Source organism: Selenomonas sp. oral taxon 149 str. 67H29BP (genome assembly GCF_000146365.1).
Classification (GTDB): domain Bacteria; phylum Bacillota; class Negativicutes; order Selenomonadales; family Selenomonadaceae; genus Centipeda; species Centipeda felix.
In genome coordinates, this window is record NZ_GL397087.1 from 2,380,763 (window position 1) to 2,437,816 (window position 57,054).

55 protein-coding genes, 2 pseudogenes and 1 riboswitch (1 of these 58 running past the window's edge) are annotated in these 57,054 nt (G+C 57.1%); of the genes and pseudogenes, 45 read left to right on the forward strand and 12 right to left on the reverse strand.

Annotation, left to right across the window (positions count from 1 at the left end; translation table 11 throughout):
* Positions 1–376: 376 nt before the first annotated feature.
* From HMPREF9166_RS11220 to HMPREF9166_RS11250, 7 genes are all read left to right on the forward strand, one after another.
* The gene (locus HMPREF9166_RS11220) at positions 377–1,531 is read left to right on the forward strand and encodes a glucose-1-phosphate adenylyltransferase (RefSeq protein ID WP_009754134.1); all 1,155 of its coding nucleotides are present in this window, start codon (positions 377–379) and stop codon (positions 1,529–1,531) included.
* Between the two features lie 26 nt (positions 1,532–1,557).
* A complete protein-coding gene (gene glgD / locus HMPREF9166_RS11225; RefSeq protein ID WP_009754135.1) occupies positions 1,558–2,664 on the forward strand; it encodes a glucose-1-phosphate adenylyltransferase subunit GlgD in 1,107 nt (368 codons plus the stop codon).
* 167 nt (positions 2,665–2,831) lie between these two features.
* Entirely contained in the window at positions 2,832–5,243 is a 2,412-nt protein-coding gene (locus tag HMPREF9166_RS11230; protein ID WP_371137030.1) for a glycogen/starch/alpha-glucan phosphorylase, read from the forward strand.
* Between the two features lie 32 nt (positions 5,244–5,275).
* Positions 5,276–7,723 carry a 1,4-alpha-glucan branching protein GlgB gene (gene glgB, locus HMPREF9166_RS11235; RefSeq protein WP_009754137.1) on the forward strand — a complete coding sequence of 816 codons (2,448 nt, stop codon included), beginning with the start codon at positions 5,276–5,278 and terminating at the stop codon, positions 7,721–7,723.
* Between the two features lie 89 nt (positions 7,724–7,812).
* Positions 7,813–9,258, forward strand: coding sequence for a glycogen synthase GlgA (glgA, locus tag HMPREF9166_RS11240; RefSeq protein WP_009754138.1), 1,446 nt, complete (start codon positions 7,813–7,815; stop codon positions 9,256–9,258).
* Positions 9,259–9,375: 117 nt separating this feature from the next.
* Positions 9,376–12,825 (forward strand): 4-alpha-glucanotransferase, encoded by a 3,450-nt coding sequence (gene malQ, locus HMPREF9166_RS11245; protein ID WP_009754139.1) that lies wholly within the window; start codon positions 9,376–9,378, stop codon positions 12,823–12,825.
* Positions 12,826–12,888: 63 nt separating this feature from the next.
* A riboswitch (molybdenum cofactor riboswitch) is annotated at positions 12,889–13,038 on the forward strand.
* A 320-nt stretch (positions 13,039–13,358) separates the two neighbouring features.
* Entirely contained in the window at positions 13,359–15,140 is a 1,782-nt protein-coding gene (locus tag HMPREF9166_RS11250; protein ID WP_009754140.1) for a TonB-dependent receptor, read from the forward strand.
* 81 nt (positions 15,141–15,221) lie between these two features.
* Here HMPREF9166_RS11250 and HMPREF9166_RS11255 read toward each other — a convergent pair whose 3' ends face one another.
* Complete coding sequence (locus tag HMPREF9166_RS11255) at positions 15,222–16,007, reverse strand: Rossmann-like domain-containing protein (protein ID WP_039981444.1); 786 nt, start codon at positions 16,005–16,007, stop codon at positions 15,222–15,224.
* A 79-nt stretch (positions 16,008–16,086) separates the two neighbouring features.
* Here HMPREF9166_RS11255 and HMPREF9166_RS11260 point away from each other — a divergent pair, with 79 nt between their 5' ends.
* From HMPREF9166_RS11260 to HMPREF9166_RS11290, 9 genes and pseudogenes are all read left to right on the forward strand, one after another.
* Positions 16,087–16,923, forward strand: coding sequence for an ABC transporter substrate-binding protein (locus HMPREF9166_RS11260; protein ID WP_254655036.1), 837 nt, complete (start codon positions 16,087–16,089; stop codon positions 16,921–16,923).
* 15 nt (positions 16,924–16,938) lie between these two features.
* Positions 16,939–17,148 carry a hypothetical protein gene (locus HMPREF9166_RS13210; RefSeq protein ID WP_009754143.1) on the forward strand — a complete coding sequence of 70 codons (210 nt, stop codon included), beginning with the start codon at positions 16,939–16,941 and terminating at the stop codon, positions 17,146–17,148.
* Complete coding sequence (locus HMPREF9166_RS11265) at positions 17,145–18,158, forward strand: iron ABC transporter permease (protein ID WP_009754144.1); 1,014 nt, start codon at positions 17,145–17,147, stop codon at positions 18,156–18,158. The genes HMPREF9166_RS13210 and HMPREF9166_RS11265 overlap by 4 nt, the downstream gene beginning before the upstream one ends.
* A gap of 11 nt (positions 18,159–18,169) precedes the next feature.
* A pseudogene (locus HMPREF9166_RS13215) lies at positions 18,170–18,609 on the forward strand (ABC transporter ATP-binding protein); the annotation flags it as partial.
* A gap of 15 nt (positions 18,610–18,624) precedes the next feature.
* Positions 18,625–18,984, forward strand: coding sequence for a hypothetical protein (locus tag HMPREF9166_RS11270; protein ID WP_371137031.1), 360 nt, complete (start codon positions 18,625–18,627; stop codon positions 18,982–18,984).
* A 135-nt stretch (positions 18,985–19,119) separates the two neighbouring features.
* A complete protein-coding gene (locus HMPREF9166_RS11275; protein ID WP_009754147.1) occupies positions 19,120–19,815 on the forward strand; it encodes a DUF2225 domain-containing protein in 696 nt (231 codons plus the stop codon).
* Positions 19,816–20,544, forward strand: coding sequence for a hypothetical protein (locus HMPREF9166_RS11280; protein ID WP_009754148.1), 729 nt, complete (start codon positions 19,816–19,818; stop codon positions 20,542–20,544).
* Positions 20,544–22,181: a DUF4127 family protein gene (locus tag HMPREF9166_RS11285; protein WP_009754149.1), complete on the forward strand. Its 1,638-nt coding sequence runs from the start codon at positions 20,544–20,546 to the stop codon at positions 22,179–22,181. The genes HMPREF9166_RS11280 and HMPREF9166_RS11285 overlap by 1 nt, the downstream gene beginning before the upstream one ends.
* A gap of 1 nt (position 22,182) precedes the next feature.
* Positions 22,183–22,671, forward strand: a complete 489-nt coding sequence (locus HMPREF9166_RS11290; RefSeq protein ID WP_009754150.1) for a flavodoxin — start codon at positions 22,183–22,185, stop codon at positions 22,669–22,671.
* A gap of 348 nt (positions 22,672–23,019) precedes the next feature.
* Here HMPREF9166_RS11290 and HMPREF9166_RS11295 read toward each other — a convergent pair whose 3' ends face one another.
* Positions 23,020–23,307 (reverse strand): nucleotidyltransferase family protein, encoded by a 288-nt coding sequence (locus tag HMPREF9166_RS11295; protein ID WP_009754151.1) that lies wholly within the window; start codon positions 23,305–23,307, stop codon positions 23,020–23,022.
* A 231-nt stretch (positions 23,308–23,538) separates the two neighbouring features.
* Between HMPREF9166_RS11295 and HMPREF9166_RS11300 the strand changes: the two genes are divergently transcribed.
* Both HMPREF9166_RS11300 and HMPREF9166_RS11305 read left to right on the forward strand, forming a co-directional pair.
* Entirely contained in the window at positions 23,539–24,171 is a 633-nt protein-coding gene (locus tag HMPREF9166_RS11300; RefSeq protein WP_009754153.1) for a hypothetical protein, read from the forward strand.
* Positions 24,172–24,456: 285 nt separating this feature from the next.
* Positions 24,457–25,113, forward strand: coding sequence for a class I SAM-dependent methyltransferase (locus tag HMPREF9166_RS11305; RefSeq protein WP_039981448.1), 657 nt, complete (start codon positions 24,457–24,459; stop codon positions 25,111–25,113).
* 60 nt (positions 25,114–25,173) lie between these two features.
* Here HMPREF9166_RS11305 and HMPREF9166_RS11310 read toward each other — a convergent pair whose 3' ends face one another.
* From HMPREF9166_RS11310 to HMPREF9166_RS11325, 4 genes are all read right to left on the reverse strand, one after another.
* On the reverse strand, positions 25,174–25,416 hold the full coding sequence (locus HMPREF9166_RS11310) for a DUF2442 domain-containing protein (protein WP_039981450.1): 243 nt from the start codon (positions 25,414–25,416) through the stop codon (positions 25,174–25,176).
* 66 nt (positions 25,417–25,482) lie between these two features.
* On the reverse strand, positions 25,483–26,265 hold the full coding sequence (locus HMPREF9166_RS11315) for an amino acid ABC transporter ATP-binding protein (protein ID WP_009754156.1): 783 nt from the start codon (positions 26,263–26,265) through the stop codon (positions 25,483–25,485).
* Positions 26,246–26,890, reverse strand: coding sequence for an amino acid ABC transporter permease (locus tag HMPREF9166_RS11320; RefSeq protein ID WP_009754157.1), 645 nt, complete (start codon positions 26,888–26,890; stop codon positions 26,246–26,248). The genes HMPREF9166_RS11315 and HMPREF9166_RS11320 overlap by 20 nt, the downstream gene beginning before the upstream one ends.
* A 103-nt stretch (positions 26,891–26,993) precedes the next feature.
* Entirely contained in the window at positions 26,994–27,800 is an 807-nt protein-coding gene (locus HMPREF9166_RS11325) for an amino acid ABC transporter substrate-binding protein (RefSeq protein WP_009754158.1), read from the reverse strand.
* A gap of 225 nt (positions 27,801–28,025) precedes the next feature.
* On the opposite strand from HMPREF9166_RS11325, the gene HMPREF9166_RS11330 reads away from it, so the two are divergent.
* Positions 28,026–29,045 carry an HD-GYP domain-containing protein gene (locus HMPREF9166_RS11330; RefSeq protein ID WP_009754159.1) on the forward strand — a complete coding sequence of 340 codons (1,020 nt, stop codon included), beginning with the start codon at positions 28,026–28,028 and terminating at the stop codon, positions 29,043–29,045.
* Between the two features lie 57 nt (positions 29,046–29,102).
* Here the strand turns inward: HMPREF9166_RS11330 and HMPREF9166_RS11335 are convergent, their stop codons facing one another.
* On the reverse strand, positions 29,103–30,326 hold the full coding sequence (locus HMPREF9166_RS11335; RefSeq protein ID WP_039981454.1) for an EAL and HDOD domain-containing protein: 1,224 nt from the start codon (positions 30,324–30,326) through the stop codon (positions 29,103–29,105).
* A gap of 170 nt (positions 30,327–30,496) precedes the next feature.
* Between HMPREF9166_RS11335 and HMPREF9166_RS11340 the strand changes: the two genes are divergently transcribed.
* From HMPREF9166_RS11340 to HMPREF9166_RS11360, 5 genes are read left to right on the forward strand one after another with little or no spacing between them, the layout of a single operon-like run.
* Positions 30,497–31,312: an energy-coupling factor transporter transmembrane protein EcfT gene (locus HMPREF9166_RS11340; protein WP_039981456.1), complete on the forward strand. Its 816-nt coding sequence runs from the start codon at positions 30,497–30,499 to the stop codon at positions 31,310–31,312.
* A gap of 13 nt (positions 31,313–31,325) precedes the next feature.
* Positions 31,326–32,150: a tRNA pseudouridine(38-40) synthase TruA gene (truA, locus tag HMPREF9166_RS11345; protein ID WP_050749724.1), complete on the forward strand. Its 825-nt coding sequence runs from the start codon at positions 31,326–31,328 to the stop codon at positions 32,148–32,150.
* A complete protein-coding gene (locus HMPREF9166_RS11350) occupies positions 32,104–33,345 on the forward strand; it encodes a GspE/PulE family protein (protein ID WP_009754163.1) in 1,242 nt (413 codons plus the stop codon). The genes truA and HMPREF9166_RS11350 overlap by 47 nt, the downstream gene beginning before the upstream one ends.
* Positions 33,338–34,333 carry a type IV pilus twitching motility protein PilT gene (locus tag HMPREF9166_RS11355; RefSeq protein ID WP_009754164.1) on the forward strand — a complete coding sequence of 332 codons (996 nt, stop codon included), beginning with the start codon at positions 33,338–33,340 and terminating at the stop codon, positions 34,331–34,333. The genes HMPREF9166_RS11350 and HMPREF9166_RS11355 overlap by 8 nt, the downstream gene beginning before the upstream one ends.
* Positions 34,330–35,553 carry a type II secretion system F family protein gene (locus HMPREF9166_RS11360; protein ID WP_009754165.1) on the forward strand — a complete coding sequence of 408 codons (1,224 nt, stop codon included), beginning with the start codon at positions 34,330–34,332 and terminating at the stop codon, positions 35,551–35,553. Before HMPREF9166_RS11355 ends, HMPREF9166_RS11360 begins: the two co-directional genes overlap by 4 nt.
* Before the next feature lie 73 nt (positions 35,554–35,626).
* Here the strand turns inward: HMPREF9166_RS11360 and HMPREF9166_RS11365 are convergent, their stop codons facing one another.
* The 3 genes from HMPREF9166_RS11365 to HMPREF9166_RS11375 form a co-directional block, all read right to left on the reverse strand.
* On the reverse strand, positions 35,627–36,265 hold the full coding sequence (locus HMPREF9166_RS11365) for a DUF4405 domain-containing protein (RefSeq protein WP_009754166.1): 639 nt from the start codon (positions 36,263–36,265) through the stop codon (positions 35,627–35,629).
* Entirely contained in the window at positions 36,265–36,942 is a 678-nt protein-coding gene (locus HMPREF9166_RS11370; RefSeq protein ID WP_009754167.1) for a flavodoxin, read from the reverse strand. Before HMPREF9166_RS11370 ends, HMPREF9166_RS11365 begins: the two co-directional genes overlap by 1 nt.
* Positions 36,943–37,021: 79 nt before the next feature.
* Positions 37,022–37,384, reverse strand: a complete 363-nt coding sequence (locus HMPREF9166_RS11375; protein WP_009754168.1) for a PTS glucitol/sorbitol transporter subunit IIA — start codon at positions 37,382–37,384, stop codon at positions 37,022–37,024.
* A 220-nt stretch (positions 37,385–37,604) separates the two neighbouring features.
* On the opposite strand from HMPREF9166_RS11375, the gene HMPREF9166_RS11380 reads away from it, so the two are divergent.
* From HMPREF9166_RS11380 to HMPREF9166_RS11410, 8 genes and pseudogenes are all read left to right on the forward strand, one after another.
* Complete coding sequence (locus HMPREF9166_RS11380; RefSeq protein ID WP_009754169.1) at positions 37,605–39,470, forward strand: glucose PTS transporter subunit IIA; 1,866 nt, start codon at positions 37,605–37,607, stop codon at positions 39,468–39,470.
* Positions 39,471–39,475: 5 nt separating this feature from the next.
* On the forward strand, positions 39,476–40,936 hold the full coding sequence (locus HMPREF9166_RS11385; protein ID WP_039981459.1) for a sucrose-6-phosphate hydrolase: 1,461 nt from the start codon (positions 39,476–39,478) through the stop codon (positions 40,934–40,936).
* Positions 40,933–41,880, forward strand: a complete 948-nt coding sequence (locus HMPREF9166_RS11390) for an ABC transporter permease (protein WP_009754171.1) — start codon at positions 40,933–40,935, stop codon at positions 41,878–41,880. Before HMPREF9166_RS11385 ends, HMPREF9166_RS11390 begins: the two co-directional genes overlap by 4 nt.
* Positions 41,877–42,704, forward strand: coding sequence for an ABC transporter permease (locus tag HMPREF9166_RS11395; protein WP_009754172.1), 828 nt, complete (start codon positions 41,877–41,879; stop codon positions 42,702–42,704). Before HMPREF9166_RS11390 ends, HMPREF9166_RS11395 begins: the two co-directional genes overlap by 4 nt.
* Positions 42,705–42,763: 59 nt before the next feature.
* Positions 42,764–44,281 (forward strand): ABC transporter substrate-binding protein, encoded by a 1,518-nt coding sequence (locus HMPREF9166_RS11400; protein ID WP_006693399.1) that lies wholly within the window; start codon positions 42,764–42,766, stop codon positions 44,279–44,281.
* Between the two features lie 82 nt (positions 44,282–44,363).
* Positions 44,364–44,855: pseudogene (locus tag HMPREF9166_RS13220) on the forward strand (ATP-binding cassette domain-containing protein); the annotation flags it as partial.
* 101 nt (positions 44,856–44,956) lie between these two features.
* The gene (locus HMPREF9166_RS13225) at positions 44,957–45,064 is read left to right on the forward strand and encodes a hypothetical protein (RefSeq protein ID WP_254655037.1); all 108 of its coding nucleotides are present in this window, start codon (positions 44,957–44,959) and stop codon (positions 45,062–45,064) included.
* Positions 45,065–45,078: 14 nt separating this feature from the next.
* Positions 45,079–45,852: an ABC transporter ATP-binding protein gene (locus tag HMPREF9166_RS11410; RefSeq protein ID WP_009754174.1), complete on the forward strand. Its 774-nt coding sequence runs from the start codon at positions 45,079–45,081 to the stop codon at positions 45,850–45,852.
* A gap of 96 nt (positions 45,853–45,948) precedes the next feature.
* Here the strand turns inward: HMPREF9166_RS11410 and HMPREF9166_RS11415 are convergent, their stop codons facing one another.
* Complete coding sequence (locus HMPREF9166_RS11415; protein ID WP_009754175.1) at positions 45,949–46,149, reverse strand: hypothetical protein; 201 nt, start codon at positions 46,147–46,149, stop codon at positions 45,949–45,951.
* Between the two features lie 273 nt (positions 46,150–46,422).
* On the opposite strand from HMPREF9166_RS11415, the gene HMPREF9166_RS11420 reads away from it, so the two are divergent.
* Positions 46,423–46,617 (forward strand): hypothetical protein, encoded by a 195-nt coding sequence (locus HMPREF9166_RS11420; protein ID WP_009754176.1) that lies wholly within the window; start codon positions 46,423–46,425, stop codon positions 46,615–46,617.
* A gap of 91 nt (positions 46,618–46,708) precedes the next feature.
* On the opposite strand, the gene HMPREF9166_RS11425 is transcribed toward HMPREF9166_RS11420, so the two are convergent.
* Complete coding sequence (locus HMPREF9166_RS11425; protein ID WP_039981464.1) at positions 46,709–47,548, reverse strand: polysaccharide deacetylase family protein; 840 nt, start codon at positions 47,546–47,548, stop codon at positions 46,709–46,711.
* Between the two features lie 205 nt (positions 47,549–47,753).
* Here HMPREF9166_RS11425 and murI point away from each other — a divergent pair, with 205 nt between their 5' ends.
* The 12 genes from murI to sdhB form a co-directional block, all read left to right on the forward strand.
* A complete protein-coding gene (gene murI / locus HMPREF9166_RS11430; protein WP_009754178.1) occupies positions 47,754–48,542 on the forward strand; it encodes a glutamate racemase in 789 nt (262 codons plus the stop codon).
* A gap of 11 nt (positions 48,543–48,553) precedes the next feature.
* A complete protein-coding gene (locus tag HMPREF9166_RS11435) occupies positions 48,554–48,988 on the forward strand; it encodes a thioesterase family protein (RefSeq protein ID WP_006690900.1) in 435 nt (144 codons plus the stop codon).
* Positions 48,989–49,031: 43 nt separating this feature from the next.
* A complete protein-coding gene (locus HMPREF9166_RS11440; RefSeq protein WP_139062679.1) occupies positions 49,032–49,550 on the forward strand; it encodes a hypothetical protein in 519 nt (172 codons plus the stop codon).
* Positions 49,543–50,205, forward strand: a complete 663-nt coding sequence (locus HMPREF9166_RS11445; protein WP_009754180.1) for a hypothetical protein — start codon at positions 49,543–49,545, stop codon at positions 50,203–50,205. The genes HMPREF9166_RS11440 and HMPREF9166_RS11445 overlap by 8 nt, the downstream gene beginning before the upstream one ends.
* 148 nt (positions 50,206–50,353) lie before the next feature.
* The gene (gene rph / locus HMPREF9166_RS11450; RefSeq protein WP_009754181.1) at positions 50,354–51,100 is read left to right on the forward strand and encodes a ribonuclease PH; all 747 of its coding nucleotides are present in this window, start codon (positions 50,354–50,356) and stop codon (positions 51,098–51,100) included.
* 1 nt (position 51,101) lies between these two features.
* On the forward strand, positions 51,102–51,728 hold the full coding sequence (gene rdgB / locus HMPREF9166_RS11455; RefSeq protein WP_009754182.1) for an RdgB/HAM1 family non-canonical purine NTP pyrophosphatase: 627 nt from the start codon (positions 51,102–51,104) through the stop codon (positions 51,726–51,728).
* A 95-nt stretch (positions 51,729–51,823) separates the two neighbouring features.
* Positions 51,824–52,312, forward strand: coding sequence for a metallophosphoesterase (locus HMPREF9166_RS11460; RefSeq protein WP_009754183.1), 489 nt, complete (start codon positions 51,824–51,826; stop codon positions 52,310–52,312).
* 301 nt (positions 52,313–52,613) lie between these two features.
* Positions 52,614–53,456, forward strand: a complete 843-nt coding sequence (locus tag HMPREF9166_RS11465; protein WP_006690893.1) for a fumarate hydratase — start codon at positions 52,614–52,616, stop codon at positions 53,454–53,456.
* 39 nt (positions 53,457–53,495) lie between these two features.
* Positions 53,496–54,053: a Fe-S-containing hydro-lyase gene (locus tag HMPREF9166_RS11470; protein WP_006690892.1), complete on the forward strand. Its 558-nt coding sequence runs from the start codon at positions 53,496–53,498 to the stop codon at positions 54,051–54,053.
* Positions 54,054–54,228: 175 nt separating this feature from the next.
* On the forward strand, positions 54,229–54,861 hold the full coding sequence (locus HMPREF9166_RS11475; RefSeq protein WP_006690890.1) for a succinate dehydrogenase: 633 nt from the start codon (positions 54,229–54,231) through the stop codon (positions 54,859–54,861).
* Between the two features lie 25 nt (positions 54,862–54,886).
* Entirely contained in the window at positions 54,887–56,698 is a 1,812-nt protein-coding gene (gene sdhA, locus HMPREF9166_RS11480; RefSeq protein WP_006690889.1) for a succinate dehydrogenase flavoprotein subunit, read from the forward strand.
* 15 nt (positions 56,699–56,713) lie between these two features.
* On the forward strand, positions 56,714–57,054 hold the 5' end (the start) of the coding sequence (gene sdhB, locus HMPREF9166_RS11485; protein WP_006690888.1) for a succinate dehydrogenase iron-sulfur subunit. It continues 412 nt past the right edge of the window; the window shows 341 of its 753 coding nt (coding positions 1–341); it begins with the start codon at positions 56,714–56,716; its stop codon lies off the right edge, out of view.

Below are 57,054 nucleotides of genomic sequence, written 5' to 3' on the forward strand. Positions count from 1 at the left end.
GGGATGCTATAGGGAGGTTCGCCCTGAGCACTGTATTCAATTTATTATTGTTTCTGCGCTTGCCATTACGACAACCATATATTATAATCATGCTACGATAAATAATGTAGAGACGCACAATATCACAGATTTTCAAAAATTTTTTTGAAAATTGAAAGAAAAAGGCAGGAAAATTCTTTTCGTGTATCGAATACCTACCTATGAAACAATAAGCAGGGAGAGAGAATACGAAAAGAAATGCGTGGGAAAGAAGCTGAAATGCGTTTCAAATCGGCAGAAACATGGCGTGCCGAACAAGTGCACCATAGACTTCGTCGATCAGCCATTGCATACATGGTGGGGATACCGCCCGGTATCCGTGAGGGGAGAATGTCCTATGAGAAAGATTGAATGCTTGGCAATGATTCTGGCAGGCGGGCAAGGCAGCCGCCTCGGCGCACTGACGAAGCGCGTCGCAAAGCCCGCCGTTCCGTTTGGCGGGAAGTACCGCATTATTGATTTTCCACTGAGCAACTGCGTGAATTCCGGCATTGAACGCGTCGGCGTGCTGACGCAGTACCGTCCGCTTGAGCTGAACCAGTACCTCGGCTCGGGCAGCGCATGGGACCTCGACAAGCGCGACGGAGGGCTCTTCGTCCTGCCGCCGTATGCACGCGAGAAGGGTGCGGACTGGTATCGCGGTACGGCGGATGCCATCTATCAGAACCTTAACTTCATTGATATGTCGGATCCCGACTACGTGCTCATCCTCTCGGGCGATCACATCTATACAATGGACTATGCGTGGATGCTCGAGCAGCACAAGAAGACGAAGGCCGAGGCAACCATCGGTGTCTTTGAGGTACCGTGGGATGAGGCGCCGCGCTTCGGTATCATGAACACGGACGAGACCGGGCGCATTATCGAGTTCGAGGAAAAGCCCGCGAAACCGAAGAGCAATCTTGCGTCGATGGGCATCTATATCTTCAACCGTGACTATTTGGAGAAATATCTCACGGCGGATGCGAAGAGTGAGACATCCAGCCACGACTTTGGCAAGGACATCATTCCAAAGATGCTGACGGATGGCGGACGCCTGTATTCGTACGCATTCAACGGCTACTGGAAGGATGTCGGTACGATTGAGAGCCTCTGGCAGGCGAACATGGATCTCCTGCAGGACGAGCCTCCGTTTGAGCTGTCGGGCAAGTGGCGCATCTACTCGTTCAATCCGTCGATGCCGCCCCAGTTCGTCGGCAAGGAAGCACGGATCGTGCGCTCGATGATCAGTGAGGGCTCGATGATCCTCGGAACCGTCGAGAACTCTGTGATCTTCCCGGGTGTACGCGTTGCCAAGGGGGCCGTGGTACGCAACTCCGTTCTCCTGCCCTCGGCGCGCGTCGGTGCGGATGCTGTGGTGGACTACGCCATCCTGGCACAGAACGTCACGGTCGACGCAGGTGCACAGGTCGCTGGTGAGCAGTCACAGATCGCCGTGATCCCCGAGGGGGAGACGGTGACAGCTGCCGAGAGTGAACAACAGGTCGGCTGAACTGCGGGGAATGGAAAGGTGAAACGATGAATACTATCATGGGATTGATCAATCTGCAGGAGGACGGCTCGCTGATTCGTGAGCTTGCCGACCGCCGTGCGGTGGAATCCATTCCCTTTGCCGGACGATATCGCCTGATTGACTTTGCCCTGTCGAGCATGGTCAATTCCGGCATACACAAGGTGGGCGTGATGCTCCCCGATGAGCCGCGCTCTGTCCTCGATCATCTGCGTTCCGGCAAGGATTGGGATCTGGCACGCCGCCACGATGGGCTCTTCTACCTTCCTGCAGTGCCTGATGATACGCAGCAGCGCAAGGGCGATCTCAAGAATTTCTATCATAACCTCGACTTTATCGAGCATGCTTCGGCAGACTATATTCTGCTCGCAAACGGCAGTTTCGTCTACAATGTAGACTTTGACGAGGTGCTGCGCTTCCATCAGAACACGGGCGCGGACATCACACTCGTCTCGCATACGACTGAGGATGAGAACACGGGCAGCAATGTGGTCCTTGAGACGGCGGAGAACGGGCTCATTCTCGATATCACTGAAAAGCCCGTCGCCTACGAGGGGATGAAGGTCTCCATGGGTGTCTATCTGATGGAGAAGGATGTCTTCGTCGAGTGCGTCCGCTATGCCTACGAGCATGGCGGGCAGAGGTTCCTGCTCGACGGCATCATCCGCCGCGCTGCGAACTACACGATGTTTGCCTACGCGCACGACGGCTATATGGCGCATGTGGACTCGATGTCCACATACTACCGCGCAAACATGGAGATTCTCGATCCGTCGGTCTGGGAGGAGCTCTTCATGGGCGAGCGTCCGATCTATACGAAGATCAAGGACGGCGTCCCCGTCCAGTACAAGGACACGGCGAAGGTGGAGAACTCTCTCATCGCAAACGGCTGCATCATACGCGGCGAGGTGGAGAACAGCATCCTGTTTCGCGGTGTGACCGTCGGGCGCGGGGTGAAGATCCGCAACTCGATCATCATGCAGAAATGCGACATCCAGAATGGCGCGCTCGTCGAGAACGTCATCTGCGATAAGAATGTCGTCATCACAGCGGACAAGTGGTTGAAGGGAGCCATGGAATACCCGCTCGTGATACGCAAAAATGCGACGATATAGACGTATAGGACTTGTCAGAAGCCGCTTGCGGCTTCTGGTTTGCTTTTAGGGATGCCTGCCGCCGGCAGAAAACGGAGTGAGGGAACTTTCGGAGCTTTGGAAAAGGAGTGGACGTTTTGGCACATGAGGAAAAGGATGTAAGACCTACAGGGAAAAGCTACGAGACGATGAAGAAAATTCTGAAGAGCCGCTTTGTCACAACGGCACATGTGCTCTTCGGACGAGATGTTGACGAGCTGACTGAGGCTGAAATCTACAAGACGGTTGCGGCAACGGCGAAGCAGTCCATCTCAGACAACTGGATCAAAACGAACCGACAGTATGCACAAAAGCGCGTCAAGCAGATTTACTATTTTTCCATTGAGTTCCTGCTCGGCCGCCTCCTGCGCGCCAATCTCATCAATCTCGGCATTGAGGAGGCGATGAAGGAAGTCCTGCAGGAGTTCGATCTGAAGCTCTCGGATGCCTACGAGGAGGAGCCGGATGCAGGGCTCGGCAACGGCGGACTCGGACGCCTCGCCGCGTGCTTTATCGACTCACTCGCCGCACACCGTCTGCCGGGGCATGGATGCACCATCCGCTATCAGTATGGTCTCTTCGAGCAGAAGATCGTCGGCGGCAATCAGGTGGAGCTGCCTGACAACTGGCTGCGCGACGGCTTCGCGTGGGAGTACCGCAAGCCCGATAAGTCCGTCGATGTGAAGTTCTACGGAAATGCCTACATGCGTGAGGTGGACGGCAAGCTGGAGCTTGTCCATGAGGATCCGATGATTGTCATGGCGGTGCCGTATGATCTGCCGATCGTCGGCTATCACGATGCGACAGTGAATACACTGCGCATGTGGAATGCCGAGGTCAACCGCGATTTCTCTGACTATGGGACACTGACACAGGAGCAGATCCACCAGCGCAGGCAGTATCGGGATTTCGTCGAGTCGATCACGCGCTACCTCTATCCCGATGACAGTACGTTTGAGGGGCGGCGGATGCGTCTTATTCAGGAGTACTTCTTTGTCTCGGCAGGTGTGCAGAGCATCGTCCGTCACTACAAGAAGACGGGCATGAGCATCTACGATTTCGGCAGGAAGATCGGCATCCACATCAATGATACGCATCCGGCACTCTGCGTGGCGGAGCTGATGCGCGTGCTGGTTGACGAAGAACAGCTGACATGGGAGGATGCATGGGCGATCACGCGCGATACCATCGCCTATACGAATCATACGATCATGCCGGAGGCCCTTGAAACGTGGAACGTCGATATGTTCCGCCCGCTGCTCCCGCGCATCTACATGATCATCGACGAAATCAACCGCCGCCACCTCGAGGAGGTGCGCCGACGCTATCCGGGCGACGAGGAGAAGGTACGTGCCCTCTCCATCATCGAGGACGGCGTCGTGCACATGGCGCGGCTCTCCATTGTTGGCGGGCACAGCGTCAACGGTGTGGCGAAGATCCATACGGAGATTCTCAAGTCGACGACACTGCATGACTTCTACGAGTATACACCGCGCAAGTTCAACAACAAGACAAACGGCATCACACACCGACGCTGGCTCATGGGGGCGAACCCGGAGCTGACTGCGCTGATCGACGAGTCGCTCGGCTCACGTGCATGGCACCGCTTCCCGGAGCAGATGGACGGGCTGCATCCCTTCGTCGAGGATGCGCATTTCCGCAAGCGTTTGATGAAGATCAAACGCCTGCGCCGCGAGGGGCTGGCACGCTATATTGAGGGGCACAACGGCGTGCGCCTGGACCCGGACTCCATGTTTGATATTCAGGTGAAACGCATCCATTCCTACAAGCGGCAGCTGATGAACATTCTGCACATCATGTATCGCTACCAGCGTGCACGGCAGGACAAGAACTATCTCACGCAGCCCGTGACTTACTTCTTTGGGGGAAAGGCGGCGCCGGGCTACTACATCGCGAAGGAGACGATCCGCCTCATCAATGCCGTTGCCGATCGCATCAACAAGGATCGTTCGCTTAACGACATGATGAAGGTGATCTTCATCGAGAACTTTGGCGTCTCCATCGGCGAGCTGGTCTATCCGGCGGCGGACGTCAGCGAGCAGATCTCGACGGCGTCGAAGGAGGCATCGGGCACAGGCAACATGAAGTTCATGATGAACGGTGCCATTACCCTCGGCACGCTGGACGGAGCCAATGTTGAGATCCGCGAGGCAGTCGGCGATGAGCACTGCGTCATCTTCGGGCTGCGCGCCGAGGAGGTCATGGACTACTACGCGAATGGGACCTACTCGGCGTGGGATGAGTACAATACCAATGAAAAGGTGCGCAATGTGCTGGGGCAGCTCATCGACGGCACCTATGGAGATTTCCGTTCGCTGTATGATTATCTCCTGCACGCGAACGATGAATTCTTTATCTTGAAGGACTTCAATGCGTACGATGAAGCACGCGTTGAGGTGATGAAGCGGTTCCTTGACAAGGAGAGCTGGGCGCGTACGGCGGCGATGAACGTCGCGTACTCCGGCCGCTTCTCGTCTGACCGTACGATTGACGAATACGCACGGGATATCTGGGACATCAAGCCTTTGATCATCTCCTAACAGCGTATTCGGGGGCAAATAGGAGGGGTTTTATGAAGACGTCGGCACTCAGTGAGTTTGATCTTTATCTCTTTCATCAGGGGACGAATTATCACGCACAGGAAATGCTAGGCGCGCACTTCATCGAACGGGACGGCAAACGCGGCGTCCGTTTTACCGTGTGGGCGCCGAATGCAAAGTCCGTCAGTGTTGTCGGCGGATTCAACGACTGGGACGCCAATGCGCAGCCCATGCAGCGGATCAGAGACGGTGAGATCTGGGAGACCTTTGTCGAGGGACTCGGCGAGGGCGAGATCTACAAGTACGCCATCGAGCCGCAGTGGGGCGGACCGCGCATTATGAAGGCGGATCCCTACGGGTTCTATGCGGAGAAAAAACCGCAGACCGCCTCCCGCACCTATGACATGAACCACTATGAGTGGAAGGACGCAGCGTGGCAGGAAAAGAAGGCACACGAGTCCTCCTACGAGCGCCCCATGCTCACGTACGAGGTGCACGCGGGCTCGTGGCGGCGCACACTGGACAGTGAGTATCTCTCCTACCGCGATATGGCGGATCAGCTCGTCAGCTATGTCAAAGAGATGCACTATACCCACATCGAGTTCATGCCGCTCTGCGAGCACCCTTACGATGGGTCATGGGGGTATCAGGCGACGGGCTACTTCGCTGTGACGAGCCGCTACGGCACGCCTGACGATTTCCGCTACCTCGTCGATACCGCCCATGCGAATGACATCGGCATCATCATGGACTGGGTGCCGGGGCACTTCTGCAAGGATGAGCAGGGACTGCGCCATTTCGACGGAAAGAATCTCTACGAGTCCGACAATGAGCAGCGCGCGGAAAACTGGGAGTGGGGCACGACCAACTTTGACTACGGGCGCACCGAGGTGCAGAGCTTCCTCATCTCGAACGCGCTGTTCTGGTTCGAGGAGTTCCACATCGACGGCCTGCGCATCGACGCGGTCGCGAATATGCTCTACCTCAACTACGGGCGCAAGGATGGCGAGTGGCAGCCGAACAAATACGGCGACACGGGCAACCTCGAGGCGATGGAGTTCCTGAAGAAACTCAACGAGACGATCTTCAAGTATCATCCGCAGGCACTCATGATCGCCGAGGAGTCCACCTCGTGGCCGCTGATCTCCAAGCCCGTCTACATGGGCGGCATGGGGTTCAACTACAAGTGGAACATGGGCTGGATGAACGATATGCTCGACTACGTGAGCCTCGACCCGATCTACCGTAAGTGGAATCAGGACAAACTCACCTTCTCGCTCATGTACGCATTTTCCGAGAACTTCGTCCTGCCGCTCTCGCATGATGAGGTCGTGCACGGCAAGTGCTCGCTCATCAGCAAAATGCCGGGCGACTACTGGCAGAAATTCGCGGGGCTGCGCGGCTTCTTCGGCTACTGGATGGCACATCCCGGCAAGAAGCTGCTCTTCATGGGCGGTGAGTACGGGCAGTTCATCGAGTGGAACTTCGACGACAGCCTTGACTGGCATCTTGTCGAGCAGTACCCGATGCACACGAAGATGCTCGCATACTCCAAAGCACTGAACAAATTCTACGTCGATAACAAGGAACTCTGGCAGGTCGATTTCGACTGGAACGGTTTCCAGTGGATCGACTGCAACGACAATGAGAACAGCGTCGTCGCCCTTGTGCGGCGCGCCGAGGAGCGCAGCGATTTCCTCGTCTGCGTCCATAACTTTACCCCTGAGGTGCGCCACGGCTACCGCATCGGTGTGCCGACGAAGGGCACCTACGTCGAGGTGTTCAACTCCGATCTGGAGGAGTTTGGTGGGAGCGGCGTTGTCAATGCGGGCGATATCGCCAGCGAGGACTATCCGTTCCACGGGCGCGACCAGTCCATCGTCATCACTGTTCCGCCTCTTGCGACGGTGTTCTATCGTCTGAAGGGGCAGAGCGGGGCAGGAACGCCGATCAGTGAGACGGTCAAGACCGATGTCGTTGCCGAGCGTCGGCGTGCCGGCGGACGTGGCACGGAGACGGTGGACAAGAAAAAGGTGGCCGTGAAGAAGGCCGCGCCGAAAAAAACTGCCGCCAAGAAGGACGCCTCTGAGGCTGAGGCAAAGGCAGCACCGAAGCGGCGCACGGCGACGAAGACCACATCTGCCGCGACGAAGAAGCGCGCGACGAAGAGTGCTGCCTCCGACGCTGCGGCGGAGACCCCGAAGAAACGCACGCCTGCCGCCAAGACGGCAACTGCTGCGGCGGAGACCGCGGCTGCGCCTAAGAAGCGCACCGCAACAAAGCGTACGGCGGCGAAGAAGGATGAGGACGCGGTGCAGACCGTGAAGAAGACCGCATCCGCACGCGGCGTAAAAACGGCGGTGAAGGACACCGAAACGGGCAAGAAGAAAACGGGCATGACCGCCGCTAAAAAGACCGCGCGCAAGACAGTGCAGGATACGGAGTCCGCGCCCAAGAAGGCACGCGCTGCTAAGGTATAACCTGCATACCTCTGCACCGAACACAGGCGGGAATAGAAGAAACGGTCGGATGATTACGGCACCGACCACATGAGAAGGAGGATATTGGGATGAAGGTACTATACGCAGCATCGGAAGCAGTACCCTTTATAAAGACCGGCGGACTCGCTGATGTGGCAGGATCGCTCCCTGCTGCCCTCGTCAAGGCGGGCGTGGACTGCCGCGTCATCCTGCCGAAGTACGGGTCGATCGACCCCGCAATCCGCAGTAAAATGAAGCATATCTATGACGGCACACTCCATGTCGCATGGCGTGAGAAATTTGTCGGCATTGACTCCTACGAGTACGAAGGCGTGACCTACTACTTCGTGGACAACGAGGAGTACTTTAACCGCGAGGGTTATTATGGCTACCCTGACGATGCGGAGCGGTTCTCCTTCTTCAGCCGCGCTGTGCTCAACTGCATTCCCGCATTGGACTTTCAGCCTGACATCATCCACGCCAACGACTGGCACACGGCGCTCATCCCCGTCCTCCTCAAGCTGGAGCATCCGGATGATCCGCGCTATACGAAGATCAAGACGCTCTTTACCATCCACAATCTGCGGTATCAGGGCATCTTCCCGAAAAATGTCATGTCAGATGTGCTCGGGCTTGACTGGAAGTACTTCAACAATGGGGACTTTGAGTTCTACGATGCTGTGAATTTCATGAAAGCAGGGCTCATCTATACCGACTATATCTCAACCGTCAGCAAGACCTACGCCGAGGAGATCCAGTACGAGTACTACGGCGAGCATCTCGACGGACTCCTGCGCCAGCGGAGGAAGGATCTCTTCGGGATTGTCAACGGCATCAACAACACGATCTACGACCCGAAGACGGACAAGGAGATCTACGTCAACTACGACGTGAAGAACGCCGCCGAGGGCAAGGTCGACAACAAGGTACGCCTGCAGCGAGAGCTCGGACTTACCGAGTCACGCCGCACACCGCTCGTGGCGATGATCACGCGACTTGTGCCGAACAAGGGCATCGATCTCATCACGCGCATCATCGACGAGATGCTCGAGCACGAGAATATGCAGTTCGTCCTGCTCGGGACGGGCGAACACGACTATGAGGAGTGGTTTAAGGAGCTTGCGTGGCGGCATCCGACGAAGGCATCGGTCAATATTCGCTTCTCGAATCAGCTGGCACAGCGTATCTATGCTGGCTCGAACATCTTCCTTATGCCGTCAACCTTCGAGCCGTGCGGGCTCGGACAGCTCATCGCCATGCGCTATGGCTCGATCCCTGTCGTGCGTGAGACGGGCGGTCTGAAGGACACCGTCGTCCAGTTCGACCGTTCCGACCCTGACAAGGGCAACGGCTTCCTCTTCTACGAGTACAATGCGCATGAGATGATGTACGCGGTGAAACGCGCGCTTGCCGTCTACGAGAACCTGCGTGAGTGGCGTCAGCTCGTCTATACGGCGATGAAGAGCGACTATAGCTGGACGCGTTCGGCAGGGGAGTACAAGCAGCTCTATGAGCGCCTTCAGAAAAAGAAATAACAGATTTTAGCTGATTTGTAAGAGCTTTTCCACAAAACCGCTGGTGAATTCGTTTGAACGATAATGAACGATTCGCCGGTGGTTTCTGTGTATAAACGATAGGAAAGGAGAGGCACTATGCTGGAATCCTATCAGGTAGAACATAATTCGCAGAACATCTACTTCCGCTCCATCGTCGGCGCGGCAGAGGCGGGGAGCCGGATGCGTCTCGGCCTGCAGCTTCGCACGGGTGAGCCGGTGCGGCAGGTGCTCCTGCGGCTTTGGCAGGATCAGGCGGGGGAGCAGCTCGTCACGCTCGTGTCGCATGATGCGAATGCCGCGCAGCGGTTCTACACGGCGTGGATCGAGCTGCCGGATCACGGCTGCCTTCTCTGGTACTACTTCATCATCACGATGGAGAGCGGCACGTATTTCTACGGGAACAACGCGGAGATGCTCGGCGGCGTCGGCGCGCTCTATCACGAGCAGCCGCCCTCCTATCAGGTGACGATCTACAATCGCGGAGCGCACACACCGGACTGGTTCAAGAACAGTGTCATGTATCAGATCTTCCCCGACCGCTTTGCGCGTGCGGGGGATACCATCGTGCGCAAGAAGGGCGCTGTCATCCGTACGGACTGGACGGACGACCCGATGTATCTCAAGGATCCCGACACGAAGGAGATCGTCGCCTATGACTTCTTCGGCGGAAATCTGCGCGGGGTCATGGAGAAACTCGACTACCTCGAAAAACTTGGCATTTCGTGCATCTACTTCAACCCCGTGTTTGAGTCCGAGAGCAATCATCACTACGATACGGGGGACTATCATCGCATCGACCCCATGCTGGGCGATATCGAGGATTTCCGCCGTCTCGTCGCGGCGGCACGCGAGCGCGGCATCCGCATCATTCTCGACGGCGTATTCAGTCACACGGGGAGCAACAGCATCTACTTCAACCGTCGGAAGCAGTATGATTCGATTGGCGCATATCAGTCGAAGGAATCGCCGTACTACTCGTGGTACCATTTCCGCAATTTCCCGAACGAGTATGACTGCTGGTGGAATTTTGACACCCTGCCGAACGTCAACGAGACGGATCCGTCCTACATGGACTTCATCATCACAGGGGAGGACAGCGTCCTCCATCACTGGATGAACGAGGGGATCGCAGGCTGGCGTCTGGACGTCATCGACGAGCTGCCGCCGACCTTCTCCAAGACCTTCTTTGCCGAGCTCAAGAAGCGCAGCCCCGATGCGGTCATGATCGGTGAGGTCTGGGAGGACGCGTCGAACAAGGTCGCCTACGGCACGCCGCGCGAGTATCTCTCGGGTAACGAGATGGACTCGGCGATGAACTACCCGCTGCGCAGTACAATGCTGGACTTCCTGACAGGGGCGGCAGACGGTGCGCTGACGGTGCGGCGCATGGCGAGCCAGATCGAAAACTACCCGAAGGAAAATCTCTACGCCATGATGAACCTCATCAGCAGTCATGACGTGCAGCGTGCCATCACCATCCTCGGTGATGTCCCATACTACGAGGGCATGCCCGCAATCGAGCAGTCGCGCGTGCGCATGACGCTCGATCAGGCGATGCTCGGTATCCGCCGCCTCATCATGGCGACGCTCTGGCAGATGACCTATCCCGGCGTGCCGAGTGTCTACTACGGCGACGAGATCGGGATGCAGGGGTTCAAGGATCCGTTCAATCGCCGCCCCTACGACTGGGAGCATGGCAATCTCGAGATCCGTGACTGGGTAACACGCTTCATTGCTGTGCGCAACGGGAACGATGCACTGCGCACGGGCGACATCCTGCCTCTCTACGGGGCGGGCGACGTCATCGCCTACGCGCGCACGATCCGTTCGGGCTACGACGTGTTCAATGAGGAGAAGGAGCCCGGCATCTTTGTCGTGGCGTTCAACCGCAGCCGGACGGAGACGCTGACCGTCGATCTCGACGTGAGCGACTTTGCCTGCGGTGTGTTTGAGGACGTCTTTAAGCCCTCGCGCACCTACGAGGTCGAGCGCGGACATCTGCGCGTCCGCATCCCACCGCTCTTCGGACTGCTCCTGCGCGAGCGACAGGAGGAGCAGAGATACGAGCGCAAGGCGGGCATCCTCCTGCATCCGACCTCCCTGCCCTCGAAGTACGGTGTGGGCGACTTCGGCAAGGAGGCGTACCGCTTTGTTGACTTCCTTGCAGATGCGGGGCAAAAGGTTTGGCAGATCCTCCCGCTCAGCCCCGTCGGAAGCAGCTACTCCCCCTATCAGTCCATCTCCGCCTTTGCGGGGAACTTTATGCTCATCGACCCCGAGCCACTGGCTGCGCGCGGCTGGCTGAAGGAGAAAGACCTTTTCCTGCCATACGAGGCGAACTCGGGCTTCATCAACTTTGATCGCGTACGCACGTTCAAGAAGGAGATTCTGGAAAAGGCATTCCGCGCCTTCCGCGCACAGGGGGCGACAGATGCGGATTACCGTGCGTTCTGTGAGAAGGAAGCATACTGGCTTGAGGACTATGCGCTCTTTCACGCGGCGAAGAAGGAGTACGGCGGCGCGGCGTGGACGGAGTGGGATGCAGCGATCAAACGCCGTGACCCTGACGCACTCCGCTCGCTCCGTGAGCGGCAGCGCGATGCGATGGAGCTTGACTACTTCAAGCAGTACGTCTTCCATACACAGTGGAACCGCCTGCACGACTACGCACGCGCGAAGGGAATCGAGATTCTCGGCGATATGCCGATCTTTATCGCGCAGGACAGCGCGGACGTCTGGGCGCATCAGCACCTCTTTGACCTGAACGAGGACGGCACGCCGCACACCGTCGCGGGCGTACCGCCCGACTACTTTGCCGTGAACGGGCAGCTGTGGGGGAACCCGCAGTACAACTGGGACGCCATGGCGGCGGAGAAGTACGCATGGTGGAAACGCCGTTTCCGTAAACTGCGCGAGCAGGTGGACATCATCCGCATCGACCACTTCCGCGGATTCGAGTCCTATTGGTCGGTGGACGGCAAGGCGGAGACCGCGCTTAACGGCACGTGGCTCAAGGGCCCCGGCAAGGCATTCTTCGACGCGATCGAGAGCGACCTCGGCAAACTCAACGTCGTTGCGGAGGATCTCGGCATCATCACGCCCGACGTGGAGCGCCTGCGTGACGACTGCGGCTTCCCCGGGATGCGGATCGTCCAGTTCCTCATTGCAGGGAACAGCTCGGGACGCATCGGCTTCACCGCGCCCGAGAACAGCATCGTCTACACAGGGACGCACGACAACAACACCACCGTCGGCTGGTACAGCCGCGACATCGACGAGGTGCTGCGCGAATCGCTCGCCAACCTCGTGGGGACGACTTCCGACCGCCCGCGGACCATCTGTCAGCGTCTCATCAAGGCGGCGTATGCCTCACGTGCCCGCATGGCGATCATCCCCATGCAGGACATCCTCGGGCTCGACGAGCGCGCACGCATGAACACCCCGGGCACCGTCGGGCTCAACTGGCGCTGGTGTCTCAAGAAGGACTACCTCCTCGAGATCGACCCGCAGAAGCTCAAGGCACTCTGCGTGCGCTATCGGCGGTGAGAATAGGGGACTGTTAGAAACGGATTGACAGGATAAAAGAATTTTAGTAGAATTAAACAGAAAATTACATACGTTTTCCGAGCAAAAATATCCTAAGGGCTTATGCCTATGGTATTGCGCCTGAGCAGATACATGGCTGTGTGTCTGTTCACAGGGCCGTCGCAGAAATGCGGCGACCTTCCCATATTGAAAAGGAGAACGATGAAACAGGATGACTCTGAGTGTGTTCTTGCAGAAACTGTTCTTCGTGCGGTCAGTACGGGGAACAGTCTTTTTTGTGCAGGAATAGGAGAGGTATTCATGAAGCACAGCAGGAAACATTCGACGGTATTTGCAGCAGCGGTCGCGGCAGGATTTGTCTTCCTCCCGCATGCGTATGCAGCGGGTGCGGACTACACGACGGATACGGTCAATGTCGACGCAGACGGCGTCGACAAGTACCTCGTGACGACGAACACAATCACGGAGCAGGAGATCAAGGAGCGCGGCTACGCGACCTCTCCGACATCCTCTCGCAGGTACCGGGGCTCTATATGGCACCTGCGGCAAAGGACAGCAAGATGGTGCGCGTTTGCGGTGCGAGTTCTGACCAGACAAAGGTCTATATCGACGGCATTCCGGCATTCCCACTCAACGGTATTGTATCGCATGCCGCATCTGATCTCTCGACCATCCCGGCGGACAGCATCGCGAAGGTTGAGATCATCAAAGGACCGGGACCGGTGCAGTATGGCACGGACTACAAGGGCGGCGTCATCCTCGTTACGACGAAGGACGGCAGGGGGCCCGGCAAGTTCCGCGTGAGTGTCGCAGGTGGGTCGAATCACACCTTCGACACGAAGCTCGGCTACAGCGGCAGCGATAAGAACATCAGTTATGCCGTCAATCTGTCAAGGCATTATTCTGCGGGCTATCTGGAGAATCAGACAGATAAGAAACTATATTTTGACGGCAAGATTCGGTTCAAGACGAGCAATAAATCCTCATTGACATTGAACGGCTACTACTCCGATATGGACAGAGAAGTTCCGGAGTCTGTTGATCCAGCGACAGGCCAGTATGTTGCGCCACGTGGACCCAGATGGTCGGTGCAGGCAGGAAATAATATAACCCCTAATCATGTAAAGAATAACAATGCGACGGATTGGCACTTTAAGGGGTTCCGTCAATCCAATATTGCCCTGCGGTATGAAAGCAGACCGAATGATATATGGCAGTATGATGTTAAGTATTACCACATGATCGATGAGAACAATCTTTGGGTGCGTAATCTGCTCGCGACGGAGGGAGGTTCTCTTCCGTTCTTTACGCATGGGGCACCGCAGTGGTATCGCAGTGGATGGTTCTTGCGCGGCAACGGCGTCGAGGCGAACGCATCTGTTGCGTATAACAGCAGAAACGTACTGAGTTTTGGTGCGAAGTATATAAAGCTCAGTTGGAATACGGATGAAAACAATACCTCCTACCGCCGTGACGGCAATGATGCACGTAGGAGTTTCTATGTTGAGAATGCATGGAGCCCGAGCAGCAGGACACGCCTGACACTTGGCGTTCGCTATTATGAGGGGGTAAGGCAGGATTATATGGACAATAAATCGACGCCGAAGACAAGCTCCTATGCGCATGCGACAGACCCCGTCTTTAACATCACACATGATGCAACGAAACGCGATACGGTTCGTTTCTCGGCAGGGCGCTCGCATGTGTTCGTCGGTTCCAAAGATGCGGCAGGAAATATCCGTAATGGTTATCCCGTTCCAAAGCCGGAGCGCAACAGCAGCTATGAACTTGGCTGGAAGCATAAATTTAGTCCAAAATCTGACCTCGATGTTTCCTATTTCCGTACAGAGGTGAGGGATCGCCTTACTTTTGTGACTTTTGGGAATGACCGTGTCTTAGGAAATGTCGATAAGACCCATATCCGTGGACTGGAACTTGCCTACCGGCAGACATTCAGCCCGAAGTTCTCGGGATTTGCCAACTATTCGTGGATTCGTGCCGAGGATGAGAGCAAGGGGAGGACAACGATTGCTTCGGGACTCCCGACGCAGATGTTCAACTTTGGTGTAACCTACCGCGAGGGAAAGCTGCGCTCGACGCTCCTTGGACGTGCGATGCGTGCACGTCTGGATACGCTCGGCAGACCGACCAGTGCCGGATACTTTGCAGCGGATCTTGATCTGCGCTATGAGCCTATCGCGGATATGGGTGTATTCCTGCGCGTCAATAATCTCTTTGATACGGATTACCAGTATAGCTGGGGAAGCCCTGCCGATGGAACGAACTTCCTGCTTGGCATGGATATGACCTTCTGATTGTTCAATGAAAAACAGAGTTGCCATACGGATAGCGTACGGCAACTCTGTTGTGTTGTTTGGAATCGCTGATCGGTCTGTTTATCGTCCGCCCGAATGCGGCAGAACGTCCGCCATTTTCCCGCAGCATGCGATGTCGGCCTCATAGCCGAAGTGGACGAGGTCGGCAGCGAGTGCGGCATCCGTCACGGTGAACCCCGAAAGCCCGTCTGCTCCGTAGTCAAAGAGGCACGGGTGCATCGGCACGGACGGGCCGACGATGACGGTCACAGCGTTCGCTGAGAGCTCCAACAGGCGCGGCATGGTCTTGTTCGCGAACGTCGCCCCCGTCATAAAGACGTAGTCCTGCTGCGGCAGGAGGAACTCTGCCGCCTCGGCGGGGTAGTCGCCCCACTCAGGCTGCATCTCGAGGATGGAGAGGTCGCAGATGGACTCCCATCTCTTTTGAAAGTTCGGGAAGTGTCCGATGACAGCAACCTTCTTCCCGCGAATCTGCTCCGTATAGAGGGTGAACGCCTCGAGCTTCTTGCGCTCCTCCGGTGTCGCAGCAGATGCATCGTCACCGTGAAACCCCTGCATTGCCGCCACCTTTGACGGCTGATTGTAGTAGGCGTTGATGGCGGCAGCGGCGATGGCCGCCTCCTGCCCCTGCCACGAGCGGACGTATTCGCCCGCCTCGCGTAGGGAGCAGCCGAGAAAGCTCTCCTTGCGTAGGCGCGGGCGGCTGTAGGCGGGGATCGTCATGCAGACGCCGACCAGATCGCCCGCGCGCACGAATGTCCACGGACGGCTGACGGCGTAGTCCTCGATGTAGATATCGTCAGGCAGACCGTTGATGATCTCATCGTACAGATTCCAATAGTTCAAAAAAATACCTCCATTCGTTGTCTCTGTGTTCATAGGATAGCACAGGGATGCGGAGGTTTCAATGCGAAAGGAGATGCTGATGAAGAAAAGAAATATGCTGCTCGCCCTACTGCTCCTGCTCCTCGTCCTGCTCGTCGGCTGCGGACAGGAAGCAAAGGAGGAGAGTGCACCGGATGCAGAGACATACGCGTTCACGGACTCGGCGGGGCGCACGGTGATGATTCCGAAGCAGATCGACCGCATCGCCCCATCGGGCGGGCTCGCGCAAATGGCACTTTTTGCGATTGCCCCTGATCGGCTCGTCGGCGTCTCGGGGCAGTGGAAGGACACCGTCCTCCCCTTCGTAGGGGATCAGTATCGTGACCTGCCCGTCCTCGGCCAATTCTACGGGATGAAGAATTTTAACAAAGAGGCCGTGCTCTCAGTCAATCCGCAGATCATCATCGACGTCGGCGAGAAGAAGTCGACCATCGTTGAGGATATGGATCAGATTCAGGAGTCGCTCGGCATCCCCGTGATCTTTATCGAGGCACGTCTCGACAATACCGATGAGGCGTACCGTACGCTCGGTAAAATCCTCGGCCGCGAGGCAGAGGGGAATGCCATAGCCGACTACTGTCAGAAAACGTATGCACGCAGTGCAGCGCTCGCCGCGAAGATAAAAGATAAGCCCCGCGTGCTCTATCTCGGCGGACCACTCGGGAACATGGCGGTCGCACACGGCTCGTTCCATGCACAGGTTCTCGATCTGCTCGCGGACAATGTTGCTGTTGTCCCCTCACCTGCCGAGGGCGCGATGACGCAGGTGTCGATGGAGCAGGTGCTCACGTGGAATCCCGACGTGCTGATTCTCGGCGCGGAGTCGGAGCCGGATCTTACGATGCTTCCGTGGCGGGAGATGCGCGCTGTTCAGTAAAAACGCATCCTGCGCGTGCCGGCAAAACCCTATGACTGGATGGGGCGGCCGCCCTCGGTCAACCGTTTTATGGGGCTGTCGTGGCTCGCTGCGCGTCTCTATCCGCAGGAGTCCGGCGTCAATCTGCATGAGGAGATGAAGATGTACTATCATCTGTTCTATCACTATGACCTCAGTGATGCCGAGTGCGATGCATTGCTGGCACAGGATCATGTCGTACCATGAGCCGCATTTCACCGCAGTATAAGCTCACCGTCCTGCTGCTCCTGCTCGTCGCGCTCATCTGCGTGTCCTCCCTCCTCGGGCGTTACGCCGTCCGTGCCTCCGATGTGCTCGCGGCGTGCCTAGGCTGGATGGGGCTTGCACCGACGGTGCACGGCGGTGCTCAGGTCGTGATGGAGCTGCGTCTGCCGCGCATCGTCGGCGCGGTTCTCGTCGGCGCAGCGCTCTCTGTCTCGGGGGCAGCATATCAGGTCATGTTCCGCAACCCAATGGTCTCGCCGACCATCCTCAGGGTCTCGGCAGGCGCGGCGTTCGGCGCGGCGATTGCCATTCTGCTGAGCCTGCCCGTCCTTGTCGTGCACCTTACGACGTTTGGCGGCGGACTGCTCGCCGTAGCAATCACCTATGTGGTCGGGGTGAAATTCTGCCGTGGCGGGAACACGACGCTCGCGATCATCCTCTCGGGCATCATCGTGAGCACACTCTTCACGTCGCTGCTCTCGATGATCAAATACGTCGCCGACCCCTATGACAAGCTGCCCGTCATTGTCTACTGGCTGATGGGGAGCCTCGCGCCGATCACACGCGACAATCTCATCCTGCCGCTCCTCCTGATGGCAGCGGCGTTCCTGTTGCTCTATTTCCTGCGGTGGAAGATCAACCTGCTCTCGTTCGGCGATGAGGAGGCGAAGTCACTCGGCATTCCCGTCGAGCGGCTCCGCCTGACGGTGATCATCTGTGCGACGCTCATGACAGCGGCAGCGGTGTCGATCTCGGGGATCATCGGGCTCGTCGGGCTTGTCGTACCGCATCTCGTGCGGTTTATCGTTGGACCCGATTTTCGCTTTCTCCTGCCGGGCTCGGCACTGATGGACGGGCTGTTCCTGCTCGCCTCGGATAACCTCGCACGGACGCTGTGGACGATGGAGATCCCGCTCGGGATCCTCACCTCACTCTTTGGCGTGCCGTTCTTTCTCTATCTGCTGATCAAATATCATCATAGCTGGGACTGAGGAGGGATGCGATGTTACTTGAACTGAAATCCGTGTCCTGCGGCTATGGGGAAAAGGCGATTTTTCAGGACATCTCTTTCTCCGTCGCGCGCGGGGAGACGCTCTGTCTCCTCGGTCCGAACGGTGTCGGCAAGACAACGCTCCTTAAGACCATCCTCGGACTGCTGCCGCCGATGGCAGGAGAGATTCTCCTGTCGGGCGAGAACATTTCCGCATGGACGGTGGAGGAGCGTGCGCGGCGTATCGCGTATGTCCCGCAGATGCATACGCCGCCGTTTCCCTTCACTGTGCACGATGTCGTCGTGATGGGGCGGGCTGCCCACATCAGCAGTTTCGGCATTCCGGGGAAAAGGATCGCAGGATTGCAGACGATGCGATCGAGATGCTCGGCATCGGACATCTTGCCCAAAAGATCTACACGAAGATCAGCGGCGGTGAGCGTCAGCTCGTCCTCCTCGCGCGCGCCATCGCACAGCAGCCGCAGCTCCTGTGCATAGATGAGCCGACGGCGAGTCTTGACTTTGGCAATCAGGTGCTCGTGATGAACCGCATCCGCGCTCTCGGCGCAGAGGGCGTCACGGTGATGATGACGACACACGCGCCGAGTCATGCCTTCTACTGTGCCGACCATACGGCGGTCATGGGGCGCGATGGCGTGTTCTTCGTCGGGCGGACGAACGATGTGATCACGGAGGAGCGCCTTGAAAGACTGTACGGGGTCACGGCAAAGATTGTCGGCTATGAGAACATTCCCGAAACACGCACCTGTGTCCCGCTCCCGCCCATGGGATCGACGGAGCACTGTGCGGGTCGAGGGAATCGTTGATCATACTAGTGATCCCTCAGGGGCAGCGGCATGTGACCGACATGGTCTTCGTGCCGCTGCCCTTTCTTTCTTTTTTCTGCATTTTATGGTATCCTAGAGAGGAAGCAATCACTGTTTTCAGGGGAGGAAGCAATCATGGCAGAGTACACGTACACCGTGGAGAAAGTTTGTCCGGTCTGTGGGGAAAAGACGCACGTGACAAAGATGAAGGCGCGCCTCATCACGCTCAGCACGGATGAGGATTTCTGCGTTCACTACAAGGACGTCAACCCGTACCTCTATCGTGTCTGGCTGTGCGAGCACTGCGGTTTTGCGGCGGACGAGAAGCATTTTGATCCCGCGGCACTCAGCGCACGTGACAAGGGAAAGGCAAAGGAACTCCTCGAAGGACGCACGATCAACCTCCCGTACACGGAGGAGCGCACGACAGAGGAGGCGATCCGCGCCTACAAGCTCGGGCTCTACTTCGCCGAAAAGCTGGGCTGGCCGCTGCAGAAGCAGGCGGGCTACCGCATGGGCATGGCGTGGGTCTACCGTGACACGGAGGAGCACGAGAAGGAGAAGGAGTGCCTGCGGCGTGCGGCGGAGCTCTATGAAAAGTCCGTCATGACGGAGCACTATCCGATCAACGGCATGAGTGACAATATGGCAATGTATATCGCGGGTGCGGCGTACTACCGTATCGGCGATTTTGAGAAAGCGACGCAGATGCTCTCGCGCATCATGAGCGATCAGGAGATTCGCAAGTCCGATGCAAAGCTCTTTGAGCGTGCACAGAATCTCTGGATGGATCTGCGTGAGAAAAAAGCTGAGGCAGAGAAGGAAAACTAAATGGCGATTGATATTCCTCCGCAGTGGGTGGAGCAGGTACAGCGCATCGACTGGGGAAGTGTCCGTGCCGCAGTGGCGGACTATGGTCCCGTGCTCACAGTGCTGCGCGATACGTGGGATCGCGAGACGATCAGCGAGATCGCGGATGGGCATCTCTTCGTCCGCGACGCGGTGCTGAACGAGGCGATAGCGCATAACCTCGGTACGGACAGCACGATCCGCTCCGTAGAGCTCACCTCGCATGAGGATGGACATCTCGGCATCGTCTGCACGACCGATAAGAAATACAAGCGGATCGAGCTCTCGGGAACGATCAAGGAGTTTGTCCATACGGGGGAGAAGTCCTATGCAGTCTACCATGTGGACAAGAAGAAACTGCCCAATCACGGACTCGTCTCATGGCTTTTTTCACGGCTGTCGCTGTCGATGGTCGAGCGCATGGTCGGACGGCTCGATGTGTCAGATCGCATCCCCGTGGATATCAAGGGAAACAATGTCACGGTGGACTTTCACGATGTCCTCGCGGCGTCGCGTCTCGGCACGACAGAGTTCCGCGGGCATTCGCTGCTGAGCATGGTGGAGATCGAGGGCGCGACGGTGAAGGAAGGCGGCATCATGTTTGATACACATCTGAACGTGCCCGACGATGTGAAGGATGCGCTGCGCGCAATTTTGAAGGAAAAATCGGCTGCGCTGCAAAGTAGCACAGGAGAAGGAGACGGACATTGATGAGGCGATTGATTCAGCTGCTCTGTATCGCGATGCTCACCGTATGGATCCAGCCGCAGGCGGCGGACGCGGCAAAGGCGGAACCCGTGACGGAGAAGATCATCTTCATCCCGCATGACAGCCGCCCGATCTCGAGTACGCAGACGGCGGATGTCGTAACCAAGGCAGGCTACGAGGTCGTCGTTCCGCCGACCGAGCTGCTCGGCAGCCGTGAGGATCTGGGACATCCCGATCAGCTCTGGACATGGGTGCACGAGAATATCGCACAGCCCGGTGTCAAGGCAGCGGTTATCTCCTCGGATGCGATGGTCTACGGCAGCCTCGTCGGCTCGCGCAAGCACAACGAGTCGCGTGCACAGATCCTCGCACGCGCGTCGCGCTTTACGGAGCTGCACCGTGCGAATCCCAAGGTGCCGCTCTACGTCTTTGGCTCGATCATGCGCACGCCGCGTACGGGCGAGGCATCGGGACATGAGGAGCCGGAGTACTACCGCCGCTATGGGGCGGATATCTTCCGCTACACCCTCCTGCGTGACAAGGAGGAGGTCGAGGGGCTCTCGCGCCGTGAGCGCAAGGAGTATGAGTTCCTCACGCGCCTCATCCCGAAGGAAGCCCTCACGGACTGGATGGGACGACGCGAGAAGAACTATGCGGTCAACGAGTTCCTCATCAATCTCATGCGCAAGAATGGGACGTTCCACTACCTCGCGCTCGGGCGTGATGATAATGCGCCGTTCTCCCAGACCCATCTTGAGAGCCGGCATCTCGCGGCAGTAGGCGCAGAGCTCGGCAAGACTCGGTTTCAGACGATGGCAGGCATCGACGAGATCGCCCTCCTCATGCTGACGCGCGCAGTGAACGAGCAGCGTCATGAGGTGCCGTTTGTCTTCGTCCGCTACAACTGGGGAAGCGGCGCGGACACTGTGCCTGCGTACTCGGATGAGAAGATCGGCACCTCGATCAACGATGCGATTCTCGCCGCCGGTGGGATGAATGTGCGCGCGCCGGAGAAGGCGGATGTCGTCCTCACGGTGAATACGAACCCCGACGGGCGCACCTACGAGGCGAATATGCCTGTCAATGACGGAACGCTGCGCGAGGGGACGGCGTATTTTGCCGATATCGTGTCGGACTATGTGGCACGAGGCTATCCCGTCTCGATTGCCGACGTTGCCTTTGCCAACGGCGCGGACAACGCGCTCATGGCGGAGCTGCAGCGGCGCGGTCTGCTCTACAAGATTCGTGCCTACGCAGGGTGGAACACCCCGACGAACAGCTCGGGCTATGCGCTCGGCGAGGGGATGCTCGTCCGTCACATGAATGCGGACGCCGTCGACCAGCTGCTGACGACGCGCTACCTCGACGACTGGGCGTATCAGGCGAATGTGCGCAATACGATTGCACGGCAGCTCACGTGGCTGCGCGGTGACGGATTCTACGGCAGTCTCGGCTCAAAGATGGATGCCGTCTCCGTGCGCTCCACGCGCATGATGAACCGCTTCATCGAGAACAATCTGCCGCCCATGGCGGAGATGAACAGTGTCGTCGTGACATTCCCGTGGAACCGTATGTTTGAGGCGGACATTCAGCCCGAGCAGCAGGGCTTTGCCCATGATTATTTGGAAGGAAGGAAATAATATGTACGGAAAACGGATGATCGCCTTCTTTTCTGCATCACCTTCGCGGCGCACGGCAACGGTTGCCCATAAGATCGCCGACGTCATCGGCGCAGACCTTTACGAGATCCGCCCAGTCATCCCCTATACCGAGGACGATCTCGACTGGGACGATAAGACGAGCCGCGTCAACGTTGAGATGCACGACCCAGCCTGCCGCCCCCAAATCGAGGGAGAGCTTCCCGATCTCGCGCCGTATGAGACCATCTTCGTCGGGTTCCCGCTCTGGTGGTTCGCTGCGCCGCACATCATCAATACATTTCTCGAAAGCTACGACCTTACGGGGAAAACCATTGTGCCGTTTGCTACCTCGGGCGGCAGCTCCCTCGGACAGACGGTGACGCATCTGCGCCCCTCAGCGCAGGGCGCACTCGTCAAGGAAGGCCGCCGCTTTGAGATGGGCGAGACCCCGATGGCGATCAACTCATGGGTCGCGGCGCTTGGGATCTGACATAGAAAAACACGATTGTCGTCGTTGCACGGCAGTCGTGTTTTTACGTGGCTTCATTAACATGAGGCGATCTTTTGAAGTTGTGCGTATAGTGCTGAGATATCGTTTGTGATCGTTTCCCATAGTAAGGAATCACTGATAAAATGAGGTCTGCCAGATTGGCGTAGATTTTTTGTCCGATTGAGGCAGCAAACCGGACGCATAGCAAAGGCTATGTGGAGGATTTGCTAACGAAAAGCGGGCGAAAAAGATGCGTCAAGATGGTCGTGCCGAATTTATCAGTGCTTCCTAAGTCCTTATCTGCGGACTCGTACTCATGGGCAAAGAGATTTCTTATTCCGCTTATCCCTATCGTTCATAGAGCAACACCTCGTCACGTTTGAGATTTTCTTTGAACAGGTCGGAGTCAGGGAGTTTGTTCAGAAGATCGAGTTCCGTGCCGAGGGCATCTTTGAGATCTGAATAGATACCGCTTAGCATAAAAAAACTTTTGATATCCCCCTCGATGCGCAGATCGACATCACTGCTTTCTGTTGCATTTCCACGTGCGTACGAGCCGAAGAGATAGGCTTTACGTATTGGATATTTTTCGCAAATAGGGGCAACGCGTTTCCTGATGGCGGCAATAGACAGCATGATGACACCTCCCTATATATCATATACTGTTTGTTCTTCTGGTTTCAAGTCAATGTGAAAAATTTTCTTTAGACAGAGTGGGACTTTATACGATAAAATATAGGAATGTGCGAATGACCGCGCCGTGATGCGCGCATACGGCTTCTCGACGAAGCTCACGGAGTCGGCGTGTGTGGCAGAGCTGATGAAGCGATATGAGGAACTGGTACAGAGAGGAATAGAGGAGAAAAAGTGATTTCATCCAAGATACGATTCCCCGTCATCTTCGTGGGGATCTTTGTCGCCGCGATTCTTGCGGCACTCTATTTTGCGACCTTTGGGCGCATGGCGAAGGCAGACCCTGCCGAGAGCATCCAGCTCTACTGCGATGCTTTTGTACGGCAGGATGAGGAGGCGCAGAAGAAACTCACGTCCTACGGTGCACCGACGGATGCGTTCAACATGAAGGCGGCGTTCGCGAATGCCCTCCAGACGGCGGGCGCGAATCTCTCGCCCGAGGAGGCAGCGGAGATTGGTGATGCCTATATGGAATCGCTGAAAAAAGCATCAGTCGAGACTTCTGTCTCGAGTCAGGGGGAAGGGCAGGCGACGGTTGAGGTGACGGTGACGCGGTTCAACATGATGGCGGCACGCGAGAAGGCAACCTCTCTCATGCGTTCCCGTATGAAGCTGAACGGGACACCCGAGGAGCTGCGTAAGACAGCCGTCGATGCGACGGCAGATGCCTATCGGGAACTCCAGCCGATGGGGATGGCGACGTTCTACGTCCCTGTCCGCTACAACGAAAAGACGCGCATCTGGGATCCCGCCGACCCTGTGCAGTTCGGTTTTGACCTGTCGAAGCAGACCATGGGCGTAGAGTAGTTGCCCCAACAGCTGCGACAAAAAGCCTCCCCCGTCGATATGGGGGAGCGGTCAGCGTCATCCGCGCGTCTGCATCCTATGGATTTGACTTGCGGGACGCTTTCCCATACGACCTGTTACCCAATCAGCTGCGCCCACAGGGCTTGCTTCTTGGACAGGTCAGCAGGGGGAGCGCGAAGCGGTGGAAGGGGCGCTTGTTGCGATAGAGTCGAAAAATAAGCGATGATTCTTGTCAGATTCGTAGTATTTGAAATGAGACTTTATTGATCGATGGAGGAAAATCGAATGGCAGAGACAGATTGGCAGCATACCGATCAGGATCAGGTAACGGCAGAGGGGAATCCACGTCGTCCTGAGGGAGATGCGGGGCGTGCGATGCTCGCACGGATGAACGAAAGCCATGCGCATCTCGTGGACTGGGGTCTGGGGTATCTTGCACTGCACTCAGCGGATACGGTACTTGACATCGGCTGCGGCGGCGGCAATACACTCGCGCGCATGGCAGAGCGTGTGACGGAGGGGCACCTCGTCGGTATCGACTACGCCGAGACCTCGGTGGAGGCGTCGCGCGCCTTCAATGCGGCATTGGTCGAGCGTGGACGGGTGGAGATCCTCCATGGCTCGGTTGAGGCACTCCCGTTTGCGGACGGGCATTTTGATGCCGTCGTGACGGTGGAGAGTTTTTACTTCTGGCCGACTCCCGAGGAGAGCTTGCGGGAGGTTGCACGCGTTGTGCGTGAGGGCGGATCGTTCCTCCTGCTCGCGGAGATCTGCGGGCGGGACGACCTGCCGGAGAGCACGCGTGCCAAGGTCGCGGAGTATCAGCTGACGAACCCGACGCCCGCAGAGTTCGAGCATCTTTTCCGCACAGCGGGATTCCGCGAGGTACAGATTCACCTCAAGGAAGGCGAGTACTGGATCGCAGTCGTGGGCGTGCGATAAAAGTTTTTACCGCTGCACAGTGTCCTAAGGATACAAGGGTATTTCCCTTGGAATTTTCCATCAAACAGTGGGTACAGAATCGTCATAGAGCTCGTGTGGGGCAATGTCCTGCCCATCTGCCCATACAACCGTAGAACCTGATACATGGACTGTTTGAAAAACAGTGGGAACTTTCAGCTTTTCGTACCATGATCCTTTGATGTACGGCATCACATCAAAAATTTTCTTCTCACCTGTATCAAAGAGCAGCAGTAATTTATAATCAGGAAGCGGCTTTACATCGAGTACTTTAGGCCGTAGCATGATATGTACTCCTTTATTGCAGAGGAGGACCACATATCTCTCCTATCATCTCTATTATACCAAGTATCATAGCATATTCCGCAGGAACTCTCGTGTGCGTTCTTCCTTCGGCGCACGGAAGAATGTCTGCGGTGCGCCTTGCTCGACGATGACACCATTCTCCATAAAGATGACATTGGTTGCCGCCTCGCGGGCAAATGCCATCTCGTGCGTGACAACGATCATGGTCATGCGCTCGGCGGCAAGCGCCCGCATGGTGCGGAGCACCTCGCCTGTGAGCTCGGGGTCGAGTGCGGAGGTCGGCTCGTCAAAGAGCATGATGTCCGGTTTCATGGCGAGGGCGCGCGCGATGGCGACGCGCTGCTGCTGTCCGCCGGAGAGCTGGCTCGGGTAGTAGTTCTCACGGTCGGAGAGTCCAACTTTTTTGAGGAGTTCGCGCGCGTAGGGGAGAATCTCGTCCTTTGACTGTCCCTTGACGTGAATGGGTGCCTCGATGAGGTTCTCGATCACGGTCATGTGGGGGAAGAGGTTGAACTGCTGAAAGACCATGCCCGTCGCCATGAGGATCCGCCGCACGTCGGCAGCGTCCGCGTAGGTCGCCGATGCCGCACCGTCCGGCGTATGGCAGAGTACCTCTCCGCCGATCGTGATGTCGCCGCGGTCGATGGTCTCCAATCGGTTGATGCAGCGCAGGAGCGTTGACTTGCCGGAGCCGGAGGAGCCGATGATGGCGAGCACCTCGCCGCGCGCGAGGGTGAGGTCAATCCCGCGGAGAACGCTGAGCTCACCAAAGGATTTGTGGATGCCGCGCATCCTGAGCATCGTGTCTTTAGTTTCCGTATCTGCCATAGTGCGCCTCCAGTTTTTTGAATCCATAGGTGAGTACAGCGGTCATGGCAAGGTAGAAGATGCCTGCGATGAGCAAGGGGGTCATGTCAAACTCGCGCTGTACGATGGTGCGCGCGACGCGCAGGAGGTCGTTCATGGCGAGGATGTAGACGAGGGATGTGTCCTTGACGAGGTTGATGGTCTCGTTGCTGACGGGCGGCAGGGTGATGCGCAGTACCTGCGGCAGGATGATGCGGCGCATGGTGAGCGGGCCGCTCATGCCGAGGACGCGCGCCGCCTCGAATTGACCGCGCGGCACCGCCTGTATGCCCGCACGGAAGATCTCGGCGAAGTAGGCGGCGTAGTTGAGGACGAAGGCGAGCAGTGCCGCTGCAATGTCGGGGAGCAGGATGCCGACCATCGGCAGGGCGAAGTAGACGAAGAGCAGCTGCAGCATGAGCGGCGTACCGCGCATAATCCAGATGTAGATTTCGAGGATGCGGCTGAGCGGCCGAAAGCGAGAGAGTCGTCCGAGCGCGACAAAGAGCCCCAGCGGCAGGGAAAGCGCGAGCGTGACACAGAAAATCTCGAGGGTGATGCCTGAGCCCTCGAGCATGAGACGGATAGTATCCAGTGTTTTGTCCATGAATGATATTCCTTACAGAAAAAGGGGCTGCCGCACGATGATTCGACATCGTACAGCAGCTCTTTCTTTGTGCCTCTGCCACCTGCGGCAGAAGGGCAACCATTTACTTCGTGATGTCCTTGGCGAACCACTTCGTCGAGATCTTGGCGATCGTGCCGTCTGCCTTCATCTCGTCGAGGACCTTCTGCACCTCGTCGCGCAGCTTCGTGTTGTCCTTCGCGAATGCGATGCCGAACTCGCTCACAGGACCGACGACCACGTCGAGCGCATCCAGTGTGTCGGGATGCTTGCTCATGTAGTAGCGGCCGACGATCTCGTCGCCGATGACGGCATCGAGACGGCCATTCTCAAGATCCATGAATGCCGCAACGTAGTCGGGGTACTTCTTGACCTCCTTGACTTCCTTCTTATAGAAATCTGAGGCGTCCATGTACTCCTCCACCGTGCCCGCACTCTGCGTGCCGACAGTCTTGCCCGCGAGGCTCTTCTCATCCGTAACGGCGGTGTTGCCCTTCTTCACGAAGATGATCTGGTGGTTGTCCATATAGGGCTTCGAGAAGAGCATGCTCTCCTTGCGCTTTTCGGTGATGTCGAGACCGTTCCAGAGCACCTGCACGCGGCCGCTCTTGAGCTCGGCTTCCTTACTCGACCAGTCGATTGCCTTGAACTCAACCTCACGACCGAGACGTTTTGCTGCTTCCTCTGCGAGATCAACGTCGAAACCGACGATCTTGTTGTTCTCGTCCTTAAAGCCCATCGGCGGGAAATTGTCGTCAAGTCCGACGATGATCTTTCCCATCTCTGCCGCATTATCCGTCGAGGGGACTTTCTCAGTGCTGCCGCACCCTGCGAGGAGTGCTGCCGAGCAGGCGAGTACCGTTGCTCCGGTCAGAATCGCTTTCCAGTTCATCTTCGTTTCTCCTTATCCTTCTACTGCTTTAATACAATAAAGTACTGATGTGTGTGTATTATACGATAGGTGAAGAAAATATGTCAAGTTTTTTTTAATTAAGCAGGTTTTTTTCTTTTCAGGTCGAAATATTTATAGACATGAGAATTTCGTAAGGAAGAATGACGTAAACCGAGGGAGGGGCTTGCTTTGCGTGCAATATCCGTAGACGATCTTGAGAATGGGATGATCCTAGCGCGGACGATCGTCAACGCCAAGCGCGTGGTGGTGGTGTCGGAGAATACGGAGCTGACGAAGGCGCACATCACGCGCCTGAAGTTTCTGAAGATCCCCGTTGTCTATATCAAGGACGAATCGGAGCTGAAGGAGGAGCGTTCGCCGATCTTCTCGCGCAGCAATCTCTTCATCAAGCAGTATGAGAATGTCATCGGTACGGCGAAGTCGATCTTTGAGGAGACAAAGAAGACGGGCACGGTTCCCGTGGAAGAGACGAATGAGATGGTGCAGGAGGATCTGCTGCCGCTCTCACGCCGCAGCGGAACGATTGACTATCTCAATGAGGTCAACCATCTCGCGAGCGATATCTATAACCACTCGTTGCGTGTGTCGATCCTCGCGGGGGTCATTGCCAAGTGGATGAAGCTCGACCGTGAGACGGCAAAGGATGTTGTTCTCGCGGGATTCCTCCACGATGTCGGCAAGTCGCGTTTTGATCAGCGTCTGCTCGAAAAGAATGTAGAAACGCTTGAGGGCGAGGACTATGAGAACTACATCCAGCATACGGTAGATGGAGCGCATATCCTCAACAATGTGGCGGGACTGACGGAGGGCGTGCGCCTTGCGGCGATGCAGCATCATGAGCGCATGGACGGCAGCGGCTTCCCGTTCAACAGCAAGGGCGACGACATTCATCTCTATGCTCGCATCATCGCTGTGGCGGATCTCTATGACAATATCACGGTCGAACGCGAGGGCTACCCGCGCCGCACGCCGTTCGATGCGGTGACGGAGATTGCGCGGCAGATGTATACGACGCTCGATCCGCAGGTTTGCCTGCCCGTCCTGATGAATATCAAGAATGCCTTCCTCGGCTCGCGTGTGCTCCTCAGTAATCATCGCGAGGGAACGATCACGGCATATCCGCACGGTGTTGTGCCGCTCCCGATCGTGACGATTTCGGAGGATGAGGTCATCGATCTCAATGAGGAGAAGAAGATTAAGATTCTGGAGTACAACCCGAAATAATAAAGAACATAGAAAAGCCCATCGGCGCGAACCAATGGGCTTTTTTGGTGTCCGCTGTCAGCAGACAGCCTGGAGTTTGTTATACCATTCGAGAACCTCGTCATAGATCGTGCTGATCTCCTCCAATGGGATGTGTTCATGCGCACAGCACGCAACAACTGACGACCAGTTGCCCTGTTCGTAGGAGATGACGAGGTCGAGCAGACGGCGCAGAGCGTTGTCCTCACCAAGCAGAGCAGCATTCAACTCGTCGGAGAGAGTGAGCTCCTTGAGTATCTCCGCCATCGGCTGGTTGAGCAGTACGTCAATTAGGGAGAACATGCCAAGCAGGAAGCCCGTGTCCGGCGTGAGGTCGTGCCGGTTCAGACTGCGGGCAATCAGCTCGCAGAATTTTGCACGCAGGAGCGAGAGGGTGAAGAGTTCGCTCGGTTTGTCCTCGGAGAAGGTTTGGAGACTGATGAGTGTCACCCAGCTGCGGATCCCGCTGAAGCCAAGGAGCACAGCAGCCTGCCGTAGGTTGGAGACGTGGTTGGTCAGTCCGATGCCGACCGAGTTGATATAGGTGAGGAGTTTGTACACGAGATTCGTATCCGCCCCGATCACTTCCGTGATGGCGTTAAAGTCAACGTTCGGACGGTTGACCTCCTTGAGAAGGCGAATACGCGATAGCTCGTTGTTGGTGAGTCTCTTTTGGTGCAGGACGACGGGTTTGCAGAAAAAATAGCCCTGGAAGAGGACATAGCCATCCTCCACTGCCTGACGGAATTCGTCCTCTGTCTCAATCTTCTCGGCGAGAAGCCGCACCTGCGGGGGGAGCACCTTGCGCAGGTTGGCACGCTCCTCGGGAGCTGTCGTGATGCGAAAGTCCACCTTGATGATGTCCGCCATGTTGATGAGCGGCTCGTAGCCCGGGAGCAGGACAAAGTCGTCGAGAGCGATCTTGTAGCCTGCATCCTTTAGATCACGTACGGCTTCGAGAATTTCAGGAGTCGGCTGCACCGTCTCGAGTACCTCCACGACGATGCTGTCGGAGGGCAGGAGTTTCGGTGCACGCGACAGGAGATTCTTCTCTGTGAAGTTGATGAAAGCCTTTCGGTTGGAGACGAGTTTTTTCATGCCAAAATTGAGCATGGCGTTGACCATGACGCTCTGTGTTGCCACATTTCCGTCGAGATTGGGGTCAAAGGCGTTTTTCAGACAACTGCGAAAAAGAATCTCGTATGCGTAGACATTCTTTTGCAGATCGAGAATCGCCTGACGCCCGATGAATGCATCTTCCATAAGGGAACCTTCCTTCATCTTGTATACGATCGCGGTAAATTATCATTCTCGTATACATATTATATCGACATTTTATGAAATTATATCATAGCTTTCTCGAAAAATAAATGAAAAACAGTAGACCAGATGGTATAATATAATAGGAAGAATGAAAAAATGGATGTGGTAATTTGTTGAATGACATACAAATCGGACGCTATATGCCCGGAGATTCCTTCCTGCACCGCATGGATCCACGCGTCAAGATTGTTCTCCTGTTCTTCTACCTGCTGCTCGTTTTCTTCGTCGAGAACGTGGCAGGCTTTCTTGCGCTTGGCATCAGCATTGCGCTGCTCATGATCGTTTCTCAGGTTCCGCTTGGAATGCAGCTGCGCTCGATTCGGCCGATTCTCTGGATCGTACTCTTTACGTTCGGCGTGCACCTCTTTATGACGCCGGGGACGGAACTGTTTGCCGTCGGCCCCCTGTCGGCGACGTGGGAGGGGCTGACACGCGGCGTGTATATCGGGCTGCGCCTAATCCTGCTCATCCTGTTGAGTACGCTGCTGACACTAACGACGAGTCCGCTGCGCCTGACCGACGGGCTGGAGGCACTTCTCTCTCCGCTGCGCCATGTGGGGGTTCCCGTGCATGAGCTGTCGATGATGATGACGATTGCCTTACGCTTTATCCCAACGCTGCTGGAGGAGCTGGATCGCATCATGAAGGCGCAGAAGGCACGTGGGGCGGATTTTGAGCATGGCAGTATCGTGCGGCGGATGCGTGCCATTGTACCCGTGCTCGTGCCGCTCTTTCTCTCTGCGTTTCGCCGTGCCGATGAGCTTGCAATGGCGATGGAGGCGCGCTGCTACCGCGGCGGTGAAGGACGTACGCAGATGAAGGAGCTGTACATCGGGCGTGTCGACTATGCGGCTGTCGCCGTCTTTATCCTCGGTGCGGCGGGCATCTGTGCCGTGAGTGTGGGAGGGCTGAGCTTTGCGCCCTGAGCATGTGGCGATGATGAAGGCACGTGCGCGAAATATCGCGCTGAAGGTCGCCTACGATGGGACGAACTATCACGGCTTTCAGCGGCAGACGCCGCCCATCCGTGCCGTGCAGAATGTCCTTGAGGCAGCTCTCGCCCAGGTCTGCGGTGAGACGGTGGAGCTTGCGTCGGCGGGGCGCACGGATGCGGGGGTTCATGCCTATGGTCAGGTGGTGAATTTCTTCACGGACGGACGCATCCCGACGGAGCGCTTGCCGCGTGCGGTGAACGGCCTCCTGCCGCCGGATATTGTCGTGTCGGAGGCGTGGGAGGCAGCGCGGGATTTCAGCGCACGGCACAGTGCAACGGGCAAGGCATACGTCTATCGCATGAAGGAGTGCCGCGTGCCGGATCCCTTCACACGCAGCTATGCATGGCAGATTTTTCAGCCGCTCGATTACGATGCGATGCGGGCGGCGCTGCATCTCCTTGAGGGGACGCATGACTACTCCTCATTTCGTGCGGCGGGTGGTGCGCCGATGTCGCCCGTCCGTACGCTCGATACGATCCGTCTGACGGCGGAGGGGGAGGGGCGTCTCTCGCTCTATATCCACGGCACGGGCTTTCTCTATCACATGGTGCGCAATATCGTCAGTACGGCTGTGGCGGTCGGTACGGGGCGTATCTCCAAGGATCGCTTTGCGGAGATCTTTGCGGCACGGGATCGTCGGCTCGCGCCGCCCACGGCTCCGGCCGGCGGGCTGTATCTACTCGCGGTGGATTATGACGGCACATCGGAAAGGAGCCATACCGATGGAGCAGGAAATGCTGCAGCGTCTTGTGACAAATGCCGTACGTGAAATGCGCTTGCCGTCTCGTCCGGAGGGACGCGGCAGTCATGTACTGACGCTCGTGGACGCCGTCCTCGATGCAGCACTGGATGAAGAGGCAACGGACATCCATCTTGAGCCGATGGAGGAAGGACTGCGCATCCGCGTCCGCGTCGATGGGCTGCTGCGCGCGTATCCGATCCTGCTGCCGGCGGCAATCGCTCCGGTAGTTATTGCACGTCTAAAGGTGATGGCGGGCATCGACACGGCGAAGCGCAACCGTCCGCAGGATGGGCAGATTCGCTATCCACACAGGGAGCGCAGCGTCGATATGCGCGTGGCGGTTCTTCCTGTCGTGGGCGGTGAGCGCATGGTTGTGCGCATTATGGACGGGACGGAGCGATTCCTTCACTGCAGGGAGCTCGGTTTCACGCCGGAAAACGAAGCGATTTTTGAACGACTCATCCATCGACCGACGGGGCTCCTCCTCGTCTGTGGACCGATGAACTCGGGCAAGACGACGACGCTCTATGCGGCACTCGCTGAGCTCAATGACCCAAACTGTCACATTATGACGCTCGAAGATCCCGTGGAGCGGCGTATTGACGGAATCAGTCAGTTTGCCGTATGTCCAGAGGCGGGGCTGACCTTTGTCGCGGGACTGCGGGCAGCACTGCGGCAGGATGTCCAGAAGATCCTCTTGGGCGAGATCCGCGACCGTGAGACGGCGGAGATGGCGGTGCGTATTGCCCTCACGGGACACGCGCTGTTCTCGACGCTCCATACGGAGGACTGTGTCGCCGCGATTTTTCGCATGATCGAGATGGGGACGCCGCCCTATCTGCTCGCAGCGACGCTCTCGGGGGTTGTAGCCCAGCGGCTTGTGCGCCGTGTTTGCGTTCATTGTCGTGAGACGTACACCGTCGCTGCAGGCTCAGATGAGGCTCTTCTCCTCGGATCGCTCTATCATGAAGGGATGACGCTCGTGCGCGGGCGCGGCTGCCCGCATTGTCGCGGGAGCGGTTATCATGGACGCATGGCGATACATGAGATGCTGCCCATCTCCGAGCATATCCGCACGGCGATCCTCGGAGCGAGATCGCGAGATGATCTGCGGCGCGCGGCAGGGGCGGAGGGGATGCGCTCTCTCTGGCAGGACGGCGCGGCAAAGGCTATCGAAGGGGAGACGACGTTAGGGGAGGTGGAGCGTGCACTCTATGGATGAAACGGACGCGTGGCAGGAACTGCTGCGCCGCATGATGACAGTGAATGCCTCGGATCTCCATGCGGCACCGCATCAGCAGATACAGCTGCGCCGTGACGGCATGCTGATGGCGGAGGATCTCATTCCCACAGCGGCACTGATGGAGGCGTGTGCCTGTCAAATGCTCTCGGATGCGCAGCGCGCTCTTCTTTCTGTGCAGGATGTCGATGCCGCGTGGGACTGGGAGGGACGGCGGTTTCGAGGAAACTTTTATCGAACGCAGGAGGGGATGGCTCTTTCCCTGCGTCTCCTGCCTGAGCGCATCATGACGCCCGATGAGGTCGGTATGCCGTCTGCCGTGCGTACGGCTCTTGAGATGAGGGATGGACTCGTACTGCTCTGCGGAGCGACGGGGGCAGGCAAGACGACAACGCTTGCCGCGCTCATTGATGCGGTCAACCATACGCGTTCCCTCCATATCATCACACTTGAGGATCCCGTCGAATATGTTTTTGCCGCAGATCGTGCCTTTTTCAGTCAGCGGGAAGAGGGGCGGGATTTTGCTTCCTTTCCCGATGCTGTGCGCAGTGCGCTGCGTGAGGATCCCGACCTCCTGCTCGTGGGTGAGATCCGTGACCGTGCAACCATTGAGGCGACACTCCTCGCGGCGGCGACGGGCGTGCTCGTCGTGGGGACAATCCACGCGGGGACGGCCGCGCAGGCGGCGCGCCGCGTGGAGAGTTTCTTTCCGGCGGATGCGCGGGATGCGGTGCGCGCACAGTTTGCCGATGTCGTCCGCGGCATCTTTGCTCAGCGCCTTCTGCCGCGGCGGGGCGGCGGCCGTATTGCCGCGTTTGAGACGCTGGTTGGTACCTCCGCCGTGCGAAATGTCCTGCGGCAGGGACGCTATGATCAGCTTGAGACGCTCATGATGAGCGGTGCTGCGCAGGGGATGCAGACGGCGGAGATGGCAGAGGCCGAGCTTCGTGCACGGGGCGTCCTCGCATGACGATATTTTCTTATACGGCGTGCACGGCAGAGGGGCGAAAGATACACGGCATCATTGAAGCCGAGAGCGCGCCGGCAGCGGCACGGATGCTCATGGAGCGCGGTGAGACGGCCGTGCGCATCGAGGAGCGACGGACGCTGCGCCTGCCGCAGCATACACAGCAGTGGCTGTCGCGCCGTGGCGGTGTGACGGACGAGGAGAGGATCGCCTTCTTTCAGGAGCTATCTGCCCTTCTCGCCGTGGGACTTCCCCTGCACCGCGCACTGGAACGCCTGCGCGACGGCGTGGGAGCAACATCATCGTCGGGACGGCTGCTCCATGCTCTGCATCATGCGGCCATGCAGGGGATGCCGCTTTCACAGGCGATGGAGACGAAGAGGCAGATCTTTTCCCCTGTTCTCATCGGCATGGTACGCGCGGGGGAGGAGAGCGGCTCGCTCGATGTCGTGCTCGGAGCGGCAGCGTCGTTTCTCACAGAGGAGTACCGTATGCGCGAGGCACTGTGGAGCGCGCTCCTCTATCCGCTTTTTTTACTGGCGGCAGTCGTGCTCTCCATCGTCCTCATGACCGTCTTTATTCTGCCCATCTTCGCGGCACTCCTCGCGGATCTGCATGCCGATCTTCCACTGCCGACACAGCTGCTCCTCACGGTGTCGGCACAGATCGCCGATGCGCCTGTGGCGACGGTATGTCTCCTTTTCGCCGTGCCCCTCGGTATCGGGCTGCTCCTGCGCATTCCGACGGCGCGCTTTCTCTGTGACCGCTGCATCCTGCGGCTGCCCGTTGTGGGCGTATTCATCCGCTGTCGTGCGTGGCAGATGATCCTGTGCGTTCTCGCCGTTCTCCTGCGCAGTGGGATTCGCCTCGACCGCGCCATTGCACTGGCATGCACGGCAACGGGAAATCGTGCGCTCCGCCGTCAGCTGAGCCACATAGAGCAGCGGCTTATCGAGGGACGCAGCCTCACACAGATCATGGCAGATGACCCCTATCTGCCGTCTCTCGTGCGCGGTATGCTAGCCGCAGGCGAGGAGGCGGGGGAATTGGAACGCATTCTTCCGCAGGCGGCAGAGTATTGTGCACGCCGGGCGGAGATTATCGGACAGCGTGTGGCGGCACTCGCCGAGCCAATCATGATCGTCATTGTTGCGGGGCTCATCTTCTTTGCCGTGCTCTCCTTTCTCCTGCCGATCTTTGACGCGATGGATGCGATGATGTGACGGTGGCGAGATAAACGCGGTTCTTACTAAAGAAGACGCTTCTCACGTATTGGTGAAAAGCGTCTTCTTATTTTTATTTCCGCATGCGCCATGACTGATAGAAGATGGCGAGGCATGCGCAGGCAAGGAACATGAGGAGCAGGTCGCACTGGTATGTCCATGTTCCCGTAAGTCCGCCAAATGATAGATGTTCAAAGAGGATCTTGTCGTAGATGCGCGTCGTGATAAAGCGGTGAATGCCTGCTGCCGTCAAAAGAATACCGACGACATATAGAACGCGTGGCATCGTCCGTGGGATACGCAGCGGGATACGGCGCAGCAGAGCTCTCCACAGCATGCGGGCATGCAGACCGACATGCACGCCAACGACGAGAAAGAGCAGCACACCGGCAGAGAGGTGGACTGCGTGGACGTAGATGGATGCGAGCCCGCGCAGACGCACAATGGGAAGAGCGTAGAGGGAGATGAGTATGCCCGATACCAAGGTCACGGCAAGGAGCAGGAGTATGATGATATTCACCGTGTTGAGTGCCGTCATCGGCAGGCGCCGCCAAAAGAGCGCGCGAAGATAGGCGCGCTCGAGCCACAGGTGGATGCCGCCGAGGATGAGAAGGGCACAGCCCAGATACTCATGCACGGGCTCCGTCGTCAGCAAACGGTTTGGCAGAAAGAACATGAGGAGCGTGATGAGGACAAAGAGCAGGGGGCGCATCAGTTGTGGTACCCCAATCCCTCCAGCCAGACGGCAATGTGCTTATTTGTCTCTGTCGCATTGTCACGCACCGTCTTGCCGCGGATGCACATCCCCGGAAACGCCGCCGCGCCCTTGGCATAGTTCGGGATATCCGCCTCTTTGCCGCTCATTGCATTGCCCGATCCGGTGGAGAATGGGATGATGACCTTATCTGCGAAGTCATAGCTCTCAAGGAAGGTGTAGATCGGCATCGGTAGATCCTGGTACCAGATCGGATAGCCGAGGAAGATGATGTCGTACTGCGCCATATCATCGAATTTTGATGCGAGCAGCGGGCGCGCCTGTTTGGATTGCTCCTCTTTTGCCACCTCTGTCATCTCCTTGAGGTCGATCGGGTAGGGGATGACAGTCTGTATCTCGAACGTGGCATCCGCATGGATAAGCTCTGCAAGCTGCTCAGCAAGGAGCGCCGTGTTTCCCTTTTCGACGTAGCCAACTTCGTGGTTTTCCCCTGCGCGCGAGAAGAATGCGACGAGCACGCGTTTTCCTTCAAAGGAAGCAGGGGGCTTCAGCGGTTGAGAGAGGTCGAGGGCAGCATGATCTTCCTCTGCGTCGTCGGCTGCCGTATTTTTACTCCCGCAGCCGAGCGTGAGAAGAAGCAGCGCGGCAAGCAATACGGCGAGAATTTTTTTCATGGATATTCTCTTTCATTGTGCGTACAGAAAAGAGCCAGAGTGCATTACAGTTGATCTGGCTCTCACAGTTTCTTTGGTTTTATTTCCCGGAGAAGGAAAACTTCAGTCCCACTGAGATCGGAGGTACGGGACCGCCCTCCAGTTCGATCTGCCCTGGCATAGAGCCTGTTGTGTTAAAGAGCAGCGTGCAGTGCCCGCTGTCGCGGATCGTGTCATTTGCGTTCTCACCGACGCGTGTGACCTTATATTTCTGCTTTCCAAACGTCAGCGTATCTCCGACGGTGATGTCGCTCTTCAGATCGCCTGATGTGTGCTCAATGACCATCTCGGCGAGATTGGGGTGTGCTCCCTCGTCCAGCAGGATAATGCTGCTGTTGGTCTCGAGGAATTTGCGCGCCAGTTTGCCGATGGCAGTCACACTGACTTCATACTTTACAGCCATCTCTTATGCCCTCCCCATGGTATACAATAAAACTTTCCACAGTTATTCTATCACATGGGCTTTGGGTTGTAAAATGATTTTGCCGATTATGCCGTGATATAGGCGGTCTCCGTTGACAATGAAAAGAAAAATTAGTAAAATTTTAGAAGGATATGCGCATGGGGCGTGGGGTTCTAAGGAAGTGCCGAATGTATCGGCGTTTCCATAAGGGGGAATTTACATGAAGGACATTCGTTTGGACAGTCCTCTGCAGGGGCGGCTGATCCCGCTGTCGGAGGTGTCGGATCCCGCCTTTGCGAGCGGGGCAATGGGGCGCGGTGCGGCGGTAGCCGACCCGGAGGGCCGTGTGGTCTCTCCCGTGGATGGCGAGGTAACTGTGCTCTTTGAGACGAAGCACGCCATTGGGATTCACGGGACAGATGGCGTGGATATCCTCATCCACGTCGGCGTGGATACGGTGAAGCTCGGGGGGATGCATTTTACTGCGCATGTGGCGCAGGGCGATACGGTGAAGAAGGGGCAGCTGCTGATCGAGTTCGATCCCGCCGCCATCCGCGCGGCCGGCTATGAGACGACGACGCCCATCCTTGTGACCAATGCGGCAGACTATGGGACGATCACGCTGGTGTCGGATGGGGCAGAAATTTCCTCTCACAATGCAGAAGCCACGGCGGAGACGCAGGCTGCGGCAGAGGAGGCGGCAGAGGACGACATTGACCCGAATCTGCCAAAGGAAGAGCGCGTCGCCAAGCTGATCTGGAAGTATGTCGGCGGAGCGGGGAATGTTCGTAGTGCCGAGCACTGCGCGACGCGTCTGCGACTGATCGTCAACGACAAGACGATCATCGACGAGAAGGCGATCGAGAACATCGACGGCGTGAAGGGACAGTTCTTTGCCGCCGCCCAGTATCAGATCATCCTCGGGACGGGATTTGTCGACAAGGTTTATGACGCCTTCGTCGCGGGGACGAATCTCGGCTCGACTGCGGGCAGCGGAAAGCAGGAGGCATACGAGCAGATGTCGCCGCTGCAGAAGGTCTCACGCACCCTCGGCGACGTCTTTGTCCCCGTCATTCCCGTGCTTGTTGCGACAGGACTCTTCATGGGGCTGCGCGGGATGGCACAGAGTCTCGGCATCGAGATGAACGAAAATCTCCTGCGCATGAGTCAGATCCTGACGGATACGGCCTTTGCCTTCCTGCCCGCGCTCGTCTGCTGGTCGACGATGAACCGCTTCGGCGGAACGCCCGTCATCGGCATTGTGCTTGGTCTGATGCTTGTCGCTCCGCAGCTGCCGAACGCCTATGCGATCGCGGCGGGGGATGCCGTTCCTCTCTCAATGGAGATCTTCGGGATTCCAATTCCCGTGGTCGGCTATCAGGGCTCGGTTCTGCCCGCACTCGTACTTGGTATCTTTGCGGCGCGTTTGCAGAAATGGTTCAAGACCTTTGTGCCCGATATCATTGACCTCATTGTCACGCCGTTCCTTACGTTGTTTGTCTCTATGCTGCTCGGGCTCCTCATCATCGGACCGATCATGCACACACTCGAGATCGGTGTTTTCGGCGCAGTACGTGCCTTTTTGGAGCTGCCGTACGGAATCGGCGGTTTTGTCGTCGGCGGTCTGCATCAGGTGATCGTCGTGTTCGGCGTGCATCATGTGTTCAACGCGCTTGAGGTGCAGCTTCTCGCGTCGACAGGCGTTGACCCGTTCAACGCCATCATTACCGGTGCGATTGTGGCACAGGGCGGTGCCGCCGTTGCGGTCGCAGCGCGTACGCGTGATGCAAAAAAGCGTGCCCTCTATATTTCCTCGGCTGTTCCTGCTTTCCTCGGCATCACAGAGCCTGCGATCTTCGGCATTAACCTGCGCTTTATGCGCCCGTTTATCTGCGGCCTGGTCGGCGGGGCGTGCGCGGGCGCAGTGGCGGGCTTCCTGCATCTCGCGGGGACGGGCATGGGTATCACCGTTCTGCCCGGGACGCTGCTCTATCTTGATCATCTGCCCGCTTACATCCTCGTCAACGTGATCGGCTTTGCCGTCGCCTTTGGTCTGACCTTTGTCGTTTTTCGCACGGAGGAGTGAGCGCTGTGGAGAATTTTGACAAGCGGGACATTGACACACGGTTGGCGGAGGGCTTTCCCTTCACCGATCGCCCTCACAATCGCTTTCATCTCGAAATGCCATTTGGACTGATCAACGATCCGAACGGGCTCGCCTACCACAATGGCTGGCATATTTTCTATCAGTGGAATCCCTTCGGCTGTGCGCATAAAAATAAATCGTGGGCACACACGAAGACGCGCGACTTCTGTACCTACAGCGTGCCCCAGCTCGCCCTGTGGCCGAGCGACGCACATGATAAGGACGGATGTTACTCGGGGTGCGCTGCGGAGGAGGACGGGCGGCTGCGCGTCCTCTACACCTGCAACGCGAAGGATGCGGAGGGCAATCGCAGTTCCGTACAGCGCTTCGGCACGTATACGAAGGCGACGGGGATGGTGAAAAAAGAGGAGATCATCATCGATGGGCCGCCGCCCGGCTTTACGGCGCATTTTCGTGATCCCTATCTGTTTGAGCGCGACGGCGTACGCTATCTCATCATCGGGGCGCAGACGGAGGAAGAGCGCGGCTGTGTCCTCATCTACCGCGAGACGGCGGATGGCTGGGTCTACCGCGGCGAGCTGAAGACACAGCTGAAGGATTTTGGCTATATGTGGGAGTGTCCGAACCTCCTCTCCTTCGGGGATTACGACGTCCTGCTCTTCTGCCCGCAGGGGGTGCCCGCGCGTGCCTACGACCGCCAGAATCTCTATCAGTCTGGCTATATCGCAGGGCATGCGTCCATGGACGCGATGGAGATGCTCATGCACGGGCGGTTCAAGGAACTCGACCACGGATTTGACTTCTATGCACCGCAGGTCGTGACGCATGAGGGGAGGCATATTCTCATCGGCTGGATGGGGATGCCCGACCGTGAGGACGACTACCCGACGCGCGCGGAGGGCTGGATGCACAGCCTCACGTTGCCGCGCGTGCTGACACTGCGTCAGGGGCATATCTTTTCTGAGCCGGTACATGAACTGAAGGCACTGCGCCACCGTGAGACAGAGCGCACACTGGAGGCGGAGCAAACGAGCCATTTCGAGACAGCGCTCTTTGACCTCACAGAGTTGCTGCTCGACATCGAGGTAGGGGATGCCTACACCGTTGCGCTTGAGTTGGTCTATGGGGCGGAGAAATTGGTGTTCCGCTACAATCGTCTGGAACAGATCATGACCATCGACCGCACGAAAATGCGCCAGGGAGGACGCGGTACGCGCAGCTTTAAGCTCTACGTCGATCGTACTCTTTCGCTGCGCATCTACGTTGACCACAGTGCCGTCGAGGCATTCTTCCAGTACGGCGAGGAGGCAGCGACCGTTGCGATCTTCCCCGAGGAGGATGTGCGTCCGACGCTGCGTGTCTTCTCCGATGTGGATGTGGAGCAGCTGACGGGCGTTCTCTGGGAGCTTGAGTCGTTCCACTACGAGGCCGTGGGTTCAATATGAGCGGCATCATCTTACGGCGGTTTGTCGGTATGCTGGTCGTGCTGCTCGCCATGACCGGCGGGACATTCGTGCTCATGCAGCTCTCGCCCGTCGACCCAGTCGCGCTTCACTTTGTCATGATGGGCGTTCCCGCCGACCCGCAGCTTGTCGCGGAGTTTCGTGCGGAGCTGGGACTGGATCAGCCGCTGATCGTTCAATATGCGCACTGGCTGTGCGGGATACTGTCCGGCGATCTCGGCTACTCCATCGCTTATGGCGTTCCCGTTGCGGACTTGGTGCGTGAGGCACTGCCGCGGACGCTTGCACTTGCAGGTCTCTCTGTTCTGTTTGCCGCAGTGGCTGCGATTCCGCTCGGTCTGCTTGCCTTTTATCGGCATGGAACCTGGATCGATCATGCTGCGCGCATCCTGTCATTTCTAGGAATCTCTCTGCCGACCTTCTGGGTCGGCCTTTTGCTGATTTTGCTGTTCTCCGTTCATCTGCGTCTCGTCCCTGTGACGGCGACGGATGGTCTGCGCGGGATGATCCTGCCGGCTGCGGCTCTTGCCATCTGGATTGCGGGGCTCTATATTCGTCGCCTTCGCAATGCTCTGCTCGAGGAGCATGGGAAAAACTATGTGATTGGGGCGCATGCGCTCGGACTGCCGGCTCATGTTGTCCTATGGCGTTATATCATGCCGAATGCCCTGACGGGGCTTGTCCCGATGCTCGGGCTTACGCTCGGGAATATTCTCGGCGGCTCTGCCGTCATTGAGACGATTTTTGGATGGCGCGGCATGGGGCAGCTGATGACGACGGCAATCCTCGCGCAGGACTATCAGTTGATGCAGGCGTATATCCTGTGGGGGACGGGGATTTTTGTGGTGATGAATTTCATCGCCGATCTCATCTGTCTCCGTTTGGATCCGCGCCGCATGCAGGAAGGGGGGGCGCGTCAGCTATGAGTTATCTGTGGGGCAGACTGCTGCGCCGTCGGGATTTCTGCATCATCGGCATGCTGCTCATCGTATGGGCGCTGCTCGCAGTGCTTGCACCCTATATCGCTCCCTACGATCCCTATGAACAGGATCTGACGATGCGTCTGACGGGCAATACGGCGGGGCATTTCTTCGGAACGGATCAGCTCGGGCGCGACATTCTTTCGCGCATCCTGTACGGCGGGCAGATCAGCCTGTCGGTCACGCTGCTCATTGTCGCAGTCACAGCATTTTTTGGCATCGCTGTCGGGATGGTCGCAGGATTTCTGCGGGGGACGGCGGATCGCGTCATGACGGCACTGCTGGACTTCTTTCTGGGAATGCCGTCGCTCGTCGTCTCCATCGCTCTGATCGGCGTACTCGGGCCGAGCATCCCGCATCTCATTCTCGCGCTCTCGTTCACGCATTGGGCGGAGTATGCCCGCGTTGCACGCACACTCGTGCAGTCCGAGCGGGAGAAACCCTACGCACGGTATGCGGTGTTCAGTGGGGCAGGGCTTTGGGGCGCACTGTCCTCCTACCTCCTGCCGAATGTTCTGCCGCGCCTCTTGGTGCTCATTTTTCAAAATATCGGAGAGATTCTGCTCACGGTTGCGGGACTTTCTCTCATTGGCATCGGCGTGCCTCTGCCCTATCCGGAGTGGGGAACGATGCTCATGGGAGCGCGCGACTATTTGCAGACCGCCCCGCAGCTCATGATTTACCCCGGGGCAGCGATCTTTGTGACGATCTTTCTGTTCAACTATATGGGGGATATACTGCGCGACGTAATGGATCCGTCCGGGGGGTGATGTGTATGACAGGGAATCGTATCTTAGCGTAGTTTTTGGGCGAAAGAAGGAGAAAATCTATGAAAAAACTGTATGTGCTCATGACTCTGATGCTCCTGATGATGGGGCTTCTCGCGGGCTGCGGCTCGGAGAAACAGGAGGCTGCGGGCAAGCATCTGAATGCTGCCCTGTATTGGTTCGGTGAGTCCGTCGATCCGGCGCATGAGTGGGACGGCTGGACGGTGACGCGCATCGGCGCAGGTGAGACGCTTGTCACAGTCTCGGACAAGATGGAGTTCACACCGCAGCTTGCCGACAAGTGGGAGGCGGTCAATCCGACGACGTGGCGGTTCCACATCCGCGAGAATGTGAAGTTCCAGGATGGTGAGGCGATGACGCCGGAGCTCGTCAAGGCATCGCTCGAGCGCACGCTGAAGGAGAGCCCGCGCTCGCAGAAGTCCTCGAAGATCAAGGAGATCAAGGTGGACGGACAGAACCTCCTCATCGAGACGACGGAGCCGTACGGTGCGCTCGTGGCGGCACTGACGGAGCCGGCCTTTGTTATCATCAACACGAAGGCGGATCTCTCGAAAGCGGATTCCGCACCTGTGCTGACGGGGCCCTATCAGATTGTCGGCTTCAAGAAGAACGAGGAGATTCAGCTCAAGAAGAATGAGCACTATTGGGACGGCACCCCCGGGCTTGACACGCTTACGGTCAAGAACATCGAGGATGACAACAAGCGCGCGATGGCACTGCAGGCGGGCGATGTGGATTACATCCAGCGGTGCAACAGTGCGAGCCGCAGTCTCTTTGAGAATGACAAATACAAGATCCATGAGATCACGGGTGTTCGTGTCTATATGTTCCGCATGAATCTCGAGCGTGTGCTTGCGGATGCACATCTGCGCCGTGCACTCAGCTATGCGGTTAATTACGATGATCTGGTGAAGATCGAGGGGAACGGCACAGCTGTCGCTGGGGCGGTATTCCCGCCGCACCTCGGACCCTCGTATCAGGAGTCGCTGCGTCAGCATACGGATCTCGCGAAGGCTGCGGAGGAGCTTGCCGCCGCAGGTTATACTGCGAAGAATGCAGATGGCTATGTGACGAAGGACGGCAAGGAACTCGAGCTGACGATCAATGCGTGGGGCAGCAAGTCCGAGATCTACGAGGCTCTGCAGAACCAGCTCAAGCAGGCGGGCATCAAGGCGACGATCCGCCGCATCCAGAACTCCGAGGAGGCAAAGACGAAGCGTGACTTCGACTTGACGGAGAGCAACTGGATCACGCTCGGCACAAACGATCCGTTCTGGTATCTGGATCAGACGCTCCGCTCGACCAGTGAGGAGAACGTCGGTCACTACAGCAACCCCGAGGTTGACAGCCTCCTGAAGCGGATGGGCGACTCTGCGGATGCCAAGGAACGCCTTGCACTCGCCGGTCAGATTGAGAACCTCGTGCTGCAGGATACGCCGAGCCTCTTCTTGTTCAGCGTGGCGAACCAGGTTGTTGCGACGAGCAAGGTGTCGGGCGTCTATATGCACCCGATCGACTACTACCTCATCACGAAGGATCTGACGATTGGCGGGAAGTAAGGCGGACGGATCAGTCTCCCTGCTCTCGATTGCGCGCCTGACACTGCGCATTCATGCACATTGTGTGCTGCGCGATGTGACGATGGCGGTCAGGCGCGGTGAGATTGCAGCTGTCGTCGGTGAGAGCGGCTGCGGGAAATCAACTCTCCTGCGCGCCGTCATCGGCGTTCTGCCGGACGGCGGCATCATCGACGGCGGCGCGATCTCCTTTTGCGGCACGGAGCTGCTCGATGCTGCCGCGTACGTGCGCAGCGACCTGATGGGGCGGGACATCGCCGTTCTTTTCCAGGATCCCGGTGCCTATCTGAATCCCATACGCCGCATCGGTGCACAGTTTTCCGACTATCTGAAAGCGCACGGTGCAGGGCGCGGTTGGCGGGAGACCGCGATTGCCGCTCTGCGCCGTGAGAGTCTGGAGGATCCCGAAAAGATCATGGAGGCGTATCCGTTCCAGCTCAGCGGCGGTATGCGTCAGCGCGCTGCCACGGCAATGACACTCTCGCTCGCGCCGAAACTCCTCTTGGTCGATGAGCCGACAAGCGCACTCGATGTTATTGCGAGCCGCAGTCTGCTCGATCGGCTCAAGCGTATGGCGGGGGAGCAGGGCTGCTCCATCGTCTTTGTGACACATAATATGGACGCAGCAGCCTATGTAGCGGATACGATCTATACATCATGCAGAGCGGCAGATTTGTTGAACATGGCAGGGCAGAGGATGTCCTGCACCGTCCGTCGCATCCCTATACGAGAGTCTTGTTGGATGCTGTTCCGTATTTGACGTGAGGATCGGGGTGCGTATGAAAGAAAATGTTCTTCGCGTTCAGGATCTAAAGAAAACCTATCGTGAGGGAACGCGCCTCGTCGAGGCGATCAGGGGGGTGTCCTTTGACCTGTATGCAGGAGAGATCACCGGAATCGTCGGTGCAAGCGGCTGCGGGAAGTCCACGCTCCTGCAGATGATTGCGGGACTTGAAACGCCGTCTGACGGATGTATTTCCTTTTTGGGACAGACGTTGACAGCGACGCAGAGAGGATGGCCGCGCGATGTCTACCGACATCTCCAACTGATCTTTCAAAATCCGCTCGAGGCATTCAGTCCGCGTATGACGGTCGGGCAGTTTCTGCTTGAGCCGCTGCGCCGTTTCGGTCTTGTCACCGACGGGGAGGAGCGCAGTACCCTGCATATGATGCTGGAGCGTGCACACCTGCCGTCCGATACGGCAGAGCGTCTGCCGCATCAGCTCAGCGGGGGGCAGCTTCAGCGTGCAGTGATGATCCGAGCACTTTTTGTTCGTCCCAATCTCTTGCTCTTTGATGAACCGACCAGCGCATTGGATGTTGTTACACAGGCAGCTCTTCTGGATTTTATCCGCGAACTGCATTCTGAGTATGGGTTTACGGGGCTTTTTGTTACGCATGACCTTGCGGTTGTGCAGAAGATGACGACACGCGTTCTTGTTATGGAGCGCGGTGAAATCGTCGAAGAACTGCCGTCAACGGCGCTGAAGGAGGCAGTACACCCCTTCACACGACGGCTGATTGCAGCACAGCTGCCGCATGATTGCACATAAAAAAGACTGCGTACGGAGCTGCAGCTCCGTACGCAGTCTTTTTGTATAAAGAAAACCGCCGCACTAAACTGTGCGGCGGCCACATTCTTTCGGTTCTTAGTGATTGTGATGGCTGTCCTTCAGGATACCCACAACAGCACGCTGAACGACATCGAGCACATCGTGGAGCAGAGCGTTATACATATCACCGCCGTCGACAACACCACGACCGTTCTCTGTGAGGAAGAATTTCTTCGGATGCTCCGTCGCCGCATAAGCCTCGTCAAACTTCGCTTTCACCAGTGCTTCAAAATCCATGAAAAGCCCTCCTTAAACACAATAACCAATACGGGAATTATAGCATATTTTTTGAATCCTGTCTCAATCTTTTACAGATTTTTCACAAAAATATTCTGCTGAGTAGAATCTCCTTGACAACCAAGGGGCGGTTGGCGATAATCGAGGCAGAAGAGACCGCTGAAGCTCGCAAGGCACGGATTGCAGGGAGATTCTCGAATGTGCCGAATTCAAAGATAAGGAAACGATGGCTGTTTGATTGTTACGAATCAACAATGAAGGAGATGCTTGACGATGGTGGATTTATCTACAAAGAAGCCGCCTTACAGCAGAGAGGAGATCGAGGCTTCCTTACTGGAGTACGTTTTTAGCGAAGCCTCGAACGAGCCGACAGAGAATACGGCAGAAGTGCTGACAAATGAAATCGCCAACGATATATCAGCAAATGGCTCGATGAGTGAGACTGACGGCGACGAGCCTAGGTGCTAGTCCCTGCCTGCACAATGGAAACAAAATAGCCTCCGAGCTGCAATCTCGGGGGCTGTTCTTGTGTTTAAGTACCATCGCGTTTGCCGCGTTCTTAGGGGATCGGTAGATAGTTTCCAATCAGTGCAAGTCCTCGTGCGCGCAGGGTCAGACGCAGATCCTCGAACGGAGCGATGAGCGGAGCGAATGTCAGCCGCAGCTTAAAGCGTGTCATTGTATGTGTGTTGCATCCGAAGATGGGGATGCGGTCCATCTGGTAGACCCCCTCTGTGGGGGTGGATAGTCCGTAGTGGACAGTGAATGCGCCGCGATAGCCCGCAGCACGTGTGACCTCTTCCACCGCGTCCGTGGCGCGTCCGCCCGGATAGGCGATGTAGTTGACCTCTTTGCCGAGTTTCTTGGAGAGCGCTTCGCGGGAGTCCGCGATCTCATGGTGCAGTTCGTCGCGCGAGGTCAGCTCCGAGAGATTCGCATGCGTCATTGTGTGGCTCTCAAAGTCGATCAGTCCGGAATCCTGCATCTCGCGAATCTGTTCCCATGTCAGATAGTTTGGGTAGACGCCCGTGAAATCGTTGATGAGGAAGATCGTCGCCTTGAATCCATATTTTTTCAGGATCGGATAGGCATACTCGTAGTTGTCGACGTATCCATCGTCGAGGGTAATAACGACAGGCTTTTCGGGGAGCGGCGTGCCGTTTTCCGCCGCGTCCATCATCTCATCCAGCGTGATCGTATGGTAGCCCTCTTCCGCGAGGTATGCCATCTGCTGATCGAACTGGTCGCAGTATAGCGTGAGTGGGTTGCCGTCCTTGTCCTCGACCTGGTGGTAGTTGAGTACGGGCACGCCGAGCGATGTGCACATGAGTAGTGCCGCCGCAGCGAAACACAGGAGAATAAGAACAATCGGGATGAGCAACCAACGTGGGAATTTCACTGGAATACCTTCTTTTTAATAGAAATTAACAACGCGCTAAGTGTAGCGTATTTTATCTGTTCTGTCAAGGCAGACAGTTCTGTCAATCGCATCTATGTGCATCGCCGTTGCCTTATTATGGCTTTTTTGTGACAAATATGGCAAAAGAAGGAAGAAGTTGCTATAATAGAGTCGTCGGTTTCGATCAGGAAGAGGAGATGGACAGATGCGCATTGCGCTGTTTGATTCAGGCTATGGCGGTCTGACGGTGCTTAGTCATGCTCGCCGTGTGCTGCCGTCGGAGGAGTTTATCTTCTATGCTGACCGCGATCATGTGCCGTATGGGACGAAATCTGTTCCCGCCGTGCGCGGCTTTGTTCGTACCGCGTTTCGCTTTCTCATTGAGCAGCAGCGCGCCGATGCTGTGGTCGTCGCATGCAATACGGCGACCTCCGTGGCCGTAGATGAGATGCGCCGTCTCTACGATGTGCCGATCATTGGGATGGAGCCTGCGGTCAAGAAGGCGCTCACGCGCGATGCGGAGCATCGTGTACTCGTTACGGCGACGCCGATCACGGTGCATGGGGAGAAGCTGAAACGGCTGATTTCCTCCTGCGACCCGAACGGATTGGTGGATCTCCTGGCACTGCCGCAGCTGGTGGAGTTCGCCGAGCGGCAGGAGTTCGTCTCATCGGCGGTGGAGGCGTATCTGCGGGATGCGTTTGCCCCGTATCGTTTTGCGGATTATTCTGCGATCGTGCTCGGCTGTACGCATTTCAACTATTTCAAGGATACGATGCGGCAGCTTTTGCCGCAGAATGTGCGCCTCGTGGATGGGAATGAGGGAACGGTGGAGGAGCTCGCGCGGCGAACGGGGCTGCGAACGCAGCCGATCGGTGCGCAGACCGCACACTGCACGTTTTTTGAGTCGGGGCGTTCTATTGTGCGTGCAGAGGAGCTGGCGCACATGGAGGCGGATCTCGCGCGTGCCGCGCGAATGGAAGAGATTGTTTGAAAGGAGTTTTCATGCCGGTTGAGGTAACACATCGGGTGAATTTTTACGATACGGATGCGATGGCGGTCGTGCATCATGCGAACTACATCCGCTGGTTTGAGATCGGACGCGTCGCGTATCTGCGGCGCATCGGCATCACGTTGGGCGCATTGATGGAGGCGGGGTACGTATTCCCAATCACGAAGGTCGGTGCGGAGTACCATGCACCAGGTCATTTTGATGATGAGCTGGTGATCGAGACCACGGCGACGGCGCTCACAAAGGCCAAGATGGTGTTCTCCTACCGCATTCTCAATCAGGCGGGAACACTGCTGGTGAGCGGCTTCTCAGAAAATGTATTTACGCATCGCGATACGGGACATATAACGCGCCTGCCCAAGGAGTTCTATGTGCCGATGGAAGCGGCGATGACGGCGGAGAAAGAAGGACGGGACATTGGGATCTGAATTTTCGTGGTGGCTGCATCTGCTGATCGCAGTCGTTTTTATTGTGTATGCGGGCGTGAAGATACTCTTTGCTTATCTTGGTACGGAGGTGATCGTGCCGAAGACGGAGGAGATGACGCCCTTTTCTGTCGTGGAACGGACGCCCAGGCGTCTGGTGATCGGTGCGACGATTCCCTTTGCCAATGAGGGGAAGCAGTGCGGAACAATCATGGATGCGATCCTGCGTGTTCAGCTGCCCTATGAGCAGTACGACGGCGCATTGGTGCACGGCAAGGTGGAGTGTGAGGGGGCACCGCGCGAGGATGACTACTTCGAGGCGGCACTGATAGAGAAGAAGCAGCGCATAAATCTTGCTCTCAAGCTCTCCATTGAGGGGCGAAACGGACATACACTCGATGATGCGATTGCCCACATGGTGGATTTTCGCATGGATCTGATCTATCTGGAGACGGGGCGGATGCCGGCGCATTATTCCAAGGTACTGATGAAGATGACAGCAGCGGAGATTGCCGCGCTCGCCGGGGTTGCGCTTGTACGGGAAGGGAAGGTGCAGAATGGCTGAACTGAAGATTCTTCCTGTGCCGACACGTATTCTGACAGATGCGGATGACATTGTGGATGCGATTGAGTACTATGCAGGAGAGCAGGTGACGGCGGACGATCTGGTCTGCTGCGCTGAGAGTGTGGTGGCGATTACACAGGGACGGTTTGTCTTCCCGGAGCAGCTGCACATTTCCCGCGCAGCACGTTTTGCCTGCCGCTTTATCCCGGACTACGGCAGCCTTGCCAGCCCGCATGGGATGCAGTCCCTGATGGATGTAGAGGGAACGGGGCGTGTTCTCTTTGCCCTCTTTGCCGGTTTCCTTGCGAAGCTCGTCGGCAAAGGCGGCATGTTCTATCGCTGGGGCGGCAGAGAAACGGCGCTGATTGACGATGTGACCGGAACGATGCCGCCGTTTGACAAAGCGATTGTCTATGGTCCTGCGGATGCAGACCAGGTGGCAGACCGTATACGGACGCGTGTGGGGGCATTCGGCGCGATGGTGGCGGATGTCAACGATCTCAAGCGTTCACGTGTGGTCGGCGTATCGGATGGATTAAATGGGGAACTTGCCGCTAAGCTGCTGCTCGACAATCCGTTCGGCAACGCATCACAGAAGACCCCGATCTGCGTCATCAAGAATTATCGTCAATATCAGGAGAGCCATACGGCATAAATGATACAGTACCCTTTCCCGCTTGTGCGGTTCCCCTCCCCCGCATGACGGGGGAGGCTTTATGTTGCGGATTTTGCCTTGCTGCGGCACGGTGCGACGGACAGCGCGAGCCGGAGGGGAGAATTACTTCCAAAGGAGATATTATTTCATGCCAAGAAGAGATCTGCGGCGTGCCGACCAGCTGCGCCCCGTTCGGATCGAACGCGGCTATCAGCGCTATGCGGATGGCTCCGCACTCATTGAGACCGGTCATACGCGCGTCGTCTGTGCGGCGACGGTGGAGGAGCGCGTGCCGTTCTTTTTGAAGGGAACGGGCACGGGCTGGGTGACGGCTGAGTACTCCATGCTTCCGGGTGCAGGGGCGGAACGTACGGCGCGCGAGGCGGTGCGCGGCCATCAGTCGGGGCGGACACAGGAGATCCAGCGTCTCATCGGACGTGCTCTGCGTGCGGTAGTGGATACAAAGGCACTCGGTGAGCGTACGATTCACATTGACTGCGATGTTCTCCAAGCGGACGGCGGGACGCGGACGGCATCAGTGACGGGAGCATTTGTTGCCCTTGTCGAGGCGTGTGCGTCGTTTTATGCGAAGCGCGGTATTTTCCCCGTACGTGACTATGTGGCGGCAGTCAGCGTCGGCATCAATGCGGAAAATGAGCCGCTTCTTGACTTGTGCTATGAGGAGGACTCTGCGGCAATGGTCGATATGAACATCGTCATGACGGGCGCAGGTGTCTTTGTCGAGGTGCAGGGGACAGGCGAAGGCCGTGCTTTTGCACGGAAGGAGCTGAATGCTCTGCTGGATCTCGGTGAGCAAGGCATTCGCACGCTGATCGATCAGCAGAAGGTCGCCCTCGGTGATGTGCTCTCGTGGCTGCCGGGACGGGAGGGATAATATGAAGGAAAAGACGATACTGATTGCCACATCAAACGCAGGGAAGGTGCGGGAGATGGAGACGGCATTTCTCGGGCTGCCCGTGCGCCTTATTCCACTGTCACGTCTTTATGAGCTGAAGCCGGAGCTCGGTGCGATCGAAGAGCCGGTCGAAGATGGTGCGACATTCATGGAGAATGCGCGCATCAAGGCTCAGTACTATCGTGAAAAGACGGGGCTTTCGGCGCTTGCCGACGATTCGGGGCTCTCGGTGGAGGCACTGGACGGTGCCCCCGGTGTCTGCTCCGCGCGCTATGCGGGGGTGCATGGCGACGATGCGGCGAACAATGGGAAGCTGATCGCGGAACTTCGCTCACGCGGGGAGGAGAATGCCCGCGCCGCCTATCACTGCGCCCTCGTGCTCGCACTTCGGGACGGACGGGAACTGTCGGCAGAGGGAACGTGTACGGGCTTTATTCGCCGCGAAGCACGCGGCACGGAGGGATTTGGCTACGACCCCTATTTTTATCGTGCGGATGGGCGGACGATGGCAGAGCTCTCACGTGAGGAAAAACACGCCATCAGTCATCGCGGTGCGGCACTCGATCAGATGAGGGAGGAGCTGCGCGCACTCCTTGGCCGCGCATGACGCATGTTGATCGATCATCGAGCTGTCTGTGCCGCAGCGGAAGATATCGTCATAGGGCGTCTTTTGCCCAATCTTTCCTAGGTGTGAGGTGAAGCATGAATATTGGAATTGTCAGCGACAGTCATGGAGATATTGAGAGCCTGCAAGCGATGCTGCAGTATCCTGAGGCGGCACAGGCAGAGATGTGGCTTCATGCAGGAGACTATGCCGCCGATGCAGATGCACTGGAACAGCTGACGGGGAAGAGCGTTGTGCGCGTCCTCGGCAACTGCGATCTGCCTCTGGATGGAACGTATGACGAGACCGTCGTCGAGGCCGGCGGGCATCGTATCTTTCTCACGCATGGGCATCTCTTCCATGTGCGGTTTGATACAGCGATACTCGCCGCGGCTGCGCGTGAGGCAGGGGCAGATATTGCTGTTTATGGACATACGCACATCGCTCTCTGCGAGCGGCAGGGGGATGTGACCGTATTCAACCCCGGGAGTGTGGCTCGTCCGCGTGATGCGGTGCAGGGCTCCTTTATGATGATAAATCTCACAGCAGGGGAAGAACCAAAGATGAATCTCGTTCGCCTTAAATAAAAATCTTTCAAAATTTTATCATATAAATCCCATATCGTACGATATGGGATTTATATATGCGATAAAAATATTGTTAATAATAATATATTGGTTGAAATTAAACAATAAAACAATAAAGAAAAACAATGATATAAAATAAGAAAATACGCTCTTATTCTACGTGAAAATCAACAACTTGAAATTGAATGAGATTCACTTTTTTCAAGGGGTTACAAGAAGTCTGAAAGACTTGAAAGCAAGAAAAAAATATGATATAGTTTAATTAACCTGTGTATAAGTTATATTTATAGGAGGGATTATTTTGCGAGAGCTAACCGCAAAAGAAATCACGGAGAACGTCGCCGAGATGTGCAAAGAAGCGGCGTACTATCTTCCCGACGACGTCTATGAAGGCCTCAAGAAGGGCCGGGAGACAGAGGAGTCGCCTGTCGGTCAGGTCGTTCTGGATCAGATCATCCGCAATGCTGAGATTGCGCGCGAGGAGGATCGTCCGTATTGCCAGGATACGGGGATGACCATCGTGTTTGTCGAAGTCGGACAGGATCTTCACATCACGGGAGGACTTCTGGAGGATGCGATTAACGAGGGGATCGCAAAGGGCTACACGGAAGGCTATCTGCGCAAGTCCGTTGTTGCGGAGCCTCTTTTTAATCGTAAGAACACACAGAATAATACGCCGGGTGTCATCTACACGAGGATCGTCCCTGGCGACCGTCTCAGCATTACGATTGCGCCGAAGGGCTTTGGCTCGGAGAATAAGTCCGGCGTGAAGATGCTCGTTCCGGCCGATGGTGTCGAGGGCGTGAAGAAGGCCGTTATGGAGATCATCCAGCACGCCGGTCCGAATCCATGTCCGCCGGAGGTCGTCGGCATCGGTATCGGCGGCACGATGGACCGCGCGGCGCTGCTCTCGAAAAAGGCACTCACGCGCCCAATCAACCAGCGTCATCCCATGCCTGAGTATGCGAAGCTCGAGGAGGAGCTTCTCGAAATGATCAACAAGACCGGCATCGGCCCTCAGCTTGGCGGGACGACGACGGCACTTGCCGTAAACATTGAGTGGGGTGCGACGCACATTGCAGGTCTGCCGGTTGCGGTGACGATCTGCTGCCATGCCCTCCGGCATGCGCACCGCATTCTCTAGGAGCGGTTCTTGTGTATTATCATTAGGGAGGAATACTCAATGGCGGAAAGTATCCGTATTACGACTCCGTTTACGGAGGAGATGTCCCGTAAGCTTAAGGCCGGCGACAGCGTCCTGATTACGGGGACAATCATTAGTGCCCGCGATGCGGCGCACAAGGCGATGACGGAAGCCCTCGCGAAGGGCGAGCCGCTGCCCGTGGACTGGCACGACCAGATTGTTTACTACCTTGGACCGACGCCGGCAAAGCCGGGTGATCCGATCGGCTCGGCGGGGCCGACGACGAGCGGCCGTATGGACGCCTACACGCCGACGATGCTCGCGCAGGGCATCAAGGGCATGGTCGGCAAGGGCTCGCGTTCGCCCGAGGTCGTCGAGGCGATGAAGAAGTACGGCGTGACCTACTTTGCTGCTGTCGGCGGCGCCGCAGCTCTCATCGCAAAGTCCGTCAAGAAGTATGAAGTTGTGGGCTACCCAGAGCTTGGTCCCGAGGCCGTTGCAAAGCTGACGGTTGAGGATTTCCCCTGTATCGTTGTCATCGACTCCGAGGGGAATAACTTCTATGAAATGGGACAGAAGCCCTATCGCAGACTCTAATGTAGGTGTTCATGCCGATGGTTTGGCGCATGACAAATCATTCGGGGGCGCGGCTCCTGCACACGGTGCTGGAGCTGCGGCTCCTAAGGGATCACGAATCAAATGAAGTTTGTCAATCTGAAGTGCTGAAGTGATTCATGTTTCCTTAAGGTCAACATATTTCAGGAGGTATGAAATGTTCCACACAACCTTTTACATGCGGCGCCTTCATTCACTGGTCGGACTCGTCGTTATCGGCGTGTTCCTCTTCGAGCATGTCTTTACGAACTCGACGGTGCTCCATGGAGCAAAGGCCTTTAATGATGCGCTGGCTATGATGGATCTCATCCCGCGCCCCGTGTTCTATGGGCTTGAGGTGTTCGCCATCGCTGTTCCGATCCTCTTCCACGCGATTTACGGTATTTACATCGCTGCGCAGGCGAAGAACAACCCCGGCAATTATGGCTATGTCCGCAACTGGCAGTTTGCGCTGCAGCGCTATACGGCTTGGCTGCTCATTCCGTTCCTCATCTGGCATGTTGGCTTTATGCGCGTGTGGGAGAAGGGAGTCATGGGATCGCACATCAACTATGACCTGCTCTACACCTACTTCGTTACCGGCGATTATGCGATTCTGCACACGGTGCTTTACACGATCGGCATGATTGCGGCGATCTTCCACTTCTGCAACGGTATTTCGACGTTCTGCATGACGTGGGGCATCGCAAAGGGACCGCGCGCACAGTCGGTGATCAACGCGTTGTCCATGGCACTCTGCGTGCTGATGTCGCTTGTTACGCTTGCCTTCATGGGCAGCTACTTCATGTGAGAACTGCAGCAAAGGAGAGCTAAGAATGGCTAAAGTACCACAGAATAAGGTTATCATCGTCGGCGGCGGTTTGGCGGGCCTTCTCGCAACGATGAAGGTTTGCGAGGGGGGCGGTACCGTCGACCTCTTTTCCTATTGCCCGGTGAAGCGCTCGCATTCGCTCTGCGCACAGGGCGGCATGAATGCCTGCATGGACACCAAGGGCGAGCATGACAGTGTCTACGAGCACTTTGACGATACGGTCTACGGCGGCGACTTCCTCGCTGACCAGCTTGCCGTTAAGGGCATGGTTGAGGCAGCGCCGAAGCTGGTCAAGATGTTTGACCGCATGGGCGTTCCGTTTACGCGTACGGCGGAGGGCGTGCTTGATCTGCGCAATTTCGGCGGACAGAAGAATAAGCGCACTGTATTCGCAGGCTCGACAACGGGCCAGCAGCTCCTCTACGCGCTGGATGAGCAGGTGCGCCGCTGGGAGGTCAAGGGCAAGGTCACGAAGTATGAGTTCTGGGAATACATCCGTGCAATCAAAAACAAGGACGGCATCGTCCGCGGCATTGTTGCGCAGAACATGAACTCGAATGAGATCAAGGCATTCCCGGCTGATGTGGTCATGCTCGCTACGGGCGGCCCCGGTCAGGTGTTCGGCCGCTGCACGGCATCGACGATCTGCAACGGCTCGGCTGTTTCCTCCGCCTATCAGCAGGGCGCTCATATCGGCAATCCTGAGTTCATTCAGATTCATCCGACGGCGATTCCGGGGTCGGATAAGAACCGTCTGATGTCCGAGGCCTGCCGCGGTGAGGGCGGACGCGTCTGGACATACAAGGACGGCAAGCCCTGGTACTTCCTCGAGGAGATGTATCCCGCATACGGCAACCTCGTCCCGCGCGACGTCGCATCGCGTGCGATCTTCAAGGTCTGCGTCCACATGGGACTTGGTATCAACAATGAGCGTCGTGTTTACCTCGACCTCTCCCATATCCCTGCGGCTTACCTCGAGCGCAAACTCGGCGGTATTCTTGAGATGTATTCAGAGTTCGTCGGACAGGATCCGCGCAAGGTGCCGATGGAGATCTTCCCGTCCGTGCATTACTCGATGGGCGGCATCTGGGTCGATCGCAAGCATCACACAAATATTCCCGGTCTCATGGCTGCGGGTGAGTGCGATCACCAGTACCACGGTGCAAACCGTCTCGGTGCAAACTCGCTCCTCTCTGCAGCGTATTCCGGCTTTATCGCTGGTCCCGAGGCACTGCGCTGGGCACGCAGCGGTGAGCTCGGCACGGCACTCACCGAGGAAGAACTTGAGAGTGCACGCAAGGAGGCTGTGGCGGAATTCGATAAGATCCGCAACATGACAGGCTCTGAGAATGCCCACAAGCTCCATCAGGAGATGGGCGAGATCATGTATGACTACGTCTCGATCGAGCGTGACAACAAGGGACTCGACATCTGCCTTGAGAAGCTCAAGGGGATTCTGAAGCGTTGGGATGACATCGGCGTGACGGATCACGGCACATGGGCAAACCAGGAAGCTATGTTTGTCCGTCAGCTCCGCAACATGATCCTCTATGCAATGGCCGTGACAAAGGCAGCACGCTGCCGTGATGAGAGCCGCGGTGCACATGCCAAGATCCTTCTTGATGACAAGGGCGAGCGCATGACGGATGCCGACGGTGAGCTCATGTTCTACGGCCGTGATGATGAGCGCTTCATGAAGACCTCCATTGTGGACTATGATCCGAATACGGAAGAGCCGCAGGTCAGCTACATGGAGTTCGAGCATTCGCTCATCAAAGCACGTGCGCGTAACTACGCCGTTGCTAAGAAAGAGTAAGGGAGGATAGAAGTCATGGCAGAACAGAAAAAAGTTCGTTTTATCATCGAGCGTCAGGATGGACCGAATGAGAGCCCGTATACGCAGGAGTTCGAAGTTGACTATCGTCCCGGTCTCAATGTTGTTGCATCTCTTATGGAGATCCAGAAGAATCCTGTGACGGTTGACGGCAAGCGTGTTCCGCCCCCTGTTTGGGAATGCAACTGCTTGGAGAAGGTTTGCGGTGCGTGCATGATGGTCATCAATGGCCGTGCACAGCAGGCGTGCTGTGCCCTGATCGACAACCTTACGCAGCCAATCCGTGTTCAGCCGGCGCGTACGTTCCCAGTCATTCGTGATCTTCTCATTGACCGCTC

Bases quoted from the DNA above. Each gene is read 5' to 3' on its own strand.
- HMPREF9166_RS11220 (WP_009754134.1), top strand. From the start codon at position 377: ATGAGAAAGATTGAATGCTTGGCAATGATTCTGGCAGGCGGGCAAGGC.
- glgD (WP_009754135.1), top strand. From the start codon at position 1,558: ATGAATACTATCATGGGATTGATCAATCTGCAGGAGGACGGCTCGCTG.
- HMPREF9166_RS11230 (WP_371137030.1), top strand. From the start codon at position 2,832: ATGAAGAAAATTCTGAAGAGCCGCTTTGTCACAACGGCACATGTGCTC.
- glgB (WP_009754137.1), top strand. From the start codon at position 5,276: ATGAAGACGTCGGCACTCAGTGAGTTTGATCTTTATCTCTTTCATCAG.
- glgA (WP_009754138.1), top strand. From the start codon at position 7,813: ATGAAGGTACTATACGCAGCATCGGAAGCAGTACCCTTTATAAAGACC.
- malQ (WP_009754139.1), top strand. From the start codon at position 9,376: ATGCTGGAATCCTATCAGGTAGAACATAATTCGCAGAACATCTACTTC.
- HMPREF9166_RS11250 (WP_009754140.1), top strand. From the start codon at position 13,359: ATGGCACCTGCGGCAAAGGACAGCAAGATGGTGCGCGTTTGCGGTGCG.
- HMPREF9166_RS11260 (WP_254655036.1), top strand. From the start codon at position 16,087: ATGAAGAAAAGAAATATGCTGCTCGCCCTACTGCTCCTGCTCCTCGTC.
- HMPREF9166_RS11265 (WP_009754144.1), top strand. From the start codon at position 17,145: ATGAGCCGCATTTCACCGCAGTATAAGCTCACCGTCCTGCTGCTCCTG.
- HMPREF9166_RS11275 (WP_009754147.1), top strand. From the start codon at position 19,120: ATGGCAGAGTACACGTACACCGTGGAGAAAGTTTGTCCGGTCTGTGGG.
- HMPREF9166_RS11280 (WP_009754148.1), top strand. From the start codon at position 19,816: ATGGCGATTGATATTCCTCCGCAGTGGGTGGAGCAGGTACAGCGCATC.
- HMPREF9166_RS11285 (WP_009754149.1), top strand. From the start codon at position 20,544: ATGAGGCGATTGATTCAGCTGCTCTGTATCGCGATGCTCACCGTATGG.
- HMPREF9166_RS11290 (WP_009754150.1), top strand. From the start codon at position 22,183: ATGTACGGAAAACGGATGATCGCCTTCTTTTCTGCATCACCTTCGCGG.
- HMPREF9166_RS11295 (WP_009754151.1), bottom strand. From the start codon at position 23,307: ATGCTGTCTATTGCCGCCATCAGGAAACGCGTTGCCCCTATTTGCGAA.
- HMPREF9166_RS11305 (WP_039981448.1), top strand. From the start codon at position 24,457: ATGGCAGAGACAGATTGGCAGCATACCGATCAGGATCAGGTAACGGCA.
- HMPREF9166_RS11310 (WP_039981450.1), bottom strand. From the start codon at position 25,416: ATGCTACGGCCTAAAGTACTCGATGTAAAGCCGCTTCCTGATTATAAA.
- HMPREF9166_RS11315 (WP_009754156.1), bottom strand. From the start codon at position 26,265: ATGGCAGATACGGAAACTAAAGACACGATGCTCAGGATGCGCGGCATC.
- HMPREF9166_RS11320 (WP_009754157.1), bottom strand. From the start codon at position 26,890: ATGGACAAAACACTGGATACTATCCGTCTCATGCTCGAGGGCTCAGGC.
- HMPREF9166_RS11325 (WP_009754158.1), bottom strand. From the start codon at position 27,800: ATGAACTGGAAAGCGATTCTGACCGGAGCAACGGTACTCGCCTGCTCG.
- HMPREF9166_RS11330 (WP_009754159.1), top strand. From the start codon at position 28,026: ATGATCCTAGCGCGGACGATCGTCAACGCCAAGCGCGTGGTGGTGGTG.
- HMPREF9166_RS11335 (WP_039981454.1), bottom strand. From the start codon at position 30,326: ATGGAAGATGCATTCATCGGGCGTCAGGCGATTCTCGATCTGCAAAAG.
- truA (WP_050749724.1), top strand. From the start codon at position 31,326: ATGAAGGCACGTGCGCGAAATATCGCGCTGAAGGTCGCCTACGATGGG.
- HMPREF9166_RS11350 (WP_009754163.1), top strand. From the start codon at position 32,104: ATGGAGCAGGAAATGCTGCAGCGTCTTGTGACAAATGCCGTACGTGAA.
- HMPREF9166_RS11355 (WP_009754164.1), top strand. From the start codon at position 33,338: ATGGATGAAACGGACGCGTGGCAGGAACTGCTGCGCCGCATGATGACA.
- HMPREF9166_RS11360 (WP_009754165.1), top strand. From the start codon at position 34,330: ATGACGATATTTTCTTATACGGCGTGCACGGCAGAGGGGCGAAAGATA.
- HMPREF9166_RS11365 (WP_009754166.1), bottom strand. From the start codon at position 36,265: ATGCGCCCCCTGCTCTTTGTCCTCATCACGCTCCTCATGTTCTTTCTG.
- HMPREF9166_RS11370 (WP_009754167.1), bottom strand. From the start codon at position 36,942: ATGAAAAAAATTCTCGCCGTATTGCTTGCCGCGCTGCTTCTTCTCACG.
- HMPREF9166_RS11375 (WP_009754168.1), bottom strand. From the start codon at position 37,384: ATGGCTGTAAAGTATGAAGTCAGTGTGACTGCCATCGGCAAACTGGCG.
- HMPREF9166_RS11380 (WP_009754169.1), top strand. From the start codon at position 37,605: ATGAAGGACATTCGTTTGGACAGTCCTCTGCAGGGGCGGCTGATCCCG.
- HMPREF9166_RS11390 (WP_009754171.1), top strand. From the start codon at position 40,933: ATGAGCGGCATCATCTTACGGCGGTTTGTCGGTATGCTGGTCGTGCTG.
- HMPREF9166_RS11395 (WP_009754172.1), top strand. From the start codon at position 41,877: ATGAGTTATCTGTGGGGCAGACTGCTGCGCCGTCGGGATTTCTGCATC.
- HMPREF9166_RS11400 (WP_006693399.1), top strand. From the start codon at position 42,764: ATGAAAAAACTGTATGTGCTCATGACTCTGATGCTCCTGATGATGGGG.
- HMPREF9166_RS13225 (WP_254655037.1), top strand. From the start codon at position 44,957: ATGCAGAGCGGCAGATTTGTTGAACATGGCAGGGCAGAGGATGTCCTG.
- HMPREF9166_RS11410 (WP_009754174.1), top strand. From the start codon at position 45,079: ATGAAAGAAAATGTTCTTCGCGTTCAGGATCTAAAGAAAACCTATCGT.
- HMPREF9166_RS11415 (WP_009754175.1), bottom strand. From the start codon at position 46,149: ATGGATTTTGAAGCACTGGTGAAAGCGAAGTTTGACGAGGCTTATGCG.
- HMPREF9166_RS11420 (WP_009754176.1), top strand. From the start codon at position 46,423: ATGGTGGATTTATCTACAAAGAAGCCGCCTTACAGCAGAGAGGAGATC.
- murI (WP_009754178.1), top strand. From the start codon at position 47,754: ATGCGCATTGCGCTGTTTGATTCAGGCTATGGCGGTCTGACGGTGCTT.
- HMPREF9166_RS11435 (WP_006690900.1), top strand. From the start codon at position 48,554: ATGCCGGTTGAGGTAACACATCGGGTGAATTTTTACGATACGGATGCG.
- HMPREF9166_RS11445 (WP_009754180.1), top strand. From the start codon at position 49,543: ATGGCTGAACTGAAGATTCTTCCTGTGCCGACACGTATTCTGACAGAT.
- rph (WP_009754181.1), top strand. From the start codon at position 50,354: ATGCCAAGAAGAGATCTGCGGCGTGCCGACCAGCTGCGCCCCGTTCGG.
- rdgB (WP_009754182.1), top strand. From the start codon at position 51,102: ATGAAGGAAAAGACGATACTGATTGCCACATCAAACGCAGGGAAGGTG.
- HMPREF9166_RS11460 (WP_009754183.1), top strand. From the start codon at position 51,824: ATGAATATTGGAATTGTCAGCGACAGTCATGGAGATATTGAGAGCCTG.
- HMPREF9166_RS11470 (WP_006690892.1), top strand. From the start codon at position 53,496: ATGGCGGAAAGTATCCGTATTACGACTCCGTTTACGGAGGAGATGTCC.
- HMPREF9166_RS11475 (WP_006690890.1), top strand. From the start codon at position 54,229: ATGTTCCACACAACCTTTTACATGCGGCGCCTTCATTCACTGGTCGGA.
- sdhA (WP_006690889.1), top strand. From the start codon at position 54,887: ATGGCTAAAGTACCACAGAATAAGGTTATCATCGTCGGCGGCGGTTTG.